Annotated in this window: 53 protein-coding genes (1 of these 53 running past the window's edge); 32 read left to right on the top strand and 21 right to left on the bottom strand. The window is 63.0% G+C overall.

Features of this window, described 5'->3' with window-relative positions; genetic code table 11:
• Positions 1–640, top strand: partial view of a LysR family transcriptional regulator gene (locus tag AC07VG_RS01275; RefSeq protein WP_495001005.1) — the 3' portion only. Its footprint begins 323 nt before the window's first position; only the last 640 of its 963 coding nucleotides appear in the window; its start codon lies off the left edge, out of view; it ends in the stop codon at positions 638–640.
• 40 nt (positions 641–680) lie between these two features.
• Here AC07VG_RS01275 and AC07VG_RS01270 read toward each other — a convergent pair whose 3' ends face one another.
• The gene (locus tag AC07VG_RS01270; RefSeq protein ID WP_495001004.1) at positions 681–1154 is read right to left on the bottom strand and encodes a MarR family winged helix-turn-helix transcriptional regulator; all 474 of its coding nucleotides are present in this window, start codon (positions 1152–1154) and stop codon (positions 681–683) included.
• Positions 1155–1374: 220 nt separating this feature from the next.
• On the opposite strand from AC07VG_RS01270, the gene AC07VG_RS01265 reads away from it, so the two are divergent.
• From AC07VG_RS01265 to AC07VG_RS01245, 5 genes are all read left to right on the top strand, one after another.
• Positions 1375–4560, top strand: coding sequence for an efflux RND transporter permease subunit (locus AC07VG_RS01265; RefSeq protein WP_495001003.1), 3186 nt, complete (start codon positions 1375–1377; stop codon positions 4558–4560).
• Between the two features lies 1 nt (position 4561).
• Positions 4562–5734 (top strand): efflux RND transporter periplasmic adaptor subunit, encoded by a 1173-nt coding sequence (locus AC07VG_RS01260; protein ID WP_495001002.1) that lies wholly within the window; start codon positions 4562–4564, stop codon positions 5732–5734.
• The gene (locus AC07VG_RS01255) at positions 5727–7214 is read left to right on the top strand and encodes an efflux transporter outer membrane subunit (protein ID WP_495020306.1); all 1488 of its coding nucleotides are present in this window, start codon (positions 5727–5729) and stop codon (positions 7212–7214) included. Before AC07VG_RS01260 ends, AC07VG_RS01255 begins: the two co-directional genes overlap by 8 nt.
• A 20-nt stretch (positions 7215–7234) precedes the next feature.
• Complete coding sequence (gene yghU, locus AC07VG_RS01250; protein ID WP_495001000.1) at positions 7235–8113, top strand: glutathione-dependent disulfide-bond oxidoreductase; 879 nt, start codon at positions 7235–7237, stop codon at positions 8111–8113.
• 132 nt (positions 8114–8245) lie between these two features.
• Positions 8246–8431, top strand: a complete 186-nt coding sequence (locus AC07VG_RS01245) for a ribbon-helix-helix protein, CopG family (protein ID WP_495000999.1) — start codon at positions 8246–8248, stop codon at positions 8429–8431.
• A gap of 30 nt (positions 8432–8461) precedes the next feature.
• On the opposite strand, the gene AC07VG_RS01240 is transcribed toward AC07VG_RS01245, so the two are convergent.
• The 3 genes from AC07VG_RS01240 to AC07VG_RS01230 form a co-directional block, all read right to left on the bottom strand.
• Positions 8462–10108, bottom strand: coding sequence for a SulP family inorganic anion transporter (locus AC07VG_RS01240; RefSeq protein WP_495020305.1), 1647 nt, complete (start codon positions 10106–10108; stop codon positions 8462–8464).
• 116 nt (positions 10109–10224) lie between these two features.
• Entirely contained in the window at positions 10225–10491 is a 267-nt protein-coding gene (locus AC07VG_RS01235; protein WP_495020304.1) for a hypothetical protein, read from the bottom strand.
• A gap of 5 nt (positions 10492–10496) precedes the next feature.
• A complete protein-coding gene (locus tag AC07VG_RS01230) occupies positions 10497–11294 on the bottom strand; it encodes a DUF899 domain-containing protein (RefSeq protein ID WP_495020303.1) in 798 nt (265 codons plus the stop codon).
• Positions 11295–11416: 122 nt separating this feature from the next.
• Here AC07VG_RS01230 and AC07VG_RS01225 point away from each other — a divergent pair, with 122 nt between their 5' ends.
• The 3 genes from AC07VG_RS01225 (at position 11417) to AC07VG_RS01215 (ending at position 14718) form a co-directional block, all read left to right on the top strand.
• Positions 11417–12637, top strand: coding sequence for a helix-turn-helix domain-containing protein (locus AC07VG_RS01225; RefSeq protein WP_495020302.1), 1221 nt, complete (start codon positions 11417–11419; stop codon positions 12635–12637).
• 9 nt (positions 12638–12646) lie between these two features.
• The gene (locus tag AC07VG_RS01220; protein WP_495000994.1) at positions 12647–13279 is read left to right on the top strand and encodes a Vgb family protein; all 633 of its coding nucleotides are present in this window, start codon (positions 12647–12649) and stop codon (positions 13277–13279) included.
• Positions 13280–13524: 245 nt separating this feature from the next.
• Complete coding sequence (locus AC07VG_RS01215; RefSeq protein ID WP_495000993.1) at positions 13525–14718, top strand: MFS transporter; 1194 nt, start codon at positions 13525–13527, stop codon at positions 14716–14718.
• 139 nt (positions 14719–14857) lie between these two features.
• Here AC07VG_RS01215 and AC07VG_RS01210 read toward each other — a convergent pair whose 3' ends face one another.
• Positions 14858–15628 (bottom strand): DeoR/GlpR family DNA-binding transcription regulator, encoded by a 771-nt coding sequence (locus tag AC07VG_RS01210; protein WP_495000992.1) that lies wholly within the window; start codon positions 15626–15628, stop codon positions 14858–14860.
• Between the two features lie 261 nt (positions 15629–15889).
• On the opposite strand from AC07VG_RS01210, the gene AC07VG_RS01205 reads away from it, so the two are divergent.
• From AC07VG_RS01205 to AC07VG_RS01195, 3 genes are all read left to right on the top strand, one after another.
• Complete coding sequence (locus tag AC07VG_RS01205) at positions 15890–17170, top strand: HAD family hydrolase (protein WP_495000991.1); 1281 nt, start codon at positions 15890–15892, stop codon at positions 17168–17170.
• A 217-nt stretch (positions 17171–17387) separates the two neighbouring features.
• Positions 17388–19010: a methyl-accepting chemotaxis protein gene (locus AC07VG_RS01200; protein ID WP_495000990.1), complete on the top strand. Its 1623-nt coding sequence runs from the start codon at positions 17388–17390 to the stop codon at positions 19008–19010.
• 51 nt (positions 19011–19061) lie between these two features.
• The gene (locus AC07VG_RS01195) at positions 19062–20306 is read left to right on the top strand and encodes a cyclic di-GMP phosphodiesterase (RefSeq protein WP_495020301.1); all 1245 of its coding nucleotides are present in this window, start codon (positions 19062–19064) and stop codon (positions 20304–20306) included.
• 3 nt (positions 20307–20309) lie between these two features.
• On the opposite strand, the gene AC07VG_RS01190 is transcribed toward AC07VG_RS01195, so the two are convergent.
• On the bottom strand, positions 20310–21206 hold the full coding sequence (locus AC07VG_RS01190) for a LysR family transcriptional regulator (RefSeq protein ID WP_495000988.1): 897 nt from the start codon (positions 21204–21206) through the stop codon (positions 20310–20312).
• Between the two features lie 216 nt (positions 21207–21422).
• Between AC07VG_RS01190 and AC07VG_RS01185 the strand changes: the two genes are divergently transcribed.
• Positions 21423–21626, top strand: coding sequence for a co-regulatory protein PtrA N-terminal domain-containing protein (locus tag AC07VG_RS01185; protein ID WP_495000987.1), 204 nt, complete (start codon positions 21423–21425; stop codon positions 21624–21626).
• Positions 21627–21820: 194 nt separating this feature from the next.
• On the opposite strand, the gene tal is transcribed toward AC07VG_RS01185, so the two are convergent.
• Together tal and AC07VG_RS01175 are read right to left on the bottom strand one after the other, a co-directional pair.
• A complete protein-coding gene (gene tal / locus AC07VG_RS01180; protein WP_495000986.1) occupies positions 21821–22741 on the bottom strand; it encodes a transaldolase in 921 nt (306 codons plus the stop codon).
• 132 nt (positions 22742–22873) lie between these two features.
• Complete coding sequence (locus AC07VG_RS01175; RefSeq protein ID WP_495000985.1) at positions 22874–23767, bottom strand: LysR family transcriptional regulator; 894 nt, start codon at positions 23765–23767, stop codon at positions 22874–22876.
• A gap of 146 nt (positions 23768–23913) precedes the next feature.
• On the opposite strand from AC07VG_RS01175, the gene AC07VG_RS01170 reads away from it, so the two are divergent.
• From AC07VG_RS01170 to dctM, 8 genes are all read left to right on the top strand, one after another.
• Positions 23914–24741, top strand: a complete 828-nt coding sequence (locus tag AC07VG_RS01170; RefSeq protein ID WP_495000984.1) for an HTD2 family dehydratase — start codon at positions 23914–23916, stop codon at positions 24739–24741.
• A 23-nt stretch (positions 24742–24764) separates the two neighbouring features.
• The gene (locus tag AC07VG_RS01165) at positions 24765–25928 is read left to right on the top strand and encodes an acyl-CoA dehydrogenase family protein (RefSeq protein WP_495000983.1); all 1164 of its coding nucleotides are present in this window, start codon (positions 24765–24767) and stop codon (positions 25926–25928) included.
• Positions 25929–25938: 10 nt separating this feature from the next.
• The gene (locus AC07VG_RS01160) at positions 25939–27288 is read left to right on the top strand and encodes an MmgE/PrpD family protein (RefSeq protein ID WP_495020300.1); all 1350 of its coding nucleotides are present in this window, start codon (positions 25939–25941) and stop codon (positions 27286–27288) included.
• Entirely contained in the window at positions 27288–28502 is a 1215-nt protein-coding gene (locus AC07VG_RS01155) for a CaiB/BaiF CoA transferase family protein (protein WP_495020299.1), read from the top strand. The genes AC07VG_RS01160 and AC07VG_RS01155 overlap by 1 nt, the downstream gene beginning before the upstream one ends.
• A gap of 161 nt (positions 28503–28663) precedes the next feature.
• Positions 28664–29476 carry an HpcH/HpaI aldolase/citrate lyase family protein gene (locus tag AC07VG_RS01150; RefSeq protein ID WP_495000980.1) on the top strand — a complete coding sequence of 271 codons (813 nt, stop codon included), beginning with the start codon at positions 28664–28666 and terminating at the stop codon, positions 29474–29476.
• A gap of 193 nt (positions 29477–29669) precedes the next feature.
• A complete protein-coding gene (locus AC07VG_RS01145) occupies positions 29670–30656 on the top strand; it encodes a TRAP transporter substrate-binding protein (RefSeq protein WP_495000979.1) in 987 nt (328 codons plus the stop codon).
• Between the two features lie 431 nt (positions 30657–31087).
• Positions 31088–31726, top strand: a complete 639-nt coding sequence (locus AC07VG_RS01140) for a TRAP transporter small permease (RefSeq protein ID WP_495000978.1) — start codon at positions 31088–31090, stop codon at positions 31724–31726.
• A complete protein-coding gene (gene dctM, locus AC07VG_RS01135; RefSeq protein ID WP_218222936.1) occupies positions 31726–33009 on the top strand; it encodes a C4-dicarboxylate TRAP transporter large permease protein DctM in 1284 nt (427 codons plus the stop codon). The genes AC07VG_RS01140 and dctM overlap by 1 nt, the downstream gene beginning before the upstream one ends.
• A gap of 101 nt (positions 33010–33110) precedes the next feature.
• Here the strand turns inward: dctM and AC07VG_RS01130 are convergent, their stop codons facing one another.
• On the bottom strand, positions 33111–33443 hold the full coding sequence (locus AC07VG_RS01130; protein WP_495000977.1) for a hypothetical protein: 333 nt from the start codon (positions 33441–33443) through the stop codon (positions 33111–33113).
• A 153-nt stretch (positions 33444–33596) separates the two neighbouring features.
• On the opposite strand from AC07VG_RS01130, the gene AC07VG_RS01125 reads away from it, so the two are divergent.
• Genes AC07VG_RS01125 through AC07VG_RS01115 form a run of 3 tightly spaced genes read left to right on the top strand, consistent with a single transcriptional unit; the run spans position 33597 to position 35861 of the window.
• Positions 33597–34322: a TonB-dependent outer membrane receptor gene (locus AC07VG_RS01125; protein WP_495020298.1), complete on the top strand. Its 726-nt coding sequence runs from the start codon at positions 33597–33599 to the stop codon at positions 34320–34322.
• 5 nt (positions 34323–34327) lie between these two features.
• The gene (locus AC07VG_RS01120; protein ID WP_495020297.1) at positions 34328–34876 is read left to right on the top strand and encodes an RNA polymerase sigma factor; all 549 of its coding nucleotides are present in this window, start codon (positions 34328–34330) and stop codon (positions 34874–34876) included.
• A 34-nt stretch (positions 34877–34910) separates the two neighbouring features.
• Complete coding sequence (locus AC07VG_RS01115) at positions 34911–35861, top strand: FecR family protein (protein ID WP_495000974.1); 951 nt, start codon at positions 34911–34913, stop codon at positions 35859–35861.
• Positions 35862–36057: 196 nt separating this feature from the next.
• Here AC07VG_RS01115 and AC07VG_RS01110 read toward each other — a convergent pair whose 3' ends face one another.
• Together AC07VG_RS01110 and AC07VG_RS01105 are read right to left on the bottom strand one after the other, a co-directional pair.
• On the bottom strand, positions 36058–36666 hold the full coding sequence (locus tag AC07VG_RS01110) for a type II secretion system protein GspJ (protein WP_495020296.1): 609 nt from the start codon (positions 36664–36666) through the stop codon (positions 36058–36060).
• Positions 36663–37115: a GspH/FimT family pseudopilin gene (locus tag AC07VG_RS01105; protein WP_495000972.1), complete on the bottom strand. Its 453-nt coding sequence runs from the start codon at positions 37113–37115 to the stop codon at positions 36663–36665. Before AC07VG_RS01105 ends, AC07VG_RS01110 begins: the two co-directional genes overlap by 4 nt.
• Before the next feature lie 234 nt (positions 37116–37349).
• Here AC07VG_RS01105 and AC07VG_RS01100 point away from each other — a divergent pair, with 234 nt between their 5' ends.
• Positions 37350–37781 carry a type II secretion system protein N gene (locus AC07VG_RS01100; protein WP_495000971.1) on the top strand — a complete coding sequence of 144 codons (432 nt, stop codon included), beginning with the start codon at positions 37350–37352 and terminating at the stop codon, positions 37779–37781.
• Here the strand turns inward: AC07VG_RS01100 and gspI are convergent.
• The 10 genes from gspI to hutH form a co-directional block, all read right to left on the bottom strand.
• Positions 37741–38154, bottom strand: a complete 414-nt coding sequence (gspI, locus tag AC07VG_RS01095; RefSeq protein ID WP_495000970.1) for a type II secretion system minor pseudopilin GspI — start codon at positions 38152–38154, stop codon at positions 37741–37743. The two genes, AC07VG_RS01100 and gspI, sit on opposite strands and share 41 nt — an antisense overlap.
• Before the next feature lie 175 nt (positions 38155–38329).
• Positions 38330–39067, bottom strand: coding sequence for a histidine utilization transcriptional repressor HutC (gene hutC / locus AC07VG_RS01090; RefSeq protein WP_495000969.1), 738 nt, complete (start codon positions 39065–39067; stop codon positions 38330–38332).
• Between the two features lie 3 nt (positions 39068–39070).
• Positions 39071–40204, bottom strand: coding sequence for a histidinol-phosphate transaminase (gene hisC, locus AC07VG_RS01085; protein WP_495000968.1), 1134 nt, complete (start codon positions 40202–40204; stop codon positions 39071–39073).
• Complete coding sequence (locus AC07VG_RS01080; protein WP_495001027.1) at positions 40201–41001, bottom strand: amino acid ABC transporter ATP-binding protein; 801 nt, start codon at positions 40999–41001, stop codon at positions 40201–40203. The genes hisC and AC07VG_RS01080 overlap by 4 nt, the downstream gene beginning before the upstream one ends.
• A gap of 89 nt (positions 41002–41090) precedes the next feature.
• Positions 41091–41762 (bottom strand): amino acid ABC transporter permease, encoded by a 672-nt coding sequence (locus AC07VG_RS01075; RefSeq protein WP_495000967.1) that lies wholly within the window; start codon positions 41760–41762, stop codon positions 41091–41093.
• Complete coding sequence (locus AC07VG_RS01070; protein ID WP_495000966.1) at positions 41759–42418, bottom strand: amino acid ABC transporter permease; 660 nt, start codon at positions 42416–42418, stop codon at positions 41759–41761. The genes AC07VG_RS01075 and AC07VG_RS01070 overlap by 4 nt, the downstream gene beginning before the upstream one ends.
• A 73-nt stretch (positions 42419–42491) precedes the next feature.
• A complete protein-coding gene (locus AC07VG_RS01065; protein WP_495000965.1) occupies positions 42492–43328 on the bottom strand; it encodes a transporter substrate-binding domain-containing protein in 837 nt (278 codons plus the stop codon).
• Positions 43329–43430: 102 nt separating this feature from the next.
• A complete protein-coding gene (locus AC07VG_RS01060) occupies positions 43431–44807 on the bottom strand; it encodes an FAD-binding oxidoreductase (protein WP_495000964.1) in 1377 nt (458 codons plus the stop codon).
• Complete coding sequence (locus tag AC07VG_RS01055; RefSeq protein WP_495000963.1) at positions 44804–46009, bottom strand: alpha-hydroxy acid oxidase; 1206 nt, start codon at positions 46007–46009, stop codon at positions 44804–44806. The genes AC07VG_RS01060 and AC07VG_RS01055 overlap by 4 nt, the downstream gene beginning before the upstream one ends.
• 58 nt (positions 46010–46067) lie before the next feature.
• The gene (hutH, locus tag AC07VG_RS01050; RefSeq protein WP_495000962.1) at positions 46068–47597 is read right to left on the bottom strand and encodes a histidine ammonia-lyase; all 1530 of its coding nucleotides are present in this window, start codon (positions 47595–47597) and stop codon (positions 46068–46070) included.
• Between the two features lie 521 nt (positions 47598–48118).
• Between hutH and gspG the strand changes: the two genes are divergently transcribed.
• From gspG to gspF, 7 genes are all read left to right on the top strand, one after another.
• Entirely contained in the window at positions 48119–48565 is a 447-nt protein-coding gene (gspG, locus tag AC07VG_RS01045) for a type II secretion system major pseudopilin GspG (RefSeq protein WP_495000961.1), read from the top strand.
• A gap of 8 nt (positions 48566–48573) precedes the next feature.
• Positions 48574–49557, top strand: coding sequence for a type II secretion system minor pseudopilin GspK (gspK, locus tag AC07VG_RS01040; RefSeq protein WP_495000960.1), 984 nt, complete (start codon positions 48574–48576; stop codon positions 49555–49557).
• Positions 49554–50711, top strand: coding sequence for a type II secretion system protein GspL (gene gspL / locus AC07VG_RS01035; protein WP_495000959.1), 1158 nt, complete (start codon positions 49554–49556; stop codon positions 50709–50711). Before gspK ends, gspL begins: the two co-directional genes overlap by 4 nt.
• Positions 50704–51246 (top strand): type II secretion system protein M, encoded by a 543-nt coding sequence (locus tag AC07VG_RS01030; protein ID WP_495000958.1) that lies wholly within the window; start codon positions 50704–50706, stop codon positions 51244–51246. Before gspL ends, AC07VG_RS01030 begins: the two co-directional genes overlap by 8 nt.
• The gene (gene gspD, locus AC07VG_RS01025; RefSeq protein ID WP_495020295.1) at positions 51243–53648 is read left to right on the top strand and encodes a type II secretion system secretin GspD; all 2406 of its coding nucleotides are present in this window, start codon (positions 51243–51245) and stop codon (positions 53646–53648) included. Before AC07VG_RS01030 ends, gspD begins: the two co-directional genes overlap by 4 nt.
• 193 nt (positions 53649–53841) lie before the next feature.
• Positions 53842–55260, top strand: a complete 1419-nt coding sequence (gspE, locus tag AC07VG_RS01020; protein WP_495000956.1) for a type II secretion system ATPase GspE — start codon at positions 53842–53844, stop codon at positions 55258–55260.
• Complete coding sequence (gene gspF, locus AC07VG_RS01015) at positions 55260–56471, top strand: type II secretion system inner membrane protein GspF (protein ID WP_495020294.1); 1212 nt, start codon at positions 55260–55262, stop codon at positions 56469–56471. Before gspE ends, gspF begins: the two co-directional genes overlap by 1 nt.
• Positions 56472–56741: the final 270 nt, after the last annotated feature.

Raw genomic sequence — 56741 nt, 5'->3', positions numbered from 1 at the left:
GGTACTGACGGCATTCATGGCGTTGTATCCGGATATCGAACTGGACCTCGACTTCAGCGACAAGCTGGTGGATGTGATCGAGGAAGGAATGGATATCGTCATTCGCAGCGGCAACCTGCCGGACTCGCGCTTGATGAGCCGACCCTTGCCTGGCGTGCAACCGGTACTGTGCGCCGCGCCGGCGTACCTGGAACGGCATGGCACGCCGCAGACCCCGGCGGAACTGGATGACCACCTGGCGGTGCGTTTTCGCTACTTCAAGAATGGCAAGCTGCTGGATTTTCCATTATTGCGCGAGGAGGGCGCGCGGGAGCCACGGACCCGCACGGTGATGATCAGCAACAATATGGAAATGGTCCTTGGGGCGCTGGTCAAGGGCTTTGGCCTGGGTACCATCCCCGACTTTCTCGCTCGCGAGGCCCTGGCCGACGGTTCGTTGCGCTGCCTGCTGCATGGCTATCTGATCCCGCCGGACAGCATGAGCATCGTCTGGCCTTCGAGCCGCCAGCTGTCGCGCAAGATTCGCGTGTTCGTGGATTTCATGTGCGAGCGGCTGGAACAGGAGGCGGCGCAGTTGCGCACGACCATCGCCCAGGAGTGTCTTTATTCCCGCAGGAGCAAGAGCCAGCAGGCTCGATAGGGCGGTTGACGATAACCCACCGGGGGGCCGACCTCAGCTGTCAATCGCCACCCAGCAATGAGCGGGCGAAATCATCCGAGGCGATAAAGTCCAGGGTCTTGCGCAGTTGCACGGTTTCTTCCTCACCGAACGCCTGCTCGAAACGACTCGACATCCGTTGGGAGATCAGCCGGGCTTCTTCGTATTTGCGCCGGCCGTCTTCGGTCAGCAGCACGCGCCGGCTACGGCGGTCGAGCTCGTCCACCTGCAACTCCACCAGCCCGTCGCGTACCAGCGGTTTGAGGGTATGGCCGAGGGCCGAAAGATCCATCACCAGAGACTGCGCCAGATCGCGCATTTTCGGCTGATCGGCGCGGGCGATATGCGACAGCAGGGAGTACTGGGTAGCCTTCAGGCCGCAGGGTGCGAACGCTTCGTCATAGATTTGTCCCAGACGCCTGGAAGCACGGCGCACGGCGCCATTGGCACAACTGCTGGCCTGGGAACTGTCGGGACTGGGTGGCGCACATTTCAAGGGCTGATCACTCTCTAATGCAAAGGTCGAGCCAGTAATTATGCCTGTGACAGCCTTGAGAACAAGGTTTTTCAGGTCATGGGGCGGAGTCGACATGTCCTGTGACAAATATACTTGCGTATGCCTCTAAAATCTATATCGTGGCATATGCCTCTTTATAGCCTGTATATCAGTACCGTTAGCCGTCTTCACTGTCCAACCTCCTGTCTGGATCACCTCTATGCTGAGCCTCGTGCGCATAGCTTTGCGGCGCCCCTATACCTTTGTTGTACTGGCTATCCTTATCCTGATCATCGGTCCTCTCGCGGCCTGGCGAACGCCCACGGATATCTTTCCGGAAATTCGCATTCCGGTGATTGCGGTGATCTGGCAGTACACCGGGCTGCCGCCGGACCAGATGGCAGGGCGGATCACTTCGCCCTTCGAACGGGTGCTGACCACCACGGTCAACGACATCCGCCATATCGAGGCGCAGTCCCTGAGCGGCTATGGGATCGTCAAGGTGTTCTTCCAGCCCGGGGTCAATATCAGCACCGCCAACGCCCAGCTGACCTCGGTGTCCCAGGCGATTCTGCGTAACCTGCCGCCCGGCACCGTACCGCCGCTGATTCTCAATTACAGCGCCTCGACGGTGCCTATCGTGCAACTGGCCTTGTCGGGCAGCGGCCTCAGCGAGCAGAAGCTCGGCGACCTCGGGCTCAATACCGTGCGCCTGATGCTGACCACGGTGGCCGGTGCGGCGCTGCCCTATCCGTTCGGTGGCAAGAGCCGCCAGGTGCAGATCGACCTGGATTCGGCGCGGATGCAGGCGCGGGGGCTCTCGGCACAGGATGTCGCCACTGCCCTGGCGACACAGAACGTGATTACCCCAGTGGGCACGCAGAAGATCGGCAGCTATGAGTACATGCTGCAGTTGAACAACGCCCCCTCGGACTTCAGGGACCTGGAAAACCTGCCGATCAAGACCGCCGACGGCACCACTGTGCTGATTCGTGACGTTGCCACGGTCCGCGACGGCAACCCGCCGCAGACCAATATTGTTCACGTCAACGGTAACCGCTCGGTACTGCTTCCGGTGCTCAAGACCGGTTCGGCGTCGACGTTGGGGGTGATCGCGGGCATCAAGGACAAGCTGGCTGACTCCAAGGCGGCCTTGCCCCCCAACTTGAATATCGACCTGATCGGCGACCAGTCCCTGTTCGTGCGTTCGGCGATCAGCGGCGTGGCGCGCGAAGGCGTGATCGCGGCGGCGCTGACCAGCCTGATGATCCTGTTGTTCCTCGGCAGTTGGCGCTCGACGGTGATTATTGCCACGTCGATTCCGCTGGCGATCCTGGCTTCGATCGCCACCTTGTCGGCACTCGGCGAGACCCTGAATATCATGACCCTGGGCGGGCTGGCGCTGGCGGTGGGGATTCTGGTGGACGATGCCACGGTGACCATCGAGAACATCAACTGGCACCTGGAGCAGGGCAAACCGGTGGAAACGGCGATACTCGACGGTGCGGCGCAGATCGTCACGCCGGCCTTCGTTTCCTTGCTGTGTATCTGCATCGTGTTCGTGCCGATGTTCTTCCTCGACGGGGTGGCGCGGTTCCTGTTCGTGCCAATGGCCGAAGCGGTGATTTTTGCCATGATCGCCTCGTTCCTCCTGTCGCGGACCCTGGTGCCAACCCTGGCCAACTACCTGCTCAAGCCCCACCTGCATGGCGAGGACGGGCAGGCCCTGGTCGCGCCGTCGAACAATCCCCTGGTGCTGTTCCAGCGCGGCTTCGAAGCGCGGTTCGAGGCCTTTCGCGGGTATTATCATGAGGCGCTGGAAAGTGCCTTGCGGCATCGGCGTACGGTGGTTGTGGCGATGCTTGCCTTTGTCGTTGCCTCGTTTGCCCTGTTGCCGTTCCTGGGCCGCAACTTTTTCCCCGCAGTCGACTCCGGGCTGATTCTGCTGCATGTGCGTGCGCCGATTGGTACGCGGGTGGAGAGCAATACCCGGCTGATCAGCGAGGTCGAGAATTCGATCCGCAAGGTGATTGAGCCGCAGCAACTGGCGGCGCTGGTGGACAACATCGGCTTGGCCATCAGCGGTATCAACGTGGCCTACAACAACACCGGCACCGTAGGTTCCCAGGACAGCGATATCCAGATCAGCCTGAACGAGGACCACCGGCCAACGGCTGAATACGTGCGGGAGTTGCGTGAGATCCTGCCGCGCGAATTCCCCAACGCGGTGTTCTCGTTCCCGGCTCCGGACATTGTCGGGCAGATTCTCAACTTCGGTTCTTCGGCGCCCATCGACCTGCAGATCACCGGTAACAACCTGGCGGCCAACTTCAGCTATGCCAACAGCTTGCTGCGTGAGGTCCGCCGGGTGCCGGGAGTGGTGGATGCACGTATCCAGCAATCGCAGCAACTGCCGACCTTCAAGATCGATGTCGATCGGACCCGGGCGCAGTTGGTCGGCCTGACCGAACGTGACATCACCAACAGCCTGGTGGTCAACCTGGCCGGATCCAGCCAGGTGGCGCCGACGTTCTGGCTCAACAACGCCAACGGCGTTTCCTACCCGATTGTCCTGCAAACGCCGCAATACAGCCTCGACAATCTGGCCGCGCTGCACAACCTGCCGTTGACCGGCAGCGGCGGCGCGGCGGAGCAGACCCTCGGTGGCCTGGCCTCGATCGAGCGCAGCCACAGCAACTCGGTGGTGACCCAATCGGATATCCAGCCGGTGGTCGAGATCCTGACCTCGATCCAGGATCGTGACCTGGGCGGGGTAGCCGCCGATATCCAGAAGATCATCGTGGCCCATGCCGGCGAAGTCCCCAGCGGCTCGAAAGTTCAGTTGCAGGGGCAGGTACAGACCATGAGCTCGGCCTTCAGCGGCTTGCTCTTCGGTTTGCTCGGCGCGGTAGTGCTGATCTACCTGCTGATCGTGGTCAACTTCCAGTCCTGGAGCGACCCGTTCGTGATCATCACCGCTTTGCCGGCGGCGCTGGCGGGGATTGTCTGGATGCTCTTCGTGACCCACACACCGCTGTCGGTGCCGGCCCTGACGGGGGCGATCATGTGCATGGGGGTGGCGACCGCCAACGCGATCCTGGTGGTGAGTTTCTGTCGCGAACGCCTCGCCGAGCATGGTGATCCGCTGCAGGCGGCCCTGGAGGCCGGCTTTACCCGCCTGCGGCCGGTGCTGATGACCGCCATCTCGATGATCATCGGCATGGCGCCCATGGCCTTGAGCCTGGGCGAGGGCGGGGAGCAGAACGCCCCGCTGGGCCGCGCCGTGATCGGCGGCCTGGGTTTCGCCACCATCGCCACGTTGTTCCTGGTGCCACTGATTTTCAGTCTTGTCCACGGGCGCGATGCGCGCGCCGCATCACCTGCCATCGCGATTCAAGGGGTCTGACATGTCCATCGATACCATCGTACCCAATCCGACCCCTCGCGGACGTTCACGTCGGGGTCTGGTCGGCCTGCTGCTGGGGTTGGCCTTCCTGGTCGCCGTTGTGGTGCTGGGCATCAGCGTGCGGGCCAGCGAGTCGCGGCAGCTGAAAACCTGGACCAACGCCCAGGCGCTGCCCAGTGTCAATCTGATTACGCCGGGCGTGCAGGCCCAGGGCCCGGTCCTCAACCTGCCGGGGCGGATGGAGGCTTACTCGCGGGCCTCGATCTTTGCCCGGGTCAATGGTTACCTCAAGTCCTGGAAGGTCGACATCGGCGCCCACGTCAAGGCTGGGCAACTGCTGGCCGAGATCGATACCCCTGAACTCGACCAGCAGTTGCTGCAGGCCCGTGCCAACTTGGCCTCGGCGCAGGCCAATGCGACGCTGGCCGAAACCACGGCCAAGCGCTGGCAGGCGATGCTGGCGTCCGATTCGGTGTCGCGCCAGGATGTCGATGAGCGCACCGGCGACCTGGCGGCGAAACGGGCCAACGTCAAGTCGGCCCAGGCCAATGTCGAGCAGTTGGTCGCGACCAAGGGCTTCCAGCGCCTGACCGCACCGTTCGAAGGGGTGGTCACCGCGCGCTCCACCGACGTCGGCGCGCTGATCAGCGCCGGTGGCAGCGCCGGACGGGAGTTGTTCGCCGTTTCGGATGTCAGCCGCCTGCGGATCTACGTGCAAGTGCCGCAGACCTTCTCGCCGCAGATCCGCATCGGCACCACGGCACGGCTCACGGTGCCTGAATACCGCAAGGAATCCTTCAACGCCCGGGTGATTGCCACTGCCGACGCGGTGACGGCATCTTCCGGTAGCACCCTGGTGCAATTGCTGGTGGACAACCCGGGCGGTCGCCTGCTGCCGGGCGGCTATACCAGTGTGCAGTTCGATCTGCCGGTACAGACCGATGTACTGCGCCTGCCCGCCAGCGCCCTGGTGTTCGACGATCACGGCATGCGGGTCGCGACCCTCGACAAGAACGATCATGTGCAGTTCAAGGCCATCAGCATTTCCCGGGACTTTGGCGACTCCGTGGAGATCGGCAGCGGCCTGGGCGCCAGTGACCGGGTGATCGACACGCCACCCGATGGCCTGGGCGACAACGACGCGGTACGGGTGGAGATCAAACCCCATGGCTAAACACAGCGCGCCGTGGCCCTCGGGCTTGTGTCTGATCGCGACCCTGGGCCTGAGTGCCTGCTCGCTTGCGCCGCCGATGAACGTGCCGAAGACCCCCGAGCCCGGGCAGTTCCATACCCAGGGCCCGTGGACGCTGGCCACGCCCAACGATCAGTCCAGCCGGGAAGGCTGGTGGCGCATCTACAATGACCCGCAACTGGACGCCATGCAGCAGCAGTTGCTCGACCACAACCCCGACCTGAGCGCCGCGTTGGCGCATTATCTCCAGGCCCAGGCGTTTGTTGCCCAGACCCGCTCCGGGTTGTTTCCCAAGGTCGAGGCGATCGGCAATGGCCAGCGCCTGCGCCAGTCGGAAACGCGACCGTTGCGTTCGTCCACCTCGCCGAATGTCTACAGTTCCGCCACCCTGGGCGTCGAGGTGGACTATGAGGTCGACCTCTGGGGCCGGGTGCGCGACTCGGTGGCGGCGGGTGTCAACGAAGCCCAGGCGGCACAGGCCGATCTGGCCTCGGTGCGCCTGAGCCTGCAGGCCCAGTTGACGGACAATTACATCCATCTGCGCGGCCTCGACTGGCAGAACCAGTTGCTGAGCGAAACCCGCGATGCCTATACCAAGGCGCTGAGCCTGACCGAGGGGCTGCACGGTGGTGGGATCGTCTCCGGCCTGGATGTGGCGCGGGCGCGTACCCAGCTGTCCTCGGTCAAGTCGCAGTTGAGCCAGAATCGAGTGCAGCGGGCGTTGATCGAGCATGCGATTGCCGCGATGCTGGGTGAGTCGGCGTCGACCTATGCCATTGCCTCGAACACCGCGCCGATGGCCTTGCCCAATGTCCCCACGGGCCTGCCTTCGACGCTGTTGCAGCGGCGCCCGGACATTGCCGCCGCCGAACGCCGGATCGCCGCCGCCAACGCCCGGATCGGCGTGGCCCGGGCCGCCTGGTTCCCGGCCATCACCCTGAGTGCCCAGGGCGGCTATCAAAGTGATGAGTTCGCCAACCTGCTGACGGCCCCGAACCTGTTCTGGGCCCTTGGTCCTTCGCTGGTGGCAACCCTGTTCGACGCGGGTGCACGCCAGGCCCAGGTGGATATTGCCAAGGCGGCCACCGATGAGGCGGCGGCCAAGTACCGCAGTCTGGTGCTCGGTGCTTTCGAGCAGGTCGAGGACAACCTTTCGACCATCGCCGGGCTGGACAGCGCCCTGGTCGACCAGCGTGACGCCGCCGCGGCCGCGCAGTATTCCGAGGACCTGTCCCTGGCCCGCTACCGCCAGGGCGCTGTCGCCTATCTGGATGTGGTGACGGCGCAGGTCGCTTCGCTGGAAGCACGACGTTCGGTACTGCAATTGCAAACCCAGCAGTTGAGCGCCAATGTCGGCTTGATCAAGGCGCTGGGTGGTGGTTGGAATATCACGAAGTTGAACGCCAAGCCTGAGGTTGCAGTCAATCAGGCTGGCGCAGGCAGCGCCGCGGCGCCCCATTGACCCCAAGGAGTATATCGAGCATGACCCACTCATCAGAATACCTGCCACCCAAGGTCTGGACCTGGAGCCGCGAAAACGGCGGTAAATTCGCCAGTATCAATCGCCCGATCGCCGGTGCGACCCACGACCAGGACCTACCGGTCGGACGTCACCCGCTGCAGCTGTATTCCCTGGCCACGCCCAATGGCCAGAAGGTCACCATCCTGCTGGAGGAACTGCTGGCGCTCGGTCACTCGGGGGCGGAATACGACGCCTGGTTGATCCGTATTGGCGAGGGGGAACAGTTCGGCAGTGGTTTTGTCGGTGTGAATCCGAACTCCAAGATCCCGGCGTTGATGGATTACAGCGGCCCGAAACCGATTCGGATCTTCGAGTCGGGGGCGATCTTGCAGTACCTCGCCGAGAAGTTCGGCGTGTTCCTCCCGACCGAGCCCGCGGCCCGTGCCGAATGCCTGTCCTGGTTGTTCTGGCAGATGGGCAGCGCGCCGTACCTGGGCGGCGGCTTTGGGCATTTCTATGCCTATGCGCCGACCAAGATCGAATATGCGATCGACCGATTTGCCATGGAAACCAAGCGCCAGCTCGACGTGCTCGACAAGCGGCTTGCCGTCAGCGAATACATCGCGGGCAGCGAGTACAGCATCGCCGACATCGCGATCTGGCCCTGGTATGGCGGTCTGGTGAAGGGGCGGCTCTACGAGGCGGCGGAATTTCTTTCGGTACAGGACTACCCGCATGTCCGGCGTTGGGCCGATGCCATCGACGCACGTCCCGCCGTGCAGCGTGGGCGCATGGTCAACCGGGTCTCCGGGGAGCCTTCCAGCCAGCTGCGCGAGCGTCATGATGCGAGCGATTTCGACACCCGCACCGAAGACAAGCTGACTGTTGCGAGTGAGTAGTCCTGGCGATAACGACGTCTACGCAAGATGACGAGGCGGCGTGCGGTGGTTGCCCGGGTAAGGAGGTGACAAGCTGGAGAGCGCTTATTATAATTTGATTATCATAGGCCGCTTCAGAGTGTCGACACCTCCATGGAAAGCAAGACCGCACGCTTGACCGTACTGATTGATCCGGTCAAGAAAAAGGCCCTTGAGGAGCTTTGCGCTGCTCAGGACCTGACGCCGTCCCAGGTGGTTCGCCAGCTGATTCGCGACTATCTGGAAACCCACGGTGTTTCCTATTCTACCCAAAGCAAGGCGGCTGGCAGGGGGCAGTGACCCGGCCATGCGACGCCAGGCAGGCCGCGGTTACTGCCTGGGTGGGCTGGCTGCGCTCAGTGCCGAATTGAAGTCGGCATGGTAATGCTCAGGCCCCAGCGCCTGGAGTATCCCGGCCTTGCGCAGCTTGCCGAGGACTTTCTCGTTGGCTTCGCACAACTTCACGGCAATACTGCGGTTGCGTAACTGCTCGATGACTTCAAGCAGGGTCTGCAAGCCGGTGATGTCCATGAAGGGCACGTGATTCAGGCGAATGATCAGGGTCCCGGGGTCGGTGTGGGTCTGCGCCAGGACACGTTCGAAGGTTTCCGCCGCGCCGAAGAACAACGGCCCCTCAATGCCATAGACCAGGACATTCGGCGGCAAATCGACATGGCCGTTGAGGCGCAGCTCGACTTCCAGGTCCTTGCCGACCATTTTCTGCACTTCCACCGAAGACGCCATCCGCCGCATGAATTGCAGCATGGCGAGAATGACGCCGATATTCACCGCAATGGTCAGGTCGCTGAAGACCGTCAGCAGGAAGGTGATCAGCAATATCGCGATATCAGCCCGTGGCGCCCGCTGGAGCATGCGCTTGAAGTGTTTCAGCTCGCTCATGTTGTAGGCTACGACAAACAGGATGGCCGCAAGGGCGCACAGCGGGATGTTCGAAGCCAACGGTGCCAGGAAAGAAATCAGCAGCACCAACGTGAGCGCATGGGCCAGTCCGGCCAGCGGGCTGTTGCCGCCGTTGCGGATATTGGTGGCGGTTCGGGCAATCGCCCCGGTAGCGGCAAAACCACCGAACAAGGGACTGAGCAGGTTGGCGATGCCCTGGCCGATGAGTTCCTGGTTGGAGTCATGCCGGGTGCCGGCCATGCCATCGGCGACCACCGCCGAGAGCAACGACTCGATGGCGCCCAGCATGGCGATGGCGAACGCCGGGCCAATCAATTCGATGATTCGCGGCAGGGTCACTTCCGGCAGGCTCAAGGTCGGCAGCCCCTGGGGGATTCCGCCGAAGGCACTGCCGATCGTGGCCACCCCGGAAAACTGGAAAATCGACTGTATGACGGTAGCGACCACCATCGCCACCAACGGCCCGGGCACGCGTTTCATGCCGGGTAGCCGGGGTGTGAGCAGGACCAGCAGCAGGCTCAGGAGCGCCAGCAGGGTGGTCGCCGGATGAAGGTTTGGTAGCGCTTCGAGCAGGTGCCAGAGCCGCTCATGGAAATGTCCGTCGGCGATTTTCGGCAGGCCGAAGAAATCTTTCCATTGCCCGACCCAGATAATTACCCCGATGCCGGCGGTGAAACCGACGATCACCGGATCAGGGATGAACTTGATAATGGCGCCGAGCCGGGTGATCCCGAGCGTCAGCAGAATCGCCCCGGCCATGAACGAGGCTATCTGCAGGCCGTCAATGCCGTAACGGGCCGTGATGCTGGCCAGGATCACGATAAAGGCGCCCGTGGGACCGGCGATCTGCACCCGGCTGCCGCCGAACAAGGACACCAGCAGGCCACCGACAATGGCGGTGTAGATGCCTTGTTCGGGCTTGACCCCCGAGGCGATGGCAAAGGCCATGGACAGCGGTAGCGCGACGATCCCGACGATAACGCCCGCGACCAGGTTGCGCGACCAGTGCTTGCGCCCCAGCAATCCGGACTTCCAGGCTTCTCGTATCGCAATCATGACGCTTACTCCAAGGTGGTCATGTGCATAACATTAACATGCAATGATAACCAAAGAGCAATAGGCTGCCTGCAACCCTGGGCGATGTTCGACCCCTTGCCGGTCGCCATCGTCGATCAGCCGCCGCGGCCGCCAATCAGCCGCAGCCAGGGCGGCAGATGGACGGCGCCCATGATCAGGTACATCGTCAGCATGCCGTTGAGCGCAAAGGCTCCCGGCGTGGAAGCACAGATCATATCCGTGCCTGGGTCGAGGGCCGTGAGCAGTGCCATGATGGCGAAGATTGGCGCGGCCGCCAGGCACAGCCCGTCGGCAATACCCAGGGCATTGCCGACGGGCGTGCCTGTCGATCTGCCTTCCAGAGCCCGCTTGGACGAGAACATGCGGGTTACTCCTGGCCGTATTCGTCGTGGCGCCGCCACCAGATACCTTGTTCGTTGCGGCCCTTGGGTGCGCGGTCGAGCCATTGATACATGCCCCAGATACCATCCACCCCACGCGCATAGGCGGAGTAGGTGTGGTAGACCTCGCCTTTTTCGAGCACGAAGGCACTGATGCCGGGCCGGTCACGGGTGTAGGTGGCAATGTCGGTGCCGGTCGTCGAGGCGATCCGCGCAATCGGACTTTCGCTGCCCTGCAACTGCCATTCCTGGACGGTCTGGCCTCTCTGGGGACCCGCCAAGGGCGCTTCGCGCAGATAGTTATAGACGATGCCGCCCTCGCGCTGCTGCTCTTCGCTGAACCAGACGTTGAAGTCGCTGTTGAAATCGCTGCCGAACGAGCTGGCCCAGTCAAAGCTCCAGCCCATGCGTTGCTTGAACGCTTGCAGCTTGGCCAGCGGTGCCCGCGAGATGGCGGTGAAGGCGACATCATGGTGCTCGAGATGGACAACGACACCATTGAAACCATCGGCGATCGAGGAACAGGACGGGCAGCCGGCACTGTAATCGGGCCCGAACATGAAGTGATAGACGAGCAGTTGCGAGCGGCCCTTGAACAGTTCCTGCAACGAGACGCTGCCCGCCGGGGTGTCGAAGCGGTAGGCCTTGTCGATCCGTACCCAGGGCAGGGCCTGACGTCGCAGGGCCAGGGCGTCGCCACGTCGGGTCAGTTCTTTTTCATCCGCCAGCAGTTCGAGTCGCGCCGCCAGCCATTCTTCGCGGGTGCCTATCTTCTGTGTGCTCATCATGGTTCTCCATTTGCCATTGCTCGTCGTACCATCGGTCGTGCGAGCAGTTACCGGGTGGTTGTGAGCAGACTAAGGCGGGCCCAGCGGATGGTGGGAGTGACAAGTTTGACGGGATGTTCATGGACGCGCTGATCAGCGCCGCGGCGCGCTTGCTTGCGCGCGGTGATGTCCTCGGCGCCTTGAAGCGGGTCGCCCTGCGCGACGACGGGCCCGCGCTTGCGCTGCGCGGTATTGCCATGGCGCAATTGGGCGAACGGGTTCGCGCCAGGGCCCTGCTCAAGCTGGCCGCCCGTGCCTTCGGTTCGCAAGAGGTGGTGGCGAGGGCGCGCTGCGTCGTCGCCGAAGCCGAGATCGCACTGGTCTCGCGTGACCTGGCCTGGCCGGCCAAGACCCTGGCGAGTGCGCGGGCGGTGCTTGAGGAGCATGGCGACCATTTGAATGCCGCGCATGCCCGGCACCTGGAAATCCGGCTGCTGCTCTTGACCGGCCATCTTGACGAGGCCGCAGGTCTGCTGGGCGAGCTTGAACCGACATTGCTGCCCCCACCATTGAGGACCGCTTACGAGTTGGCCAGCGCCGGGATCGCTATCCGGCGCTTGCAGACGGGCGCGGCGCGCGCCGCGCTGCAGCGGGCGGAAAATGCCGCGCATGAGGCGGGGATTCATGCGCTCGCCGCCGAAGTCGAAAGCGCCGCCCAGGTGCTGAGCAGGCCAGCGGCACGCCTGATCACGCGGGGCGAGGAGCGCTTGATAGGGCTGGAGGAAGTCGAGCAACTGTTTGCCTCGGCGGCGCTGGTGGTGGATGCCTGCCGCTACACGGTGGGTGAGGGCAATGCGCGGGTATCGCTGACGACGCGGCCGGTCTTGTTCGTGTTGCTCCGTGCCCTTGCCGAGAACTGGCCAGGCGCTGTCTCGCGGCAGACCCTTATCGCCCGGGCATTCCGCGGCAAGGAGGCCGACGAATCGCAGCGGGTCCGGCTACGGGTCGAAATCGGCCGGCTGCGGGGCGAGATTCGTCCATTCGCGCAGGTGAGGGCGACCGGCGAGGGCTTTGTGCTCACGTTGCGACAGGCCCAGGCGCTGGTCATCCTGGCGCCGCCGGTCGAGGAGCGGTATGGCGGCGTGCTCGCGCTTTTGGCCGATGGCGAATCCTGGTCGAGCTCGGCCCTGGCGATCGCCCTGGGGACAAGCCCGCGCACGGTGCAGCGGGCGCTCGATGCCCTGGCGGCGACAGGCAAGGTGCAAGGCTTCGGCCGCGGACCGGCACGCCGCTGGGCGCTTGCATCCGTACCGGGATTCCCGTCAGTCTTGTTACTCCCAGGTCCGCTGACCAGCGGCTAGACTGAGCTCATGAAAAACTCTCAAGCTGAAATTCTTCGTGAATATGGGCCTTTTCCAGGCGCCGACTCGGTGGCTGGCGTGACTTATGACGGCCAGCATGTCTGGTTTGCCTCGGGCGACAGGCTCAACGCCCTCGACCCGGAAACCGGGGAGGTGGTGCGTTCGATCGAGGTTGCCGCACAGGCCGGAACCGCCTTCGATGGCCAGTACCTGTACCAGATTGGCGAAGGTCGTATCCGCAAGATCGATCCAAAGAGCGGTGAGCTGCTCTCGACCATCCCGGCCCCCGGCAATGGCGGCGACTCCGGGCTGGCCTGGGCCGAAGGGACACTGTGGGTCGGGCAGTATCAGGGCCGCCGGATCCATCAGGTCGATCCCGAAACCGGGGCCGTTCTGCGCATTATCGAATCGAACCGCTTCGTCACGGGGGTTACCTGGGTCGATGGCGAGCTTTGGCATGGTACTTGGGAAGACGACAAGAGCGATGTCCGGCGGCTCAATCCGCAAACCGGCGCGCTGCTGGAACGCATCGATATGCCCGCTGGCATGGGGGTGTCGGGGCTTGAGTCGGATGGTGAAAATCGGTTTTTTTGCGGTGGCGGGAATAGCGGCAGGATCCGCGCGGTCCGCCGCCCCAGGTAAGCCGGCAGACCTGCTGCGCTTATCCGGACGCCATCGCCGGCAAGCCGGCTGCCACCGCTCCGTGTATCACCGCACACCATCGTGGTGCCCGAAACTGGGTTGCAACGGGTGCTGCGATCCATTTTTTTCGAGCTGTCTCTGCTCGGAAAAACGTACAAGCTTTTCTATCTTTACTCCGCGATTTCGCTAGCTAACCGTACGCCGGGCAGTGCTAAAAAGCACACTGAACAACGCCTGGAAAAAACATGACATCCTCCTCACTCCCTCGTTCCCACTCAGGATTTGGCGCTTTCTGCATGGCCAGTTTCCTGCTTTCGGTCGCTTACGGCTCAACCTTCCTGCTGGCCTTGCTGGTCAAGTCCTTTGGCGGCAACGAACATGATGCCGGGCAGGTCATTGCCACCGCGATGCTCAGCACCCTGGCCGCAGTCGTCGGCTCGGGGCATCTGATGAATCGCTGGGGCGCCGCGCGCTGTGTCGCCTTCGCCGCCGGCTGCCTGGCCTGTGCTTCGCTGGGTTTTGCGCTGGTTCCGGGGCTGGGGGGCGCGCTGATGTCTTGCGCTCTGGTGCTGGGCCTGGGCTGGGGGATTTTCTACACCCTGGGACCGATCATGGTCACGGCAATGGTCGAACCGGCGCGGCGCACCCACTGCTTTGCCTTGCTCTCGGGCAGCATGTTGAGCGGTATCGGCAGCGGGCCGATCAGCGGCAAGCTCGCCGGTTACTTCGGCTTGCCGATCCAGACGGCATTCTTCTGCGCCGCCGCCACCGCGATACTCGGCGGGCTGTATTTCTGGCACCTGGGTGGTCGCGACCAGACGGGCGCCACTAACCGGCCGGTCATCAAGATCAGCGTGGCGTCAGCCGTTCAGGTGCTGCGCTCCAGGTCCGTGTTCTCGATCCTGATGGTCGGGCTGGGCGGTGCGATCTTCGGTGGCCTGGGCAGCTTTCAAACCAGCTATGCGGCCAGCCTCGGACTCGACTATTCGCTGTTTTTCCTCTGTTTCATGGGCGCCGCCATCGCCTGTCGGCTGCTGATTGCCGGTTGGGTGGTCAAGCGTAACCCCTTTGCCGCCTCCAGCGTATTGACCACGCTGATGCTGCTGGCGGTACTCGGTTTCGGCCAATGGGTGCACGACAGCCTGAGCTACGGCGCCATGGCGGCTTTGCTGGGTATCGGCTACGGCCTGAACTATTCGGTGATCAACGGGCTGGCGGCCAATGAAGCGCCGCCGGGGCTGACCGCACAGGCGCTGCTGCTGTTCAGCCTGGCCTATTTCCTCGGGGTTTTTGGTTTCCCCTTCGTAGCTGGCAAGCTGATCGCCGATGGCGGCGTGCACGGCATGCTGTTCAGTACCCTGCTGATTGCCGCGCTGGTGTGGATCATCAGCCTTGGCCGCTGGCTGGGGGATTCGGCGCTTTCAGGCATACGCGAATGAACGGGCGGTGCAAAATTCGTCAGCGCTATCGCCAGCAAGTTCCGCCGCGTTGGTCTCTCACCACCCGTCTAATCGTGACACCAGACACAAGCCGGCTTGCTGCCGATAGCGATTCTGGATGCCCCGACGACCCGGGGTATCAAGCCAGGATAATCTCCTTGAACCTGACTTTCAGTGCGTCGAACGCGGCTTCGTCGCTGGCCCGCTGATTGGTCACCAGCACGTCGATGCGCTCCGCTGGGCAGAAACTGACACGGCTCTGCACGCCCAGTTTGCTGTAGTCGGCCAGGATCACCACCCGTTCGGTGTGCTCGACCATGGCCCGGGCCACTTCGCTTTCGCGGTGGTCGTAGTTGCTGGCGCCCTGATGGACGTCCACCCCCACCGGTGAGAGCAGTGCCAGATCAGCGCGGTAGCGGCCGATTTCCGCCACCGTGGTAGCGCCCACCGTGGCCGGTGCGCGATCGCCAAGGGTGCCGCCGAGGACGATCACTTCGTTGTGCTGGCTACCCGGCGCGCTGCCGCCGCGCAGTTGCAGCGCGACGTTGAACGAGTTGGTGATCACGGTCAGCCCGCCCAGCTTGGCCAACTCCTGGGCAAAAATTTCAGTGGTGGTGCCGGCGTCGATAAAGATCGTCTGGCCATGGGCGAGCAGGCCGACCGCGGCGCGGGCCAGGTCACGCTTGAACTTGACGTTGATATGGACGCGCTCGGCAATCGGCGCCTCGTCCTCGACGTTGATCGCACCGCCGTGGATGCGTTTCAACTCGCCCAGGGTTTCCAGCGCCACCAGGTCGCGCCGCACGGTCTCGCGGGAAACATTCAGTTCCGTGACAATGCGGTCGGTGGTCACACGCTGCAAGGTCGCCAGCAGTGCACGAATCCGCTGGTAACGCTCTTCTTGCCACATACCTCATGTCCTTACTGTTGGGATCGCTATCCGAGCACGCATTGTGGAAGACGGGACAGCGCTGTCAAGTTCGGTCGCCCATCACTGTCGGTGAGAAAGTGTCGATGTGCCATAAATGTGTAATATTGTGGCATTGTTGTATTTATATGCATTTGGCGCTAGCCTCGTCGCCGGGCGGCCCGTCCCCTGCGCCCTTGTCTTGAAACACGCTCTCGCCGTCGCCCCGTTTGCGACCATTCTTCTAATTCCAGGAGTTATGCCATGCAGCGTCGCCAGTTTCTGAATACCCTTGCCGCCGTTTCCGTTGTCAGTCCCTTGTTGTTGAGTGGCCGCCTTGCCGAGGCCTCCACCGCCAAGGCCACGCCGAGCGCACTGGACCCGGCGCGCTGGTCGCCGTTGAACCAGAAGCGCCTGCAGGCGGTGCTCGACCAGCATGGCCTGAAGAGTGCGTCCTACCACCCGGACAAACGCCCGTACGCGGTGTTCGACTGGGACAACACCTGCATCATGAACGACTGCGAAGAGGCGCTGCTGGTCTACCAGATGAACCACTTGCAGTACAAACTCAACCCCGACGAGTTTGCCGCCGTGCTGCGCCAGGACGTGCCGAACGGTGCGTTTATGAAGGACTACCTGACGGTCGACGGCAAGCCAGTGAACATGGAAGACATCGCCGCCGACGTCGAAGCCGACTACCGCTGGTTGCACGCCAACTACCAGGGCCTGGCCGGCAGCAAGAGCCTGGAGGAAATCCAGGCCACCGATCAGTTCAAGGACTTCTTCACCAAGCTCTACTTCATGTATGACGCGATCTGCGACAGCTACCCGGTGGAGATCGGCTACAAGTGGATCATCTACTTCTACAAGAACATGAGCACCGCCGAGTTGCAGGCGATGGCCGAGGCCTCCAACAACCATGACCTGGGTGATGGCCTGCGCAAGGTCAGGTACGAGAGCCCGCGCAGCTTGCCGGGCAAGGCCGGGGTGGTCGCCGATACGCACTTCCACGGCATCCGTATCCACGAGGAAATCCGTGGCCTGATGCACACGCTGCGAGCCAACGGCATCGACGTCTATATCAGCACCGCGTCCATCGATGACGTGGTCCGGGTGTTCGCTGGCCATCCCAACTACGGTTATGGCGTACCGCCGGAAAACGTGATCGGCCTGCGCCTGGCGATGAAAGACGGCAAGTACGACAGCAGCTACCTGCCGGGCTGGCACTTCAACTACGGCCCGGGCAAGACCGTCGGGATCAAGAACGTGCTGGTGGCGAAGAAGGGCTATGGCCCGGTGCTGGTGGCTGGCGACAGCGACGGCGATGCCTGGATGCTGCGTGACTTCAAGGACACCGCCGTGGGCGTGATTGTCAACCGCATGAAAAAGGGCGAGATCGGTGCCGACAGCCAGAAGGCCGCCGAGCAGTTGGGCAAGGCGGACGCCCGTTTCGTCCTGCAGGGGCGCGACGAACAGACCGGCCTGATGATTCCGGATGAGAAGTCGATCAAGTACGGCAAGACCGAGCGCAAGCTGCTGGCGTAAGTCTGTCGGCTCGCGGGTGGCGCCAGGCTGCCCGTGAGTCGCGGTAATAAAGGTTTTCGCCCAAAGGCCTGTTGATACAACTGGCACGTCATATCGAGCGCCAGCCAAGGTGACCCGAACGCTGAAACCGCTCCTTTGCAAGGGACGTACTACACTGCTGGAGTGATTGGCGTCCCCGCAAGCGAACGTTCACGCAGCCTGGCCTCGGAGTGGTTTCATGAAGACAAGGAACATCAGGTTGACCCTCAGATCGGCCCTCGCTTTCGGGCTGATCTGCCTGTTGCTGATCAGCCTCGGAGTGACCTCGCTGTATCGGATGAAAGAAATCCACGACGCGTCTCTGAGGCTGCAAACGGACTGGCTGCCGAGTGTGCGTCAGGCCGGTCGCATTCAAGATGCGGGGCAACTCTACCGGCTCGATGCCCGTCGCTTTGTCATGGATGAAGAGCGCCAAAGCAAAAGCTCCCTGGACAAACTGCAGGCGCTGAAAGTCGTCCTGAGCCAGGAAACCGAAAAATATGCTTCGCGGGTTTCCAGTCCCGAAGAAAAACAGCTTTATGATCAGGTGATCAGTGATGTGCGCAATTACCAGGACCTGATCGATCGACTGGTGAGCATGAGTTCGGCCGCATCCTTCGAGAGCATGACCCACTTCATTCGTGACACCACCAGTGACGCGGCGAAGAAGTTGCAAGCTTCGATTCAAGCGCTGATCCGCCTCAACGAGGAGGGGGCCGAGCATTCGGGGCAGCTGTCAAACACCAGCTATGACAGCGCGCTCTTGCTGACACTGATATTCATGGTGCTGGCCCTGGTGATCAGTTGTGCCGTGGCGCTGCTGTTTACCCGCAGTATCGCGCAGCCGATCAATGCCCTGCGTCTGTCGATGCAGAAGATCGCCGACGGTGACCTGAAGAGCAAGGTGGAGGTCAGCGGGCGGGATGAAATCACCGACCTGCAGACGGTCGCCGCCGCCATGCGTTCGAGTCTCAAGAACACCATCGAACATATCTCCGACTCGTCCCGACAGCTGGCCTCGGCGGCTGAGCAGATGAGCGCGATTACCCATGAGTCGACGAAGGGTATTCAAAAGCAGAGCGTTGAAACCGACCAGGCCGCCACCGCGGTCAACCAGATGACCGCCGCGGTCGAGGAAGTGGCCAGAAATGCCGTTGCGGCTTCACAGTCCACCCAGGCCTCGGAAAGCTCGGCACGGATCGTCCAGGATCGAGTCGATGAAACCATCGGCTCCATTGAGCGCTTGAGCAGCCGTGTCGAACAGACCAAAACCGATATAGAAGGTCTGGCCGGACAGGCCCTGCATATTGCCAAGGTGCTCGACGTGATTGGCGCCATCGCCGAGCAGACCAACCTGCTGGCGTTGAACGCCGCCATCGAAGCCGCCCGGGCTGGCGAGCAGGGCCGTGGCTTTGCGGTGGTCGCGGACGAGGTACGTGCCCTGGCCCATCGGACCCAGCAGTCGACCCAGGAAATCGAGCAGATGGTCAAGGGTATCCAGCTCGACTCGAAGAAGGCCGTGGAGTCGATGAACCACAGCAGCGAAGAAACCCGGGTGACCCGTTCACTGGCCCACGAGACGGGCCTGGCAATCAAGGAGGTGACCCTGTCGATCTCGCATATCAATGAAAAGAACCTGCTGATCGCCACGGCTTCCGAGCAACAGGCGCAGGTGTCCAGGTCAGTTGACCGTAACCTGATGAGTATTCGTGATCTTTCCATTCAAAGCTCGTCGGCCGCCAGCCAGACGTCGATCGCCAGTGGCGAGCTGTCGAAACTGGCGGGAAGCCTGAATCACCTGATCGCGCGGTTTTCGCTGTAGCCGGACCTCCAGCGAGGTGCTCCAGCGTGATAAGAAACCAGGATGTTCGTCATGCTAAGACAGATACAGGTGAGCGAGCTTCGTGTCGGTATGTATGTGCAATCCTTTTGCGGCTCCTGGATGGATCACCCATTCTGGCGCAGTCACTTTCTGCTCGATAACGAAGAGGATCTGCAGAAGATCCGTAGCTCCGGCCTCGCCGCGCTCTGGATAGATACCAGCAAGGGGCTGGATCTCCAGGCCGAGGAGCTGGCTTCGGCGGCGGCATCGGCGCTCGAACCGCTGGTCATTCCTGCACAGGAGCGTCCACGCAATCGCCCGCGGATCGCCATGAGCGATGAAGTGATCCACGCATTGAGCTTGTGCGCGCGGACCAAGGTCGCGGTGCTGAGCCTGTTCAGCGATCTGCGAATGGGCCGGGCGGTTGATCCCGAGCAGGTTACCCAACTGATCGCCGATATCTCGGATTCGCTGATCCGTCACCCCGATGCATTGATCAGCCTGGCCCGGCTCAAGACCAGTGATGAGTACACCTATATGCATTCAGTGGCGGTATGCGCGCTGATGATGAGCCTGGCCTACCGCCTGAACCTGCCCGCAGGCCTGGTGAAAGAAGCCGGTATGGCGGGCATCCTGCATGAAGTGGGCAAGATGATGCTGCCGGCGCAGTTGCTCAATAAAACCTTGCCGCTCACGGAGGCCGAGTTCGAGAGCCTGCGCCGACATCCCGAGATCGGCGCGAAGCTGCTGCTCGACACCCGTCATTTCAGTCCGCGGGTGGTGGATGTCTGCCTGCATCATCACGAGAGAGTCGATGGCAGCGGTTATCCGCACAAGCTCTGCGGGACGCAGATCAGCCTGTTTTCGCGGATGGCCGCGGTGTGTGACAGCTATGACTCGGTGACCTCCGAGCGACATGGCAAGCAGGCCTGGACGGCGGCCGAGGCGATTCGGAAAATGGCCGATTGGAAAGGTCAGTTCGATGAGCAGGTCTTCCATGCCTTTGTCCGCTGCATCGGAATCTATCCGGTGGGTGCCCTGGTGCTGTTGCACAGCGGTCGTCTGGGGATCGTCATGGAGCAGCATGAGCAGTCATTGCTGACGCCCCGGGTGAAGGTGTTTTACTCCTCGAAACTGCGCATGCCCATCACCCAGAGTGTCATCGATCTTGCCGTTGCCAGCGAACAGGACTCGATCACCAGCCTGGAGTCGGTCAATAAGTGGGGGTTCAAGCACCTGGACGAGCTGTGGTCGGGCATTTCCATTGGCAAGCAGTCGATCTTCAATACCGCCTAGCGCTCAGGCCGTTGCGCCCACCGCCAGTGCCTTGACCAGGAACTCGATAAAGGCCCGGGTCTTCTGCGGCACCCGGCGCGACGAGGGGTAGACCGCGTTGATGCTGATCGCCGGGGCCTTCCATTCGCACAGCAGCGGGACCAGGGTGCCGGCAGCCAGGGCATCCTCGACGATAAAATCGGGCAGCAGGGCGATGCCCATGCCGGCTTGCGCCGCCTGAGCCAGCAGGTCGCCGTTGTTGGCGTGCAGCGGCCCGGTGACATTGACTCGCAGGGTTTCCTTGCCATTGCTCAGTTGCAGACTGACACCACTTTGCAGGTAGCCGTAGTTCAGGAATTGATGGCTGGTCAGGTCCTTCGGTGTCTGGGGTATGCCGGCCCGCGCCAGATAGGCCGGCGAGGCCACCATGATCCGTGGCGCGGGGGCGAGCAAACGGGCGACCAGGGAAGAGTCCGGCAGGCTGGCGATGCGCAGGGTGACATCGAAGCCGCCGCGCACCGGGTCGACTTGCTGGTCGCTGAGCACCAGTTGCAGTTCCACGTTCGGATGCTGCTGGTGGAACAGCGGAATCAGCGGTCCCAGCCGTCGCAGTCCGAAGGACATGGGCGCATTGACCCGCAGCACGCCGCGCAGCTCGCCGACGCCATCGCGGGCCCGTTGTTCGGTTTCGTCCAGGGATGCCAGCAGCTCGCGGGCTGCTTCATAGTATTCGGCGCCGGCCTCGGTCAGGTGCAGGCTGCGGGTGGTGCGTTGCAGCAGTTGCACGCCAATGGCTTCTTCCAGCGCCTGGATCTGCTTGCTGACTTTCGAGCGCGGCACATCCATAGCCCGGGCCGCGGCGGCAAAGCCATTGGCGCCGACGGTGGCGACAAACGCACGCATGCAGTCGATACGATCCATATTGTCTGTTTTCCAGAATCAATGCTCTGCGGATTCTAGGGCGTTGCCTGGCGCTTATCCAGCACCGGGGACGGCTTGCACCGTGGTTCTCTCGAGCGGGTGTTCCTGTAAAAAATTTCATCCTGCGGGGAACAGGCTGAAATGCGCCACTCGATAGGATGAGCCCAAGTCAGCAGGAACCCGTGCTGACGAACTCAAACTATTGGAGAGTGACTGATGAAATCCCTTAAAGCGTTGTTGATCGTAACCCTGATGACCGCCTCCGTTGCGGCCATGGCCGAAGGTGGCAGCGATAAGGTCATGGCGCGCATGGAAGCGGCACGTGATGTTTCCATGGCCCATTACCAACAGTCGGAAAAGGCCCAGGCCGTGGCAGCCGGTAAGCAGGCTGCGTCCGATAGCGTCGAACGCACCAATTGACGGTGGGCGTATGTGGTCGGGCCGAAAGGCCGACCGGTTCGCCCCACAGGCGTTTAACGCCTGGTGAGGGGCGCCGGGACTGTATCAAACGGGTCGCTGACTGGCCGTGTGGCAGCAGGACCCAAGGCGAGCAGTGTCCCGGGTAGCGGAGTAGCCGACTGCCCGGGTTGTTTTGGCGGCGAGTAAAGTACCGGTTACTGAGCCAGCAAGGCTTCCAGTTTTTCCTGATCCCGGGCGAACTGACGAATACCCTCGGCGAGTTTCTCGGTGGCCATGGCGTCTTCGTTGGAGGCCCAGCGGAACTGCGCTTCATTCAGGTGCAGGCGTGGTTCACCGGCTGCACCCGGCAGCAGTCGACGTTCCAACTGACCTTCGTCCTGAGCGAGCTTTTCCAGGAGGTCGGGGCTGATGGTCAGGCGGTCGCAACCGGCCAGTTGTTCGATCTGGTTGAGGTTGCGGAAGCTCGCGCCCATGACCACGGTCTTGTAGTCGTTGGACTTGTAGTAGTTGTAGATGCGCGTTACCGACTGCACGCCCGGATCGTCGGCACCACTGTATTCGTTGCCGGTGGACTTCTTGTACCAGTCGTAGATCCGGCCCACGAACGGCGAGATCAGGAACACCCCGGCGTCGGCGCAGGCCGCGGCCTGGGCGAAGGAGAACAGCAGGGTCAGGTTGGTCTGGATGCCATCCTTCTCCAGTTTCTCGGCGGTGCGGATACCTTCCCAGGTCGACGCCAGCTTGATCAGCACGCGGTCACGGCTGACACCGGCCTTGTCGTACAGCTCGATCAACTGGTGGGCCTTGCTCAGCAGCGCGGTTTCATCGAAGGACAGGCGCGCGTCGACTTCGGTGGAAATACGCCCGGGAATCGCCTTGAGAATGCCACTGCCCACGGACACCGCGAAATGATCGCAGGCCAGGCCCACATCGCCCTTGGCGTGGGCCACGGCGGCCTTGAGCAGGTCGGCGTAGCCTGGCAGCGCCGCGGCCTTGAGCAGCAGCGAAGGGTTGGTGGTGGCGTCGACCGGCTTGAGGCGGGTAATGGCGTCGAGGTCGCCGGTGTCCGCGACCACGGTGGTGAACTGCTTGAGTTGTGCAAGCTTCGAAGTCATGAGCGTCTCTGTCGGGAAGGGCGTGGATCCATGCACTGATTGAGTGCGGCTGAGGTGAAAAGTTCTGTCAGTCGAATACCTTCAAGAATGCCGCCGAAGCAGGGCTTTGTGCAACTCAAACTGTAGGACTGTTCAGGTTTGTGTCCCGGGCATCAGCGTGGCGATCAAGGCGCGTATGGTCCCGGGCAGGGCTTCGAGCTCGCGCACCAGGATGCTGCGCTCGCGAATGGCCCAGGGCTCGTCCAGGGCCACAGTCACCAGCTCCATGGTCCGGCTGTGCCGCACGGCGGCGGACTCGGGAATGATGCCGATGCCGACCCCGGCTTCGACCATACGGCAGATGGCTTCGAAGCTGGAGACCTGGATACGCAACGACAAGGTCTTGCCGAGCCGTTCGACATGCTCGCGCAAAAAGCTTAGCAAGGTGCTGCCTTCGTGCAGGCCGATATGCTGGAACGCCAAAGTCTGGCCGAAGGTCACCGACTGCTGCGCCGCCAGCGGATGCGCCACGGGTACGATCAGTACCAGGCGGTCGGTGCTGAAGTGCATCACCTGCAGGCCGCTGGCTTCCACCGGGCCGGCGATGATGCCCATATCGGTGGTACCGTCGAGTACGCCACGAACAATGTCCCGCGACAGGCGCTCCTGCAGGTCCACCGTCACCCCGGGGCGCTGGGAGAGGAAGCCGGCCAACACTTCCGGGAGGAACTCGGTCACCGCCGTGGTGTTGGCGAAAATACGGATATGCCCGGCGGAGTCGCCACCGTAGCGGGTGAACTCGCTTTTCAGATAGTCGACCTGGCGCATGATCAACCGTGCGTGTTGCAGCAACCGCTGGCCAGCCGGGGTGACTTCCACGCCACGGCTGTCGCGGTACAGCAGGCGAGTGTCGAGTTGCGCTTCCAGGGCTTTGATCCGCGCGCTGGCGGCGGCCGGCGAGAGAAAGGCGCGGCGGGCACCCTGGGTCAGGCTCGGCGATTCGGCGATATGGATAAAGAGGCGTAGATCCGCCAGATCGAAATGCATGGGGCGACTCCGCTCAGGGGTTGCGTGCAGGTGGGACGTTGGCGTTCAGCATAACTGAACGCCGGCTTATAGAAATGCAAATTCTCGGAACGGGCTGCGCCTTGCATCATCGGTTTATGACAACAACCGGCAAGGAGAAACCTTCCATGAGTGCGACAGACCTGAGTGCCTGGCTAGGACGGACCGAAGAAGCCCACGACCAATTGAGCCGCAACTTGCTCAAGCGTATCGCCGCGACCTTTGGCGAACCGGCTCCGGCCCATGGCGAGGCGCTGCCGCCGCTGTGGCAATGGTGTTTCTTCCAGGAGCCGCTGGCCGAGAGCCTGTTGGGCAGCGACGGCCATCCGGCCCGTGGCGGTTTCCTGCCGCCGGCGGACAATCGCAATCGCATGTGGGCCGGTGGGCGCCTTGAGTTCTTCGAGCAGCTGCGGGCCGGTCACGATGCGACCCGCTTGTCGACCATCAGTCATATCGAGGAAAAGCAGGGGCGCAGCGGCGCCTTGCTGTTTGTCACCGTACGGCATGAATACGCCCAGGACGGTCGGCTGGCGATTCGCGAAGAACAGGACATCGTCTATCGCGAACCGACGCCGCCCAAGCAAAGCAGCGGTGAGACGCTGACCCAGGGCGACTGGCGCGAAGCCGTGGAACCGACGCCGACCTTGCTGTTCCGCTACAGCGCCGTGACCTTCAACGGTCACCGCATCCATTACGACTTCCCCTACGTCACCGACACCGAAGGTTATTCGGGCCTGGTGGTGCACGGTCCGATGATCGCCACCCTGAACCTGCGGGCGTTCTGCAGGGCCAATCCGCAAGCGACCCTGCGGCGCTTCTCCTATCGCGGTGTGCGCCCGTTGATCGCCCCGCAACCCTTCGAAGTCGGTGGACGGATTCTCAGCCCCGGCGTTGCCCAGCTCTGGGCTGGCAACGCCAATGGCCTGGCCCAGCAGGCTGAAGTGCACTTCGACTGACAATAAAAAAGGCTATCACCTCCATGAATCCGAATAACAACGAAGAACTTAATGCCATTCGCGAGGGTGTTCGTGCCCTGTGCGCTGAATTCGATGCCGCCTACTGGCGCAAGATCGATGAAGAGAAGGGTTTCCCCGAAGCGTTCGTCAAAGCCCTGACCGACGCTGGCTGGCTGTCGGCAATGATTCCCGAAGAGTATGGTGGCTCCGGCCTGGGCCTGGCCGAAGCCTCGGTGATCCTTGAGGAAGTCAACCGCTGCGGCGGTAACTCCGGCACCGTGCACGGCCAGATGTACAACATGTTCACCCTGTTGCGCCACGGCAGCGAGGCGCAGAAACGCTTCTACCTGCCGAAGCTGGCCAGCGGCGAGTTGCGCCTGCAATCGATGGGCGTCACCGAGCCCACCACCGGCACCGACACCACCAAGATCAAGACCACCGCAGTCAAGCACGGCGACAAGTATGTGATCAATGGGCAGAAAGTCTGGATCTCGCGGGTCCAGCATTCCGACCTGATGATCCTGCTGGCCCGGACCACGCCGCTGGCCGAGGTGCAGAAGAAATCCGAAGGCATGTCGATTTTCCTGGTCGACCTGCGCGAGGCCATCGGCAACGGCCTGACCGTGCAACCGATCGCCAATATGGTCAACCACGAGACCAACGAGCTGTTCTTCGACAACTTGGAAATCCCCGCCGACAGCCTGATCGGCGAAGAGGGCAAGGGCTTTCGCTACATCCTCGACGGCCTGAATGCCGAACGCACGCTGATCGCCGCCGAGTGCATCGGCGACGGCCGCTGGTTTATCGAAAAAGCCAGCGCCTATGCCCGCGACCGGGTGGTGTTCGGCCGGCCCATCGGGCAGAACCAGGGTGTGCAGTTCCCGATTGCTGAAGCGCATATCGAGATCGAGGCCGCCGACCTGATGCGCTGGCGCGCCTGCGAGGAATACGACAGCGGCCAGAACGCCGGGGCCAGCGCCAATATGGCCAAGTACCTGGCGGCCAAGGCGTCCTGGGAAGCGGCCAATGCCTGTCTGCAGACCCACGGCGGTTTTGGTTTCGCCTGCGAATACGACGTCGAGCGCAAGTTTCGCGAGACCCGCCTGTACCAGGTGGCGCCGATATCGACCAACTTGATCCTGTCCTACGTGGCCGAGCACTTGCTCGAACTGCCGCGCAGCTTCTGAGGAACCGAGCATGAGCCATACCCAAGCCCTTTGCGAATTCCTCGCCGGCCTGCGTTACGAACAGGTGCCGCAAGCGGTGTTCGAGCGTACCGAAGAGCTGTTCCTCGACTGGCTGGCCTCGGCCCTGGCCAGCCAGGGCGCGCACCCGATTCCGCTGTTCGAAGCCTATGCCGGCAAGATGGGCCCGGCGGATGGCCCGGCGCGGATCCTGGTCAATGGCCAGGGCAGCTCGGCATATTTCGCCGCCCTGGTGAACGCCGCGTCGTCCCATCTGGTGGAGCAGGATGACTTGCACAATAGCTCCGTGCTGCACCCGGCCACCGTGGTGTTCCCGGCGGCCCTGGCGGCGGCCCAGGACCTGGGCAAGTCCGGTCGCGAGTTGCTGCTGGCGTCGGTAGCCGGCTATGAGGCAGGGATTCGTATCGGCGAGTTCCTTGGCCGTTCCCACTACCGGATCTTCCACACCACGGCCACGGTTGGCACCCTGGCGGCGGCCGTGGCCGTGGGCAAGCTGATGGATTTCGACCAGGAGCAATTTACCAACCTGCTGGGCAGTGCGGGTACCCAGGCCGCGGGGCTCTGGGAGTTCCTCCGCGATGCCGCCGACTCCAAGCAGTTGCACACCGCCAAGGCCGCGGCGGATGGCTTGCTGGCCGCCTACCTGACGGCAGACGGTTTGACCGGTGCGCGCAATATTCTCGAAGGCGACCAGGGGCTGGCCGCCGGTATGTCCAGCGATGCCGATCCGACGAAACTGTCCGACCGCCTGGGCAGCCGTTGGGCGTTGGTGGAAACCTCGTTCAAGTTCCATGCGTCCTGCCGTCATACCCATCCGGCGGCCGATGCGTTGCTGGAGCTGATGTGGCAGGAAGGCTTGGGCCATGAACAGATTCGGCACGTGGAAACCCGTGTGCATCAGAGCGCCATTGATGTGCTGGGACGGGTCAAGGTGCCGCAGAGCGTGCACCAGGCCAAATTTTCCATGGGCACCGTGTTGGGCCTGATCGCCGTGCATGGCAAGGCCGGGCTGCCGGAGTTTCACCAGCGGTCATTGACCGATCCGGCGGTGGCGACGTTTCGCGAGAAAGTCAGGATGACCTTGGACCCGGAAGTTGACGCTGCCTATCCCCAACGCTGGCTGGGCCGGGTGGTGGTCAGCACGGTCGACGGCCGCACGCTGTACGGCGCGATCGACGAGCCCAAGGGTGATCCTGGCAACAGTCTGTCGCGAGCCGAGCTGGAAGATAAATTCCGTCGTCTGCTGCAGTTCTCCGGTGCTCGCACGCCTGGGCAGGTCGAAGGTTTGATCCGCCAGGTCTGGGACCTGCGCAACAGCACTGACTTGAAGGAGCTGCGCTGATGAATACGGTAGCAGGCAATACCCCAGCACCGCGTCCGTTGGATGGCATCACTGTGATCAGTCTTGAACATGCCATCGCCGCGCCATTTTGCACGCGGCAACTGGCCGATCTGGGCGCCCGGGTGGTGAAGATCGAACGCCCCGGCAGCGGAGATTTCGCTCGTGGCTATGACGAGCGTGTTCGCGGCCTGGCCTCGCACTTCGTCTGGACCAACCGTTCCAAGGAAAGTCTGACCCTGGATCTCAAGCAGGACGCCGCCGATAACATCCTCCAGCAGTTGCTGGGCGAGGCCGACGTGCTGGTGCAAAACCTCGCACCGGGCGCCGCCGCCCGTATGGGCTTGTCCTTTGAGGCGCTGCACGAACGTTTTCCACGGCTGATCGTCTGCGATATTTCCGGTTATGGCGCAGGCGGTCCTTATGAGAAGAAAAAGGCCTACGACTTGCTGATCCAGAGCGAGGGCGGCTTTCTTTCGGTGACCGGTGGGGCGGGTGAGGATGAGTTGGCGAAGGCCGGCTGCTCGATCGCCGATATCTCCGCCGGCATGTACGCCTACAGCGGCATTCTCTCTGCGTTGTTGCTGCGGGAGAAAACCGGGGAGGGTAGCCGCATCGACGTCAGCATGCTGGAAAGCCTGGTGGAGTGGATGGGCTACCCGATGTATTACGCCTTCGACGGCGCCGCGCCGCCGCCACGGGCGGGCGCGGCGCACTCGACCATTTATCCCTATGGCCCGTTTCCGGCGGGCGACGGCGGCACGGTGATGCTCGGGCTGCAGAACGAACGTGAATGGGCGGCGTTCTGCGACAAGGTGCTGCTGACCCCGGAGCTGGCGGTGGACGAGCGCTTTTCGGCCAACTTCAAGCGTTCGGCCAATCGTGAGGTGTTGCGCCAGATCATCGTCGACAGCTTTGCCCGGCTCAGCACCGAGCAGGTGATTGCCCGGCTGGAAGAGGCGCAGATCGCCAATGCCCGGGTCAATGATATGCAGGGCGTGTGGGAGCACCCGCAGCTCAAGGCTCGGGATGGTTGGCGTGAGGTCGAGAGCCCGTCGGGGAAACTCCCGGCCCTGCTGCCACCGGCGCGCAATGCGGCGTTTGCGCCGCGGATGGATGCGGTGCCGGGGTTGGGCGAGCACACCGGGGCGATCCTTGGTGAGCTGGGCTTCTCCGCCGAGGCGGTGGAGCAGCTGCGGGTGGATGGGGTGGTCTGAAAATACGCCGCACACCTTGTAGGAGCCAGCTTGCTGGCGATGCGATCTGATAGCCGACATCTCTGCCGACTGAAAAACCGCCATCGCCAGCAAGCCGGTTCCTACAGGGATCGTGTATCGACGGTCTCCCGCGTCATATACAGAAAATCAAGGAATTCACTATGTCTCCATCCATTGCCCGCTCCGCGCTCTTTGTGCCCGGCAGCCGTCCCGAGCGTTTCGCCAAAGCCCTGGCCAGCGGCGCCGATGCTGTGATTGTCGACTTCGAAGATGCCGTCGAGGAACCGCTCAAGCGAATTGCCCGTGAGCATCTCGGGCAATTCCTCAGCGCCCATCCCCAGGCCCGGGTCCTGGTACGGGTCAATGCCCCGGACCATGCCGAGCACACAGCCGACTTGGCGTTCTGCAAACAACACCCCGGGGTCAGCGGCGTACTGCTGCCCAAGGTCGAGAGCGCGGCCCAGGTCGGCGCCGTGGCCGCGACCGGAAAACTCGTATGGCCAATCATCGAAAGTGCCCGAGGCCTGTTGAACCTCGCCGAAATCGCCAGCGCCCCAGGCGTCGAGCGCCTGTCCTTCGGCGGCCTGGACCTGGCCCTGGACCTCAATCTGAGCAGCGGCTCGGATGCCGCGCATTTCGCCCTCGACCAAGCCCGTCTGGCGTTGATCGTACATTCGCGCGCCGCTGGCCTGGTGGCACCACTCGACGGCGTGCATCCGGCCATCGATGACCCAGAGGGTTTGCACCGCTCGATCCGCCACGCCTATGAAATGGGCTTTGCCGGTGCGCTGTGCATTCACCCCCGGCAGGTGCCGGTGATCCACGCCGCCCTGGCGCCGAGCGCCGAGGACCTGGCCTGGGCTCGGCGCGTGGTGGACGCCGGCAGCGACGGCGCAGGGGCCTATCAGGTCGACGGGCAGATGGTCGACGCGCCGGTCCTGTTGCGAGCACGGCGTTTGTTGGCGCTGGCGTAGGCGATAACCGCCGCCAAAACAGGCCGTTCCCTACTTGGCAATCGGAGGTCCCGCCGTATTCAACCTTCGGTAATAAGCCCAGGGTTTACGGAGCGTTCACCTGAGCTGAACGCAGGTACTCAAAATTCGAAATTCTCTATACGCATGGCTTTAGGCAACCTGCCTACAACACAACAATAAGAAGGTGACTTACATGTTCAAGTTGACCCGGGCGCTGCTCTGCGCCGCCACCTTACTCGCCGCCGGCCTGGCCCAGGCGGCCGAACCCATCGTGATCAAGTTCGCCCACGTCGTCGCGGAAAACACGCCCAAGGGGCAGGGCGCGCTGCTGTTCAAAAAACTCGCCGAAGAACGCCTGCCGGGCCGGGTCAAGGTCGAGGTCTATCCCAACTCGTCGCTGTTCGGCGACGGCAAGGAAATGGAAGCCCTGCTGCTCGGTGACGTGCAGATGCTGGCGCCGTCCCTGGCCAAGTTCGAGCAGTACACCAAGCAGATCCAGATCTATGACCTGCCGTTTCTGTTCAACGACATGGCCGCCGTCGACCGCTTCCAGGACGCCCAGGGCAAGGTGCTGCTGAGCGCGATGCAGGGCAAGGGCATTCTCGGCCTGGCCTATTGGCACAACGGCCTGAAGCAGATTTCCGCGAACAAGGCACTGCATGTCCCGGGTGATGCCCGTGGTCTGAAATTCCGCGTCCAGGCGTCCAGCGTGCTGGAGGAGCAGTTCAAGGCGATTCGCGCCAACCCGCGCAAGATGAGCTTCGCCGAGGTTTACCAGGGTTTGCAGACTGGCACCGTCAACGGCACCGAGAACACCTGGTCGAACTATGAGAGCCAGAAGGTCAACGAGGTGCAGAAGTATTTCACCGAGTCCAACCATGGCCTGATCGACTACATGGTGATCACCAACAGCAAGTTCTGGGACGGCTTGCCACCGGATATCCGCAGCGAGCTGGACAAGATCATGGCCGAGGTCACCGTCGAAGTGAACAAGCAGGCCGAAGCGCTGAACCAGAGCGCCAAGCGGAAGATCGTCGATGCCAAGACCAGTGAAATCGTCGAGCTGACCCCGCAAGAGCGCGCGCAATGGCGCGAGGCGATGAAGCCGGTGTGGAAGAAGTTCGAGGGGGATATCGGCGCCGACCTGATCGACGCGGCGGACAAGTCCAACCAGCCCTGATCGGCGGCGTTTGGCTTGTGAACACCGACCCCCTGTAGGCCGATCAGGCGATGCAAGGCTCACGGGCCTCTTCGCGGGCAAGCTCCGCTCCCACAGGGGATTTGTGTCGAACAGCAAATTTGCATACGACACAAATCCTGTAGGAGCTGGCTTGCCAGCGATGGCGTCCGGATACGCGATGCAAGGCTCACGGGCCTCATCGCCAGCAAGCCGGCTCCCACAAGGGATCTGTGTTGAACACCCCATTTGCATACGACACAAATCCTGTAGGAGCTGGCTTGCCGGCGATGGCGTCCGGATACGCGATGCAAGGCTCATGGGCCTCATCGCCAGCAAGCTCCGCTCCTACAAGGGATCGTGTCCGGCTTTGATTGATCGGCATCGTGGCTCATGCCCCGGTCCTTCCTTTTCCCTCTCACGGAGTCCTACCCATGCAAACGCAACCGTTGCGGCGCATCTGGGAACATTTCGAGGAAGGCTTTATCGCCTTCCTGCTGGCGTCCATGACGCTGGTGACCTTTGTCTATGTGATGGCCAACAACATCTACACGCTGTTCTTCAACCTGGCCGACCGCTGGGCCTGGAGCAGCGGCTTCTTCAACCGCCTGGGCGACGCCACCATGACCGTGGCCCAGGACATGACCTGGAGCGTGGCCCTGACCAAGGCCATGTTCGGCTGGCTGATCTTCTTCGGTATCTCCTACGGCGTGCGCACCGCCGGCCACCTCGGGGTCGATGCCCTGGTCAAGCTGACCCCGCGCCCGGTGCAGCGCTACCTGGCGTTGCTCGCCTGCGCCTGCTGTCTGGCCTACGCCGGATTGTTCATGGTGGCCAGCTACAAGTGGCTGAGCGCGGTGCTCGCCGCCGGGATCGGCGCCGAGGACCTCGACCAGTATGGGATCAAGGTCGGCTATATCGTGCTGATCGTGCCAGTGGGCTTTGCTCTGGTGCTGATCCGCTACCTGGAAATCTTCTACCGCATTTTCACCCGTCGTCAGACCGGGCTGGGCCTGGCCGACGAAGCCGGCGAAGCGAGCAAGCTGGCGAGTGAACACAAGGAGCAGCACTGATGGCCGTTCTCTGTCTGTTTCTGCTGTTGTTCACCTTTATGTTTCTCGGTGTACCGATTGCGATTTCCCTAGGCCTGTCCGGCGCGGTGTCGATCCTGATCTTTAGCCAGGATTCCCTCAGTTCCCTGGCGATCAAGCTGTTCGAAACCTCGGATGCCTACACCTTCCTGGCGATCCCGTTCTTTCTGTTGTCGGGGGCCTTTATGACCACCGGCGGCGTGGCCAAGCGCCTGATCGATTTCGCCAACGCCTGTGTCGGGCATATTCGTGGCGGTCTGGCGATTGCCGCGGTACTGGCCTGCATGCTGTTCGCTGCTTTGTCCGGCTCCTCGCCGGCGACGGTGGCGGCGGTGGGTTCCATCGCCGTGGCAGGGATGGTGCGCTCAGGGTATCCGAAGGAGTTCGGCGCCGGGATCATCTGCAACGCCGGGACCCTGGGTATCCTGATTCCGCCGTCCATCGTCATGGTGGTGTACTCGGCGGCCACGGAAACCTCGGTGGGCAAGCTGTTTATGGCCGGGGTGATTCCCGGGCTGCTGTTGGGCCTGATGCTGATGGTGGCGATCTATATCGTGGCGCGGATCAAGAAATTGCCCGCCCAGCCCCGCGCGACCTTTCGCGAGTGGTTGACGGCGGCACGCCGGGCGTTCTGGGGCCTACTGTTGTTGGTGATCATCCTGGGCGGGATCTACAGCGGCCTGTTCACCCCGACCGAAGCGGCGGCGGTGGCGGCGGTGTATTCGGCGTTTGTCGCCTTGTTTATCTACAAGGACATGAAGATCCGCGACTGCCCGAAGGTGCTGATGGAGTCCGGTCGGCTGGCGATCATGCTGATGTTTATCATCGCCAACGCGATCCTCTTCGCCCATGTACTGACCACTGAGCAGATCCCGCAGCAGATCACCAACTGGGTGGTGTCCGAGGGGCTGACGCCGATCGGCTTCCTGATGATGGTCAACGTGGTGTTGCTGGTGGCGGGCAGCTTTATGGAGCCATCGGCCATTGTGCTGATCCTGGCGCCGATCTTCTTCCCGATTGCGGTGAAGCTGGGGATCGACCCGATTCACCTGGGTATCGTCATGGTGGTGAACATGGAAATCGGCCTGGTCCACCCACCCGTGGGGCTGAACCTGTTCGTGACCTCGGCGGTGACCGGGCTGAGCCTGGGGCAGACCATCCGCGCGGCGTTGCCGTGGTTGATGATTCTGCTGGCGTTCCTGATTCTGGTGACCTACGTGCCGATGATCTCGCTGACGCTGCCGCACTGGTTGGGTATGCCTTGATGCAGATTTGAAGTCGAGCGCGATTGTGTGGCGTTCCGACAAGCCCGCTCGCCACAGGATTGCGCCGGGCTTCAAATTTCCCACAGCAGCAGCGCTGGGTATCACTGGCCCGCTGGCGGCCGTTGCGGTGTCACCGAGGTGCCGAAGGTATTGCCCATGCGCACGCGGGTGGCGGCCGGCGTTGCCAGGCCCAGCTTGTTCGGGGCCTTCTTGCTGATATCGGGGTTCAGCGCTTCCTGGTTTTCCTGTCGCGCCTGGGTCTGCTCCGGGTCGCTCATCTGCTGGCTCAAGCAGTTGTAGTCCGGGGCCTTGTAGCCTCCGACACTGACGTCGATGCAGCCGACCGGTTGCGCGGTAGGCCCGGCGGCCAGGACCGGGTCGGAGAGCGCGGCGCTGACCAGCAGCAAGCCGGCGAGGATTGAAGGGCGTTTCATTGAAGCCTCCTGGCGACCCCGGGAGCGGGGTTTCTCTAGTCCTTTAGTCTAGAGCAAAGCTTTTTGCCACTGGGTGATGGTTTTTTTGCAGCGAACGTAACATCAGATTCATAAACAGCCCTCAGGATGACGATTTTCAGGAACACGTCAGCTGTGCAGGGACTTCGATCCGTGGCGGTGCGTCTGTCGTTCTTTCGCTCTCCCCTGGTGGGATGGGTCCTGGCCGGCTGGCTGCTGGCCGGGAGTTTGGCGTGCCTGGCGGCGGAACCGGTGCAGCTCGATCGTGAGGTGCGCCTGGACCTGGACATCGCCGCCCAGGACCTGGCCGGCGCACTGGACACCTTCAGCCGCCTGAGCGGCATGGCGGTGCTGGTGGACCGTGACCTGACCCGTGCGCGTCGGTCCTTCGCCGTGCATGGGCACTACCGGGCCAGCGAAGCCCTGGGTCTGTTGCTCACCGGCAGTGGCCTGATGGCGCGTTACACCCGCGCCGATGCCTTCACCCTGCAAGTGGCGCAAGTCAGCGAGCGACCGGCGGGCAAGGGCGGCGAGAGTTTGGCCGCGAAAGCCATGGCGAGCAGTTATGCCCGGGCGATCCAGGTGGCGATCGAACAGGCCTTGTGCGCGCTGCCGTTGACCCGACCGGGGACTTACCGGGCGGTGTTGCAGGTGTGGATCGGGCGTGCCGGCGAAGTCCAGTACAGTCGCCTGGTCAGTTCTACCGGAGATCTTCAGCGCGACGGGGCGCTGGTGGCACGCTTGAGCAGTGTGCGGGTCAGACGTCCTGCCCCGACCTCGCTGCATCAGCCGATAACCCTTCTAATAACGCCGAATTCAGCAGGAAGCAGCATGGAATGCACAGAGCGGGAAGGAGCCTGAGAGGTATGAAGAAGATCGGGCACAGTCCGATGGTCCGGTTGTTCCTGACCTCCTATGACGACTTCAAGGCGCGTTTGCGCCGGCGCCTGGGTTCCGAGGATCTGGCCAACGACGTCCTGCACGAAACCTATCTGCGGGTCGACCGCATGGAGACGCCGCTCAACCTCACCCAGCCCAATGCCTACCTGTACCGCATGGCGCTGAATATCGCCGCCGATCGCCGCCAGGCCGACGCCCGTTTGTTGACCGGCGAGGAAATCGAGGAGTTGTTGCAGGTCGGCGACGAAGCCCAGGATCCGGAGCGGGTCGTGGGCGGGCAGAAGGAGATTCAGTTGCTGCTCAGTGCCTTGTATGAACTGCCGCCGCGGCGCCGGCGGATTTTTATCGCCGCGCGCCTGGAGGAGGCGCCGCACCTGGAAATCTCCCAGCGATTCGGGATTTCCACACGGATGGTCGAGAAGGAGTTGAAGGCGGCCCTGGGGCATTGCGCGGAGCGTCTTGAAAGAAAAGTGATTCAGCGGTTCGGTCCCGGTGCGGGAAAACCGTCTAGGTAATAGACCAGCAAAATTTTCTTGAGTACCTGCGCGCTTGAACACGACTTCCATCACTGATTCCCGGGCCGGCGAGACCGCTCGATTGCACAGCGAAGCCCAGGATTGGCTGATCCTCCTGACCTCGGGGCAGGCTACCGCCGCCGATGCCCGAGCCTTGCGCCAGTGGTGCGCGCAGAGTCCGGAGCACGCCCAGGCGTTCGAACGCAGCAAGTCGCTGTGGCAGTCCCTCAAGCCGGCCGCTTTGCAATTGCAACACCCGCCACGTTCACGACAGTTCGGTCGGCGGGCGTTTCTCGGCGGCGCGATTGCGGCGTCGGCGGCTTTTTTCCTGATCCGCGAAACGATACCGGGCGGCTTTTCCGGGCTGGGTGCCGACTATGTCACCGAAGTCGGCGAGCAGCGGCGTATTGATCTGGGTGACGATATCCACCTGGAGCTCAACACCCAGACCCGGATCAATCGCCTGGCATCGGTCGGCGGCAACCCGCAGATCGAACTGGTCAGCGGTGAAGTGGAGGTGGTGACGCGTTCGCGCGAGTCGATCAGCGTCCAGGCTGGTCCCGGTTGGTTGCATGCCGAGCAGGCGCGCTTCAATTTGCGTCATATCGACCGTAGCGTTTGTGTGACCTGTATCGAGGGTTTGTTGACGCTGCAGGTGCAGGGCCGCGGTTTCCGGCTGGAAAGCGGCCGACAGCTGACCTACGACGCCCAGCATACCGGCGAGCCGCAAATGGTGGATGCCGCGAACGTGATCGCCTGGCGCAACAAGATGCTGGTGTTCAACGACGCGACCCTGGCCTCGGTGATCGACGAGATCAACCGTTATCGTCCGGGCATGCTGGTGTTGCTCAATGCCGAGCTGGGGAAACGCAAGGTCCAGGCGCGTTTCAGCCTCGATCAGTTGGCGGGGGTGGCATGGTTGATTCGCGATGCCTATGGGGCCAAGTGCACCGAGTTGCCGGGTGGGGTGGTGTTGCTCAGCTGATTCTGGGTTGTCGATTGTCGATACCCGTCTTGCCCCGGTCTTTGTGGGAACGGTCCTTGTGGGAGCGGAGCTTGTGGGAGCGGAGCTTGCCCGCGAAGCTTTTAGCGATCTCAAGGGCCTCTTCGCGGCGGTGCGGCGTCCCGACAAGCTCCGTTCCCACAAGGTGTGCGTTCAGCATTCGAGCCAGTGAGTAACGCTATTCCAGCGGCCCCAGCACCTGCCGGTAACGCTCCGGCCCCTGGGGGGTATCGCGAACCAGGGTAATCTCCAGGCCCTGGGGATCGTCCTGATGATTCCCGCCCAGGTTGTGCCAGCCCTTGCCCGGTTGCCACACCCGCAAGTCCATTTCCCGCACCTGACCCAGCACCGCCACGCCGTCCTTGGCCGCCGGCAACGGGAATTGTGCGCGCGCCGGCCCTGCGGCCCGATACAGGGTGTCACCCTGCAACCACCAGCGTACCCGTTGCAGCGCGCCGTCCTGCTGCGGCGCTGCGCGGATCAGCTCCAGGCGAAAACCCTTGCGCTCGGCGCTGCGTACACTCAGGGCCACGGGAGCGGGCGGTAGCGGGTGTTCGACATCCACCACCATCGGCTCCACCAGTTCGATACCGGCGCGCAACGCCACATCGCGATCCAGTTGTCCCAACGCGGCCAGCAGTTCGCGGGTCTGTTCGGCGCTGGCCTTGAGGTGCTCATCGGCGCGGTTGACGCTGTCCAGGCCGCGCCAGGCAATCACGCTGACAATCGCCATCAGCATGATCGCGACCATCACTTCGATCAGGGTAAAACCAGCCTGGCGTTTCACTGCACCTTGACCTCGCCGGTGGCGCTGCGCAGCACGCTGATGCTGTGCTGGCCGTCGGAGAGTGACAGGCGCAGCGGCGCGCCGATCCATTCGGCGCTCAGCAGCAGGCTTTTACCCGGCTCGATGCGCACCTGCATCGGTGTGCTCTGCCAGGCTCGGGGGCGCAGTTGTGGGTCGTGGGCGAATTGCTCGATGCCGCCCTGATCGTCGCCGCGGCTGAAGCGATAACCCTGGCTGTCACTCAGCCAGCGAATCGGCCGGCCATCCGCCTGGACTTCGGCCTGGGCCACTTGCAGGGCCTGGGCCAGGCTCTCGGCGTCCAGGCGCAGCCGGTGCAGCGGGTCCGGCTTGATATTCAGGCCGATGGCCGCGCTGACGATACCGATGATGACCAGTACCACCATCAGTTCGATCAAGGTGAAACCGGTCTGGGGGCGCACGACATCCATTCGACAAGGGCTCCTTGGGGGTGAATACATGCTGCGCCGCGAAGATGATGAGCGTGTGAAATAAAAACGTGAGAATTGACAGGTAGTCTGATGGGAGCGCGGTTGTGTAGGCGCCGGCTTGCTGGCGATAGCGGTGTATCAGGCAACGGTGATGTTGACCATTGGATCGCATCGCCAGCAAGCCAGCGCCTACAGGGTGGCGCGTTCGGATCAACGTCGAAAAGGACTTCAAGCATGCAATGGACTCACCGTTTCTCTCCGCCCCAGCTGGTCCAGGCGCTGGCCTTGCTCGCGGCCCTGGCCGGTGCGCTGATCTGGTCCAGCCTGTTGCTGAAGCCTGCGTCATCGCTGTTGCCCGAAGGCCTGCCGCCGGCCGCCGGCACCCGCAGCGACAATCCCGCCTTGCAATGGTTTTCCAACCAGCCGGCGGTGCTCGATATCAAGGTTTCCGGGGTCATGGCCGGGGTGCACGGAGCAGTGGCGATCCTCAGCCTCAACGACGGCCCGCCGCGCAGCTTCCTCGCCGGCGAGCTCCTGAGCCAGGGTGTGCGCCTACTTGCCATCGAACCCGAGGGCATTGTTGTCGAGCGGGGCAAGGAAAAGCTCCACCTGAACGTGACCCGTCTCAGCGCTGCGCCGTTCCTGCCGAAGCTGACCCGCCCGTGAGCGCGGCTTGGGCCGGGCTCAGCACGGTTTCCAGCTGCGCCAGTGGCGGCGCTTCGCGGCGGCGATCCAGAACCAGGATATCGACCTTGAACAAACCGCCGCCGAAGGCGCCGATCATCTGCTCGCAGCGCAACATCAGCCGGCCCTGATCGCATTCGAAAGACTTGCGCCCGACGGGCAAGCGTCCTTCCAGGCGCAATTCCGCCAGACGGCTCTGGGCCGCCAACAAGGCAATGGATTTATCCCGCAGCAGCCCGTTGCTCTGGGTCATCACCCCGGCCATGCGCACGGCGGCGGACAGCGCGACGGCGATGATCGTCAACGCCACCAGCACTTCGATCAGGGTGAAACCGCCTTGGCGTGGAGCAGGCATCAAGTTGACTCAAGAGGGAACCCAGGTATCAGGTTAGCCGGCTTGTTTGACCGCCTGCTGACCGAAGCTCCCGAGCTTTTTCGGCTGCTGGCCATGATCCTGGCGTCTGTCCGCATTTAGCTCGCTACCAGCCGTTTTCAATGGCCAGCGACCTTGGGAATTCTGCTGCTTTCTCTCAACTGTCGCGGTGCGCGCCACTCACCGGCAGGCGACTGCCGAGGCGATAACGCGACGAGGGATGGGTCAGGCGCACATAGGTGACGATTTTGTTCTGGCTCCAGGTCCGCCGTACCAGGATCAGGCACGGCTCCAGGGCGTCGATCTGCATATGCCGGCTTTCGTCGCTGCTGGGGTGACCGGCTTCGACGATATGCTCCATCTCATCGGGGCGAATGACCTGCAACAGGTAGCGCGCCGGTTGCAGCTGCTCACCGAACTCCTGTTGCAGAAAGTCCGGTACCAGTTCGGGATTGACGTAGCGATCCTCAAGTTGCACCGGCACGCCTTCTTCGCTGTGCACGCAGATCAGGTGAAACACTGACGAGCCGGTAGGCAGCGCCAGGGCAGCGGCCACCGGCATCGAGGCCGCCTCGCGACCCAGGTGCAGAACTCGGCAGGAGTAGCGATGCCCACGGGCGATGATTTCGTCGGCGATATTGGTGATGCGCAGCAGGTTCGATTGCGGTTTGCTTTCGGCAACGAAGGTGCCGACCCCGGAAATCCGCAACAGATGACCTTCTTCCGTCAGCTCGCGCAAGGCCCGGTTGACGGTCATGCGCGAAATGCCCAGCTCCTGCACCAGGCGATTTTCCGAGGGGATCAAGTCGCCAGGCTTCCATTCGCCGCTGCGCAGCTTGTCTTGCACAAAGTCCTTCGCGCGCCGATAGAGGGCTTGCGGTGCATTTTTGATCATGATTCAGTCCGCATTTTTTTGAGCGGCAAGCACACTTGCCAAGGCCTTGAGAAAAAGGTCGTTATCCTCACAGCTACCGATGGAGACACGCAAGTACTCTGTGTAGCCGTTTTCGCGCCAGGGTTTGACGATAATGCCTTTGCTGAGCAAGGCCTGGTTGATGGTTTCAGCCGGATAGGGCGTGCTGAAGAAGAGGAAGTTGGCCATCGACGGTGCGGTGTCCAGACCGAGGTTCTGCAAGGCGATCACCATGTGCCGACGCTCATGGGCGACATGGGCGAGGGTGGCCTGCAGGTGCTCCTCGTCGGCCAGTGCGGCAATCGCCGCGGCCTGGGCCACGCGGTTGATATTGAACGGCGTGCGCAGGCGGTCGATCAGGTCGGCCAGCATGGGGTCGCTGACGATACCGTAGCCGATCCGCAAGCCGGCCAGGGAATACGCCTTGGAGAAGGTCCGCAGCAGGATAAACGGTTTGCCGCTGGCCTGGATCAGGCCGAGGCAATCAGGGTAACCCTGCTCGAACTGGGCATACTCGTAATAGGCCTCGTCGAACACCAGCAGGCACTGGGCCGGCAGTGCCGCCAACAGGCGTTGCAACTCGTCGGCGTCGAGGGTGCAGCCCACCGGGTTGGACGGGCAGGAAAACATCAGCAGACGGGTTTTCGGGGTCAATGCCTGAATCATCGCCGGCACGTCGAAGCGGCCTTCGCTGGTCATCGGCACGCCCGTCACCCGGGCACCGGCGGCGATGGGGTAGATAAAGTGCAGGCCGAACGAGGGCACCACGGTGACCACTTCATCGCCATGGTCGAGGAACACCCGGCTGATGATGCTCAGTAGATCTTCGGAACCATTGCCGAACACCAACTGATTGCCCGCCACGCCGAGCTTGGCGCTGAGGGCGGCACGCAGCTCCAGGCAACTGGCATCCGGGTACAGCGCGATGCTGGAGCAGGCCAGGGCCATCGCGGCGGCGACCGCCGGTGCCGGACCCAGAGGGTTTTCGTTGCTGCCCAGCTTGGCCACCCGGGTCAGCCCGAAGCGCTTGCGCACCGCTTCCGTGCCGAGGCCGGCGTTGTAGCTGGCCAGATCACGCACTTGCGGGCGGGCGAGGAGTTGCAGTTCAGCAGCGTTCATACCAGGGAAGCCTCTTTGTTGTCTTGCCAGAACGCATTGCGATCCAGATAGTTCTGCAGGAATTGCTGCAGACGGGGATGTTCGGTGTTGTGGAAGATTTGCTGCGGTGTGCCCTGGGCCACCACCTGACCCTGGTCGAGGAACACCACCGAATCGGCGACCTGCGCGGCGAAGCCCATTTCATGGGTGACCACCACCATGGTCATGCCTTCCTTGGCCAGGGTCTTCATGACCTGCAGGACTTCGCCCACCAGCTCCGGGTCGAGGGCCGAGGTCGGCTCATCGAACAGCATGATGTGCGGCTCCATGGCCAGCGCCCGGGCAATCGCCACGCGCTGCTGCTGACCGCCGGAGAGCTGGATCGGATAGACGTCGGCCTTATGTGCCAGGCCGACTTTGTCGAGCATGGCCAACGCGCGCTGACGGGCCTCGGCGGACGACAGCTTGCGCACCCGCAGCAAGGCTTCGCTGACATTGCCCAGCGCGGTCATGTGTGGCCACAGGTTGAACTGCTGGAAGACCATGCCGATATTGCGCCGGACCTGATTGATCTGCGCTTGCGCGGCGCGTTTGCGACCCTTGCCGTTGTCCGCGACATAGCCGAGCAACTGGCCTTCGATATGAATCTCGCCTTCGTCGTACTCTTCGAGGAAGGCCATGCTCCGCAGCAGGGTGCTTTTGCCCGAGCCGGAAGGGCCGATCAGACATACCACTTCGGAATGCCGGACCTCCAGGTCGATCCCCTTGAGTACACGCAGGGCGCCGAAGCTCTTGCCGACATTGTGCAGGCGCACCATGGGTTGCGAGTCGCCGGGGAGTTGTTCGGGAGTTTTCATGGGGTCACCTTGTTTCGGGACGATGGGTTGCACAGGGCGTTGTCGGGCGTTCATTGTGGCTGCCGGCTCATAAAGCGTCCGACCCGCGTCTCCAGGTACATCCCCAGGCGCGAACAGAACTCCACCAGCAGCAGGTAGCCGATACACAGCACCAGCAGGGTTTCGACAAAGGCGAAGGTTTGCGAACCGATACCGGTCATGACCATGGTCAGTTCCGGGATGGTAATGATCGACAGCACCGCGGTTTCCTTGCACAGGATGGTCACCAGATTGACCAGCGCCGGCAGGATGATCACCAGCATCTGCGGCAACTGGATGCGCAGGATGCATTGCCAGCGGGTGATGCCCAGACAGTCGGCCGCCTCCAGTTGGCCACGAGCGACCGACTCGAAACCGGTGCGGAAGATCTCCGCGAAGTACACGCTGCCATAAATGCCCAGCCCGAGAATCCCGGCGGGAACAGGGTCCAGGCTGAGTCCGAAGGACGGCCCGCCGTAGTAGACCAGGAACAGTTGGACCAGAAATGGCGTGCTGCGAATCACCTCGATAAAGGCCCGCAGCGGCGCTCGAATCAGGTTGTTGCCAAACAGTTGCGCCACGGCAATCAGCAAGCCGAGGAACAACCCCAGGAGCACTCCGGCGGACCAGGTGCCGAGGGTGACGGTGAAACCCTGGGCGATATCGTCGAGGTGCTCGGTAATGACCCGATAGTCGAAGATCATGTCTGTTGCTCCTTCATGCGTCGTTCCAACAGACCGCCGCAGAACGCCAGTGGAATATTGATCAGGCAATAGAAGCCGGCCAGCATCAGGTAGTCCTGCACGAACAGGTAGTCGCTGGCCGCGAGGTTCTGCGCGGTACGGGTCAGGTCGGCGAGGCCGACCACCGACACCAGCGAAGAAGCCTTGATCAGCAGGATCATTTCATTGACCAGGGCCGGCAGGGTCAGGCGCACGGCTTGCGGCACGCGGATGCGGATCAGCATCTGCCGCGTGCTCAGGCCAAGCAGCCCGGCCGCCTCCAACTGCCCGCCGGGGATGGCCAGGAAGCCGCCACGGAGGATCTCGGCGATATAAGCCCCGGCACACAGCGACAGGCTGATGATCGCGGCCGTCAGCGGCGATACGTTGGGCAGGCCGACCCGTGGCAGGAAGTAATAGACAAAGAGCAATTGCACCAGCAGCGGAATGCCCCGGAACACGAAAATGTAGCCGCCCCCCAGGCGCCTGAACAACGGAAGCGGCGACAGGCGCAGGCTGGCAACCAGGATGCCGATGAAAAAGCCAATCACCAGGGCCGCGGTGGAGACCTCGAGGGTCACCAGCAGGCTGGTCAGCAGTAACGGCAGGTTCTGCAAAAATAAAGGCCAATCGAACATTGCAGTGACTCCAACTCAGTTGATCGCCGGCCAGGCTTGGCCGGCGATCAGGTCCTCCAATGGGCAGGCGGATTTACCAGGTCGGGGTGAAGTCGGCTTGCGGCACATTCATCTCGGCACCCAGCCATTTCTTCTGCAAGGCTGCCAGGCGCCCGTCCGCATGCATTTTCAACAGGGCGGTATCGAGTGCGGCGATCAGGCTGTTGGCGTCGGCATCCTTGCGTCCCAGGTAGGCGAAGTAGGACGTCTTGCCGAACGGCGGCTGGACCACCTTGAAGGCGTTGCTGCGCTGGGCGGCGACATAGGAGATGTTCGGCAGCGAGTTGGCGACGGCGACAATGCGCTTGGCCGCCAGGTCCGCGTAGGCCTGGTTGTTGTCGACGTATTCGCGGATCGTGACTTTCTCCGGCAGCGTGGCGGCGAAGGTCTTCAGTTCTTCGAGCTGTGCCGAGCCTTTGCCCGCGCCCACGGCCTTGCCGGCGATGTCTTGCGGCTTGCTGATGCTGTTGTCGTTGGCGCCGATCATCAAGGCCACGGTGGCTTCGGCGATCGGCAGCATGAAGTGGTAACGCTCTTTACGGGCCTGGGTCACGATGATCGGGCCAGCGACCACATCGAACTTCTTCGCTTCAAGCCCTGGCAACACGCTGGGCCACGGCAGGTCGAGGAATTTCACCTTGACCCCCAGTTCCTTGCCCAACTGTTCGAACAGCTCTGAGTTGAGGCCTTTCTGCTTGCCGTTGTCGGTGAAGTCGAAAGGCGCGAATTGCAGCTCGGTACCTACCACCAGTTCACCGGCTTTTTTGACATCGGCCAGTTGATCAGCATGTGCCGCCAGGGACGCGACGCTCAGGGTGAGCGCCAGGCACAGGCCGTTGAAGCGTTTACTGAATAGAGAATCGAGTTGCATGGTGTCACTCCTTCAGGGGGATGCAGCGAGGTTGAGTGTGTGTTCCAGCGGTGATTCAGGTTGGCGACAGCAGTTAACGTGCCACTCCGGTATATACAGCTCTCAGGCGAGAATCTTGCCCGGGTTGAGAATGCCGTTGGGGTCGAAACAATCCTTGAGTTGACGCATGACTGCGAGGGCTTCGGGGCCCACCGAGTGATGGAGAAACTCGCGCTTGAGCAGGCCGATGCCGTGCTCGGCGGACACCGAACCGCCGAGTTCGCCGACGGCGCTGTAGACCAGCTCCTCGATGGCGAGGATCGGCGCGGGCTGGGGCAGGGAAGCGCAGTCCACGGTGAGGTGCAGGTTGCTGTCACCGATGTGGCCGAAATACACACTGTGGTTGCCCGGCCAGCGCTGTTCCAGGCGTGCGCGGCAACGCTCGACGAAGTCGCCGATCAGGCCGATCGGCAGGCTGACGTCGAAGTTCAAGGGGGTCATGCGTAGCGGAAACTCAGCGGTTGCTTCGCGGATCTTCCAGAGTCCGCGGGCCTGGGCCTGGGAGCTGGCGAGGACCGCATCGAGGACTTCACCGGCGGCGAATGCCTCTTCCAGGGACGCTTCGAGCTGGTCTTGAGCGCCGGCGGACTCCAGCAGCACATACAACGGATGCTCCAGTGAGATCGGCGCCGTGGCGTTTTCCAGCCAACTGACGCCGAGGCGAAAGAAGTCCTGCCACATCAACTCATAGGCTTGTGGCGTGCCGACACCGCGCTGGATCCGCCGCAGCAGGCTGACCGCGCTGGCGTAGTCGGGCAGGGCGCAGAGCAGGGTGCTGGTCTGGCCCGGTTGCGGGGCAAGCTTCAAGACCGCGCGGGTAATCACGCCCAAGGTGCCTTCGCTGCCGATAAAGCACTGTTTCAGGTCATAGCCGCAGTTGTTCTTGATCATCTTGTTGCGCAGATCGAGCACTCGGCCATCGGCCAGGACCACTTCCAGTCCGAGCACCAGGTCACGGGTCATGCCGTAGCGGATCACCGCATTGCCTCCGGCATTGGTGGCGATATTGCCGCCGATCTGGCACGAGCCGCGAGCGCCCAGGTCGAGGGGGAAGACAAAGCCCGCGTTGAGCGCCGCCTGCTGGATTTCCTCCAGGGTGGTACCGGCCAGGACGCTGATGGTGGCGGCCGCCGGGTCGATCTCTTCAATGCCGCGCAGGCGTTCCAGGGACAGCGCGATATCGCTGGCCCGTGGCACCGCGCCGCCGGCCAGGCCGGTCATGCCGCCCTGCGGAACCACCGATTGTCCGGTGTCATTGCAGATACGCAAGGCACTCGCCACGTCCGCCGTGGTCCTTGGCAACAGCAGCGCCGCCGGGCAGGTCGGGGCATGGCCGGTCCAGTCGCTGTAGTGACGCTGACTGATATCAGCGCCGGTGACGACGGCGTCATTCCCCAACGCTTGACGCAGCAGTTCGAGGGTTTGTGGTAAATCGCTCATCGGCTCAACTCACGGTCGGAAAGGATAGAGGGCGTCGTGACCAGGGCACGACGATCCAGCTGGTTCAGGTTTGCAGTGCCCAGCAAAGACAGGGCCAGGCGCAGCTCTTGCGCCAGTAGATCGAGGGCATGAGCGGCGCCCGCCTGTCCGCCGACGGCGACTCCATACAGGGTAGATCGCCCCAGCAACACGGCATCGGCACCCAGTGCGCAGGCTTTGAGAATGTCGGTGCCGCGACGGATGCCACTGTCGAGCAGCAGCGCGAGTTTGCCCTTGGCCACGGCGGCAATCGCCGGCAGGCAGTCGAGGCTGGCCGGAACACCGTCCAGTTGCCGGCCGCCATGGTTACTGACCACCAATCCGTCGAGCCCCAGGGCCACGGCTTTTTCGGCATCCGTCGGATGCAGCACGCCCTTGAGCAACAGCCGGTGCGGCCAGCGCTCGCGCAGCCGGGCCAGTGCGTCCCAGTCGAGTCCGGTGTCCATCTGGCTGCCGATAAAATGCGCGGCGCCTTCGATGGTGCGTTGTTCGGGCGGCAGATAGCGCTCGATATTGCCCAGGATCGGCAGGCCCTGTGGCCATAGCGCCTGGGCCATCCAGCGGGGATGACAGAGCACGTCGAGCTGGTTGCGCAGGCTCAATTGCCGGGGCCGGACAAAGTTGCGTCGGTCCCATTCGCGGTTGCCCAGCAGCACGGCGTCACTGGTCAGCAGCAGCGTCTTGCAACCGACCGCGTCGGCACGTTGCAGCAGATCCTCGCGCACGGCCGGATCACGCAGGCAATAGAGTTGGAACCAGAGATTGACCTCGGGCACTGCCGCGACCAGTTGCTCCAGGGAACTGGTGGACACGGTACTCAAGGTGAAAGGCAGGCCGCGCTCTGTGGCGGCCCGAGCTAAATGAATATCGGCATCGCGGTAAAGCATTGCGTTGTAGCCGGTGGGGCCGATGGCCATGGGCAGCGGCAGGTCTCGCCCAAACAACGAACTTTGGGTCTGCGTCGCCGAGCAAGGCATCAGGGTCCGCGGCAGCAGGGCGATATCGGCAAAGGCCTGGCGATTGCGGCGTAGCGTCAGCTCTTCTTCGGCACCGCCTTCCAGGTATTCCCAGGCGAAATGCGGCAGACGTTGCCGGGCCATCGCCGCCAGTTCGGCAATGCTCTGTGCTCGGTGAAAATCCAGCCCTGAATAATAGCGACGCATGGCGATCCCTATGGCGTGATGAAAGTGGCGCAGCAGGGCTGCGCCAACCCGGTTTTAATCAGGCGTAAAGACGTGCGGCCGGCAACCAGCGTTCGAAGGCGGCGGACTCGACCCAGTTTCTGGCCGCCGCGATATCGGGGGCGAAGTAACGGTCTTCGTCGTAATGCGCGACCTCGCTGCGAATCATCGCCAGGACTTCAGCGAGCTTTTCCGAAGTCTTGAGCGGGGCATGCAGGTCGACACCCTGGGCGGCACCGAGCAGTTCGATGGCCACCACGGCGCTGCTGTTGCCGGCCATATCCAGCAAACGGCGGGCAGCAAAGGTCGCCATCGACACGTGGTCCTCCTGGTTGGCCGAAGTCGGCAGGCTGTCCACCGAGGCCGGGTGGGCCAGGGTCTTGTTTTCCGAAGCCAGGGCGGCGGCGGTCACCTGGGCGATCATAAAGCCTGAGTTCAGGCCGCCTTCGCGTACCAGAAAAGCCGGCAGACCGGAGAGCGCCGGGTCAACCAATTGGGCAGTTCGTCGTTCGGACAGCGCACCTATCTCGGAAATTGCCAGGGCCAGGACGTCAGCGGCCATCGCCACCGGTTCGGCGTGAAAGTTGCCACCCGAGAGCACGTCGCCGTCGGCGCTGAACACCAATGGGTTATCCGAAACCGCGTTGGACTCACGCAGGAACACCCCGGCGGCGAAACGCAGGTGATCCAGGCAAGCGCCCATGACTTGCGGCTGGCAGCGCAGCGAGTAGGGATCCTGGACCCGGGCGCAATCGATATGCGATTGACGAATCTCGCTGTCCGCCAGCAGTTCACGATAGAACCGGGCCACGTCGATTTGCCCGGGTTGACCACGTACCGCCTGGATGCGCGGATCGAAGGGCACGTCGGAACCTTTCAAGGCTTCCACGCACAGGCTGCCAGCGACCACGGCGGCGCTGAACAGCTTCTCGGCGGCAAACAGTCCGCGCAATGCCAGCGCGGTGGACACCTGGGTGCCGTTGATCAGCGCCAGGCCTTCCTTCGGCCCCAGCACCATGGGTTCCAGGCCGGCAATCGCCAGGCCTTCGACGGCATCCATTTCCCGTCCTGCCTGGCGCACGCGACCGACGCCAATCAGCACGGCGGACATATGCGCCAGCGGTGCCAGGTCACCCGAGGCACCCACTGAGCCCTGGGACGGGATGCACGGATAGACCTTGGCGTGATAGAGCTTGACCAGCGCTTCAATCACTTCCCAGCGGATCCCGGAAAAGCCACGGGCCAGCGAACCGACCTTCAAGGCCATGATCAGGCCGACGCTGGCATCATCGAGCAACGGCCCGGTGCCGGTGCAGTGCGAGAGCAGCAGGTTGCGTTGCAGCTTGGCCAGCGACTCGGTGGCAATCGAGGTCCGGGCCAGCAGGCCGAAGCCGGTATTGATGCCGTACACCGTGCGTTGGTTGGCGATGATCTCGTTCACGGTACGGGTGCTGGCGTCGACGTTCTCACGCGCGGCAGGGTCCAGCTCGATCGCGCATTGCTTCTGATAGATGACGCGCAGTTGATCCAGTGTGAGTTGACCGGGCTTGAGCAGCAGAGGTGCGGGCATGGCAGTGTCCTAAGGCGGAGGGTGGGTGGAATAGGCGGCTATATGTTCCTGTATATACATGACGAGCAATATGCGGGCCAAAACCGCTATTCCAGTCAGAGAGTGGCGTTGCAGACCCGATCCCCGCGGATTGAAAAAAAACGCCAGCGCTGGTCGAGCCGTCGATGTGTCACCAAATACCGCACCAAAACCGCGCCTCTCGCACACTGTTGGGGCGAATAGAAACCAATGATAGTAGGGTTTTTCGCGATGCAAGGTTTCCGCGCAGCGCAGGGGCGCTTTGCCGCGCAAGGAGGCGCCGGGAGACAAAGACGGTCGGCGGTGATGGAAATTTTTGCTGTATATACAGCTGCGCACACTGTTGTCCGCCAAAGCGGCGGCCTTGGCTTCGCGAGATTGCATGCCGGCGGCGCGAATGCACTACGGGGTGGGCGGCATTTCCTCCCGAGGATTTTCAATACCGGTGACATATCTTCTTGCAACAATCCGCGGCGAATCGAATCAAGCCAAGGAATGTCGAGATGGATATCGCGCACATCAATTCCCGCTCGCGGATTGGCGCTCAGCAAGGCTTCACGCTGATCGAGATCATGGTGGTGGTGGTCATTCTCGGGATCCTTGCGGCCATTGTGGTACCCAAGGTTCTCGACCGCCCCGACCAGGCTCGGGTCACCGCCGCCAGGCAGGACATTGGCAGCCTGATGCAGGCCCTCAAGCTCTATCGCCTCGACCATGGCAGCTACCCGAACCAGAACCAGGGCCTGAAGGTCTTGGCCGAGCGGCCGGCGAACGCCAAGGACAGCACCTGGCGCTCCTACCTCGAACGCCTGCCCAACGATCCTTGGGGCCGTCCTTATCAGTACCTCAACCCTGGGGCCAACGGCGAAGTCGATGTGTTCTCCCTGGGTGCCGACGGTAAGCCGGGTGGTGAAGGCACCGACGCTGATATCGGCTCCTGGCAGTTGTAGTCCGGGCCATGACCAAACCTTCGCTGACAGCCGCCGGGCAGCGCGGCATGGCGATTATCAGCGCCTTGCTGATCGCCGCCGTGGTGGCGGTGATCGCCGGCGGCATGCTCGCCCGCCAGAGCGTCTTTACTCGCAGCCTTGAAGCCGAGCAGTCGCGAGTCCAGGGCGCCTGGCTGTTGCGCGGCGGTCTGGAGCTGAGCCGGCAAAAGCTCTGGCAGGCCCGCCAGCACGACCCGCTGACCCGGCTTGACCAAGCCTGGGCGCAGCCGCTCGTAGTCGCTGGCCTGAGCGAGCGCGGCGGGCAGTTCAGCGGGCGCCTGGAAGACGAGCAGGGTAAGTTCAATCTGCGTAATCTGGTGCGTGACAGCCGGATCGATTCCGACCAGGTTCGGGCTTTCCAACAACTGTGCGAATCGATCGGCATCAAGCCTGCCGTGGGCCAGCGGATTGTCCAGCGGGTGACCGCCGCTTACTCGTTGCTGCCGGATAACGCGCCCGCTGCGCCGCCGGTCAAGGGCAGCTTCGACAGCGGTCGGTTGACCTCGCCGGGAACCGCGCTCAAGCCGCTGCCGGCGACCCGGCCGATGTTGCACAGCCTGGATGACTTGAGTGCCTTGGCGGGAGTAGACGACGCAGTGCTGGCGCTGTTGGCACCCCATGTGACGATTCTGCCGGCCAACACCTGGGTCAACGGCAATACCGCCAGCGCCGAAGTCCTCGCCTCCCAGGTGCCGGGGCTGTCGCTGTCGCGGGCGCGCAGTCTGGTGTCTGAGCGTGATTCCGGGCGCTGGTTTATCAATCGCGGCGATTTCGTCAATCGTCTGCAGATGCCCGAGCTGGTGGTCAGCGATATCAAGGTCGGGATCACCAGCGACTGGTTCCGCCTCAATGCCCGTTCGCGCAGCGACAGCCGGCGGGTCAGCCTCGCGGTGTTGCTGTATCGCCAGGAGCTACAGATGCCCCAGGTGATCTGGTCGCGGGTGGGCGTATGACTTCGCTACGTCTGGCCTTGTTGCCGCTGGAGACGCTGACCCTGGACAGCTCGCTGGAGTTTGCCTGGCTGGATCGTCAGGGCAAGCTGAGCGACCGTGGCCGCAGCAGCCTCGCACTGTTGGGGCAGACATATAAAGGCGCCTCCGTGGAGTGTTACCTGCATCCGCGCGACAGCTTGCTGGCCAGTATCGAGTTACCCAACCTGCCACTGGCGAGGATTCAGGCGGCGGTGGGCTGTGCGGCCCAGGCGCTGATCCTTGGCGGTTGTGAGTCGATGCATATCGTTCATAGCCCGCGGGATGCCGCGGGGCAGGTACAGGTCGCCTGGCTGCAGCGGGCATTGTTGGAGCGCTTCGGCACCTTGCTGCGCCAGTCCGGGCTCAAGTTGCGCGGCCTGTACCCGGCGGCCTATTGCCTGCCGGTGGCGGCGGCGCACGCGCCTGTCGTAGCGGTGCGCGATGAACATCTGTTGCTGCGCCGCAGCCAGGACCAGGCCCAGGTTCATCCGGCTGTCGAGGCAGCGCTGGCGGATTTGCTCAATAGCGGCAGCGTGATGCATTGGGTCGGGGCGTCGGCTCCGGACAATGCGCTGGTCCAGAGTCTGTCCGAGGAGCGCGTCTGGTCTGGCAAAGCCCCGGGTTGGGGGCTGCACGGTGCGGTCCAGCCAATGGCCAGCAACGCCGGCGGTTGGCGGCGAGCCGTGGCCGGTATGGCGCTCGCGGTGGCGGTCTGGGCCGTGGGCCTCAATCTATATGCCGCTCGCCAGGTGGAACAGGGCCAGCAGCTCAAGGCCTGGATGACCCAGCGGGTGCAGCAGGCATTTCCGGCCTTGCCAATGGTCCTCAACCCGTTGCAACAGGCTCGTCAGCAGCTGGCTTTGCGCGAGAGCGGCGCGCCCGGTGACAGCGGTTTTGCCCGTCTGGTCCAGCAAGCCGGGAGTGCCATGCCTTTTATGGTCGGCAGCCTGCAGACGCTGGTCTTCGAACATGGCGAATTGCACCTGAGCCCGCTGCCCGGCATGCCGAGCGGCGGTCGCGACAAGGCCTGGCAACTGAGTCTGAGCCAGGCTGGCGTGGAAGCGACGACGGTTGCCGACGGCTGGGTCCTGAAAACCACCGGCCCACAACCGCTGGCGGAGAACGACAGTGAATAAGGCCTTTATCAACCGCTATCGAAACCGCTGGCGCCAGCTTTCGAGCCAGGTCCGGCTGTATTGGCAAAGCCTGGCTCGGCGCGAGCGACAGCTGGTGCTGGGCATGGCGATGGGTGTCTCGGGCCTGCTGGTGTGGTTTGTGCTGATCCAGCCGCCCTTGCAAAAGATCGACTTCTGGCGCCTGGAAACCCCCAAATTGCGTACCCAGGCACAGACTCTCGACGGCCTGCTGCAAGGGCTTGCCGGTCCGGCTGGCGGAAATGTCGAGGCCGGCTTGCGCAGCAGCCTGGACGCCGGCGGCCTGGCTGGGCACTACCAATTGCAAGGCGTTGGTACCGGCTGGCGGCTGACCTTCGACGAGGCCCCGGCGGATGGCCTGTTGGGCTGGCTGCTGGGTACGCCCCCGTTATTCACCCTGGAAGTGGTCGAGGCCCGTTTGCAGCGCAAAGGCGCGACCGAACCCGATGGCACGATGGGCAAATTGTCCGGAACCGTTCGCATGGATCAGGCGCTTGGCGCTAAGGAAGCTTCATGAAGTGGTCAGGTTCTTTATTGGCCTTGCGTTGTCGGCAGGCTGCGGCGCCCTGGTGGTTGATGGCCTTGAGTGCCTGCAGCAATACACCACCGGCGTCGCAGCCACCATTGCTGGTGGAAAGCGAGTTGGGTCGGCCCCTGGCCTCGACGGTCAAGAGTGGCGATGCCGTGGCTGATCGGCAGCGACTCCAGGCCCAGCTGGAGCAGCAACATCGGCAGCCACGGACGCCGATCAATCCCGGGCTGGGCAAGGGCGCGGCCAAAGGCAGCCTGGTGCCCAGTCCATTGGGCAACCAGCCGGTGCAGTTGAATTTCGTCGACGCCGATATCCAGGCGGTGGTCCGTGCCTTGTCACGCTCCACCGGGCAGCAGTTCCTGGTCGACCCACGGGTCAAGGGCACCCTGACTCTGGTCTCCGAAGGCGAGGTCCCTGCCCATCGCGCCTATGACATGCTGCTGGCGGCCCTGCGCATGCAGGGCTTCAGCGTGGTGGATGTCGGTGGAGTCAACCAGGTGGTGCCGGAGGCCGATGCCAAGCTGTTGGGCGGGCCGATCTACAGCGCCGATCGCCCGGCCCAGGGCGGTATGCTGACCCGCACCTTCCGCCTGCAATACGAAAACGCGGTGAACCTGATCCCGGTGCTGCGGCCCATCGTCTCGCCGAATAACCCGATCAATGCCTACCCGGGCAATAACACCGTGGTGATCACCGATTACGCGCAGAACCTGGACCGGGTCGCCACGCTGATCGCCAGTATCGACACCCCCAGCGCCATTGACACCGATGTGGTGACCATCCAGAACGGCATCGCCAGCGATATCGCCAGCATGGTCGCCGAACTGCTCGACAGTCCCGGCAATGACCCGACCCAGAAGATTGTCGTGCTCGGCGACCCGCGCTCCAACTCGATCATCATTCGCTCCGGCAGCCCGGAGCGCACGCAGCTTGCGCGAGAATTGATCTACAAGTTGGACAATGCCCAGAGCAACCCGAGCAACCTGCATGTGGTGTACCTGCGCAATGCCCAGGCCGGCAAGTTGGCCCAGGCTCTGCGCGGGCTGCTCACCGGGGAAAGCGACAGCGCTGATGGCAAGGGCGATCCGACCCGGGCCATGCTCAGTAACGGCGGGATGAACAGTAACAACAGCAGTCAGAACGGCCAGGCCAGTACGCAGAGCAGCAGCGGCACCACAAGCAGTGGCACCAGCACCACGGGCAGTTCGTCCTACGGGCAGGGTGCGCGCGCCGGGGGCTCGCAGGCCGGCGGTGCAAACCAGGGCGCGGACCAGAGCGTGGCGTTTTCCGCGGGCGGGGTGACCATCCAGGCCGATGCCACCACCAATACCTTGCTGATCAGCGCCCCGGACCCGCTGTATCGCAATCTGCGGGAAGTCATCGACCAACTGGACCAGCGCCGCGCCCAGGTGGTGATCGAAAGTCTGATCGTCGAAGTCAGCGAAGACGATGCCAATGAGTTCGGTGTGCAATGGCAAGCCGGCAGCCTGGCCGGCAATGGCGTGATCGGCGGGGTCAATCTGGGCAGTACCAATCTGGTCAGCAGCGCCAAGAACAGCATAGATGTGCTACCCCAGGGGCTGAGCCTCGGTGTGGTCAAGGGCGCGGTGAACATCCCGGGCGTCGGTCAGGTCATGGACCTCAAGGTCCTGGCCCGGGCCTTGAAAACCAAGGGTGGCTCCAATGTGCTGTCGACGCCGAACCTGCTGACCCTGGATAACGAAGTGGCGAGCATCTTTGTCGGCCAGACCATTCCTTTTGTCAGCGGGCAGTACGTTACCAACGGCAGCAGCTCCAGCAACAACCCGTTCCAGACCATCCAGCGCGAGGAGGTCGGCCTCAAGCTCAATGTGCGGCCGCAGATTTCCGAGGGCGGCACGGTCAAGCTGGATATCTACCAGGAAGTCAGCACGGTGGACGACCGTGCCTCGGCGGCGGCCGCTGGCACCGTAACCAACAAACGCGCCATCGACACCAGCATCCTGCTGGATGACGGGCAGATCATGGTGCTCGGTGGTTTGTTGCAGGACGGTTATACCCAGACCAATGACGGCGTGCCATTTCTATCAAGTATTCCTGGGATCGGTGCGTTGTTTCGTCATGAGCGGCGCGAGACCACCAAGACCAACCTGATGGTGTTCCTGCGGCCCTATATCATTCGCGACGGTGCGGCGGGGCGCAGCATCACCCTCAACCGTTATGACTTTATCCGCCGGGCCCAGGGCAGCCTGCAACCGGAGCGCAGCTGGGCCATGCCGGATATGCAGGCGCCGCAGCTGCCGAATGCGGCCCTGGCGATTCCGGGTTCCGCGCCGTCGACCCAGCAAGCGCCACGGGCGGCAATTCGCGCGGTGCCGGTGTCACTCAATGAGAGGCCGCAGCCATGAAACTGGTAACAGGGGCCTTGTGGCGAGTGGGCTTGAAGCAATGCCGGCTCCTCAAGGAAAGGCACAATCGAACCTGTGGGAGCGGAGCTTGCCCGCGAAGCTTTTGGCGGCCTCAAGGTCCTCTTCGCGGCGGTGCGGCGATCCGACAAGCTCCGCTCCCACCAGGCCTGCTCCCACAAGCCCTGGGGGCACCATGAGTGCGCTGCCGTACGCCTGGGCCAAGGCGCAGCGGGTTCTGCTGCGCGACGGCGAGGACGGTGCGGTGTTGACCGCTTGCCCGTCGACCCCGGGCTGGGCCATCAGCGAGGTCCGTCGGCAGTTCGGCCCGGCGCGCCTGGAGCAGGTCCGCGACGATGAGCTCGATGGCCTGCTCGCCAGCGCCTATGCCGACACCGGCAACGCGGCGGCGGTGGTCGGTGCGGCGGAAAACGAGGTGGACCTCGACCGGCTGATGCAGGACATCCCGGAAATCACCGACCTGCTCGACACCCAGGACGGCGCGCCGGTGATCCGCATGATCAACGCCTTGCTGACCCAGGCCGCGCGGGACGAGGCCAGCGATATTCATATCGAACCCTTCGAGACCCATTCGGTGGTGCGCTATCGGGTCGACGGCACCCTGCGTGACGTGGTCTCACCACGCAAGGCGCTACATGGCGCGCTGGTGTCGCGGATCAAGATCATGGCCCAGCTGGATATTGCCGAGAAGCGCCTGCCCCAGGACGGTCGCATCGCCTTGCGCGTGGCCGGTCGGCCGATCGATATCCGCGTCTCCACCGTGCCCACCGGGCATGGCGAACGGGTGGTGATGCGCCTGCTGGACAAGCAGGCCGGACGCCTGCAACTGGAAACCCTGGGCATGGACCCTGATGTGTTGGCCCGGCTCGATCAGCTGATCCGCCAACCCCATGGCATCGTGCTGGTCACCGGCCCCACCGGCAGCGGCAAGACCACCAGCCTCTATGCCGCCCTGGCCCGGCTCGACGCCAGTACCAGCAATATCCTCACTGTCGAGGACCCGGTGGAATACGACCTGCCGGGCATCAGTCAGATCCAGGTGAATGCCAAGATCGACATGACCTTCGCTCTGGCCTTGCGGGCGATCCTGCGCCAGGACCCGGACGTCATCATGATCGGCGAGATCCGCGACCTGGAAACCGCGCAGATTGCCGTGCAAGCCTCGCTCACCGGGCACCTGGTGCTGGCAACCCTGCACACCAACGACGCGGTGTCGGCGGTCAACCGCCTGATCGACATGGGCGTGGAGCCGTTCCTGCTGGCCTCGTCGATGCTCGGCGTGCTGGCCCAGCGCCTGGTCCGGCGCCTGTGCCAGCATTGTCGCCAGGAAGACCCGGCGGCGCCCGGCAGCTGGCGGCCGCTGGGCTGTAGCGTCTGTAATCACACCGGCTACAGCGGTCGTACTGGTATCCACGAGTTGTTCTGCATCGACGACGATATCCGCAGTCTGATCCACCAGGGCGCCGGCGAGCAGGCCCTGCGTCTGGCCGCGCGGGCGGCCGGCATGTTGAGCATGCGTGAGGACGGCGAGCGCTGGGTGCACAGTGGCGCCACCGCGCCGGAAGAAATCCTTCGCGTGACACGGGACGCCTGATGAATCGCTATCGCTTCGAAGCCGCCGACGCCCTGGGCAAGATCGAAACCGGCCATCTGGAAGCCGACAGCCAGGGCGCGGCCCTGGGCCTGTTGCGCAGTCGCGGGCTGACCGCCTTGTTGGTCCAGGCCGACGGCGTTCAAGGAGGAGGCAGTGCCAGTGGGATGTTCAGCGCCAAGCTCTCGGACAACGACCTGGCCTGGGCCACCCGGCAACTGGCAAGCCTGCTGGGGGCCAGCCTGCCGTTGGAAGCCGCGTTGAGCGCGACGGTGGAGCAGGCCGAGCGCAAGCATATCGCCCAGACTTTGAGCGCGGTGCGCGCCGATGTGCGCGGTGGCATGCGCCTGGCCGAAGCCCTGGCCAAGCGTCCACGGGACTTTCCCGATATCTACCGGGCATTGATCGCGGCGGGCGAGGAGTCCGGCGACCTGGCCCAGGTGATGGAGCGACTGGCTGATTACATCGAGGAGCGCAACAACCTGCGGGGCAAGATTCTCACTGCGTTCATCTATCCGGGAGTGGTGGGGTTGGTGTCGGTGGCCATTGTGATTTTCCTGCTCAGCTATGTGGTGCCCCAGGTGGTCAGCGCTTTTTCCCAGGCGCGCCAGGATTTGCCGGGGCTGACGCTGGCGATGCTCAATGCCAGTGATTTTATCCGTGCCTGGGGTTGGTTGTGTTTCGCCGCCCTGGTCGGTGGTTTCTGGGGTTGGCGCTTGTATCTGCGCAATCCGGCGGCACGGCTGGGCTGGCACAGTCGGATCTTGCGCCTGCCGCTGATCGGCCGCTTTGTGTTGGGGCTGAACACCGCACGGTTTGCCTCGACCCTGGCGATTCTCGGCGGTGCCGGGGTGCCATTGTTGCGGGCACTGGAGGCCGCGCGGCAGACGGTGTCCAACGACCGCCTGAGTCTGAGTGTGACTGAAGCTACGGCACGGGTCCGTGAAGGGGTGAACCTGGCGGCGGCGCTGAAGGTGGAGAAAGTGTTTCCGCCGGTGCTGATCCATCTGATTGCCAGCGGCGAGAAGACCGGCTCGTTGCCGCCGATGCTGGAGCGGGCGGCGCAGACCTTGTCGCGGGATATCGAGCGGCGGGCCATGGGCATGACCGCGCTGCTCGAACCGCTGATGATCGTAGTGATGGGGGCGGTGGTGTTGTTGATCGTAATGGCGGTGTTGCTGCCGATTATCGAGATCAATCAGTTGGTGCAATAGCCGGGCAGATGGGTTGCCCGGGCTGGCCTCTTCGCGGGCAAGCTCCGCTCCCACATTAGTCCTATGTCGAGTCCGGACTTTGTGTACAGCTCAACAGAAGCCTGTGTTGAGCCCAGACTTTGTGTGCAGCTCAACAGAAGCCTGTGTTGGGCCCAGACTTTGTGTGCAGCTCAACAGAAGCCTGTGTTGGGTCCAGACTTTGTGTGCAGCTCAACAGAAGCCTGTGTTGGGTCCAGACTTTGTGTGCAGCTCAACAGAAGCCTGTGTTGG

It is taken from the genome of Pseudomonas sp. GW821-FHT03C07 (genome assembly GCF_059420925.1).
Note: the sequence above shows the minus strand (reverse complement) of the source record. Positions and strands in the feature narration are given on the sequence as shown.

Coding starts and splice junctions, on each gene's coding strand:
- AC07VG_RS01265 (WP_495001003.1), top strand. CDS start 1,375: ATGCTGAGCCTCGTGCGCATAGCTTTGCGGCGCCCCTATACCTTTGTT.
- AC07VG_RS01260 (WP_495001002.1), top strand. CDS start 4,562: ATGTCCATCGATACCATCGTACCCAATCCGACCCCTCGCGGACGTTCA.
- AC07VG_RS01255 (WP_495020306.1), top strand. CDS start 5,727: ATGGCTAAACACAGCGCGCCGTGGCCCTCGGGCTTGTGTCTGATCGCG.
- yghU (WP_495001000.1), top strand. CDS start 7,235: ATGACCCACTCATCAGAATACCTGCCACCCAAGGTCTGGACCTGGAGC.
- AC07VG_RS01245 (WP_495000999.1), top strand. CDS start 8,246: ATGGAAAGCAAGACCGCACGCTTGACCGTACTGATTGATCCGGTCAAG.
- AC07VG_RS01240 (WP_495020305.1), bottom strand. CDS start 10,108: ATGATTGCGATACGAGAAGCCTGGAAGTCCGGATTGCTGGGGCGCAAG.
- AC07VG_RS01235 (WP_495020304.1), bottom strand. CDS start 10,491: ATGTTCTCGTCCAAGCGGGCTCTGGAAGGCAGATCGACAGGCACGCCC.
- AC07VG_RS01230 (WP_495020303.1), bottom strand. CDS start 11,294: ATGAGCACACAGAAGATAGGCACCCGCGAAGAATGGCTGGCGGCGCGA.
- AC07VG_RS01225 (WP_495020302.1), top strand. CDS start 11,417: ATGGACGCGCTGATCAGCGCCGCGGCGCGCTTGCTTGCGCGCGGTGAT.
- AC07VG_RS01220 (WP_495000994.1), top strand. CDS start 12,647: ATGAAAAACTCTCAAGCTGAAATTCTTCGTGAATATGGGCCTTTTCCA.
- AC07VG_RS01215 (WP_495000993.1), top strand. CDS start 13,525: ATGACATCCTCCTCACTCCCTCGTTCCCACTCAGGATTTGGCGCTTTC.
- AC07VG_RS01210 (WP_495000992.1), bottom strand. CDS start 15,628: ATGTGGCAAGAAGAGCGTTACCAGCGGATTCGTGCACTGCTGGCGACC.
- AC07VG_RS01205 (WP_495000991.1), top strand. CDS start 15,890: ATGCAGCGTCGCCAGTTTCTGAATACCCTTGCCGCCGTTTCCGTTGTC.
- AC07VG_RS01200 (WP_495000990.1), top strand. CDS start 17,388: ATGAAGACAAGGAACATCAGGTTGACCCTCAGATCGGCCCTCGCTTTC.
- AC07VG_RS01195 (WP_495020301.1), top strand. CDS start 19,062: ATGCTAAGACAGATACAGGTGAGCGAGCTTCGTGTCGGTATGTATGTG.
- AC07VG_RS01190 (WP_495000988.1), bottom strand. CDS start 21,206: ATGGATCGTATCGACTGCATGCGTGCGTTTGTCGCCACCGTCGGCGCC.
- AC07VG_RS01185 (WP_495000987.1), top strand. CDS start 21,423: ATGAAATCCCTTAAAGCGTTGTTGATCGTAACCCTGATGACCGCCTCC.
- tal (WP_495000986.1), bottom strand. CDS start 22,741: ATGACTTCGAAGCTTGCACAACTCAAGCAGTTCACCACCGTGGTCGCG.
- AC07VG_RS01175 (WP_495000985.1), bottom strand. CDS start 23,767: ATGCATTTCGATCTGGCGGATCTACGCCTCTTTATCCATATCGCCGAA.
- AC07VG_RS01170 (WP_495000984.1), top strand. CDS start 23,914: ATGAGTGCGACAGACCTGAGTGCCTGGCTAGGACGGACCGAAGAAGCC.
- AC07VG_RS01165 (WP_495000983.1), top strand. CDS start 24,765: ATGAATCCGAATAACAACGAAGAACTTAATGCCATTCGCGAGGGTGTT.
- AC07VG_RS01160 (WP_495020300.1), top strand. CDS start 25,939: ATGAGCCATACCCAAGCCCTTTGCGAATTCCTCGCCGGCCTGCGTTAC.
- AC07VG_RS01155 (WP_495020299.1), top strand. CDS start 27,288: ATGAATACGGTAGCAGGCAATACCCCAGCACCGCGTCCGTTGGATGGC.
- AC07VG_RS01150 (WP_495000980.1), top strand. CDS start 28,664: ATGTCTCCATCCATTGCCCGCTCCGCGCTCTTTGTGCCCGGCAGCCGT.
- AC07VG_RS01145 (WP_495000979.1), top strand. CDS start 29,670: ATGTTCAAGTTGACCCGGGCGCTGCTCTGCGCCGCCACCTTACTCGCC.
- AC07VG_RS01140 (WP_495000978.1), top strand. CDS start 31,088: ATGCAAACGCAACCGTTGCGGCGCATCTGGGAACATTTCGAGGAAGGC.
- dctM (WP_218222936.1), top strand. CDS start 31,726: ATGGCCGTTCTCTGTCTGTTTCTGCTGTTGTTCACCTTTATGTTTCTC.
- AC07VG_RS01130 (WP_495000977.1), bottom strand. CDS start 33,443: ATGAAACGCCCTTCAATCCTCGCCGGCTTGCTGCTGGTCAGCGCCGCG.
- AC07VG_RS01120 (WP_495020297.1), top strand. CDS start 34,328: ATGAAGAAGATCGGGCACAGTCCGATGGTCCGGTTGTTCCTGACCTCC.
- AC07VG_RS01105 (WP_495000972.1), bottom strand. CDS start 37,115: ATGGATGTCGTGCGCCCCCAGACCGGTTTCACCTTGATCGAACTGATG.
- AC07VG_RS01100 (WP_495000971.1), top strand. CDS start 37,350: ATGCAATGGACTCACCGTTTCTCTCCGCCCCAGCTGGTCCAGGCGCTG.
- gspI (WP_495000970.1), bottom strand. CDS start 38,154: ATGCCTGCTCCACGCCAAGGCGGTTTCACCCTGATCGAAGTGCTGGTG.
- hutC (WP_495000969.1), bottom strand. CDS start 39,067: ATGATCAAAAATGCACCGCAAGCCCTCTATCGGCGCGCGAAGGACTTT.
- hisC (WP_495000968.1), bottom strand. CDS start 40,204: ATGAACGCTGCTGAACTGCAACTCCTCGCCCGCCCGCAAGTGCGTGAT.
- AC07VG_RS01080 (WP_495001027.1), bottom strand. CDS start 41,001: ATGGTGCGCCTGCACAATGTCGGCAAGAGCTTCGGCGCCCTGCGTGTA.
- AC07VG_RS01075 (WP_495000967.1), bottom strand. CDS start 41,762: ATGATCTTCGACTATCGGGTCATTACCGAGCACCTCGACGATATCGCC.
- AC07VG_RS01070 (WP_495000966.1), bottom strand. CDS start 42,418: ATGTTCGATTGGCCTTTATTTTTGCAGAACCTGCCGTTACTGCTGACC.
- AC07VG_RS01065 (WP_495000965.1), bottom strand. CDS start 43,328: ATGCAACTCGATTCTCTATTCAGTAAACGCTTCAACGGCCTGTGCCTG.
- AC07VG_RS01060 (WP_495000964.1), bottom strand. CDS start 44,807: ATGAGCGATTTACCACAAACCCTCGAACTGCTGCGTCAAGCGTTGGGG.
- AC07VG_RS01055 (WP_495000963.1), bottom strand. CDS start 46,009: ATGCGTCGCTATTATTCAGGGCTGGATTTTCACCGAGCACAGAGCATT.
- hutH (WP_495000962.1), bottom strand. CDS start 47,597: ATGCCCGCACCTCTGCTGCTCAAGCCCGGTCAACTCACACTGGATCAA.
- gspG (WP_495000961.1), top strand. CDS start 48,119: ATGGATATCGCGCACATCAATTCCCGCTCGCGGATTGGCGCTCAGCAA.
- gspK (WP_495000960.1), top strand. CDS start 48,574: ATGACCAAACCTTCGCTGACAGCCGCCGGGCAGCGCGGCATGGCGATT.
- gspL (WP_495000959.1), top strand. CDS start 49,554: ATGACTTCGCTACGTCTGGCCTTGTTGCCGCTGGAGACGCTGACCCTG.
- gspD (WP_495020295.1), top strand. CDS start 51,243: ATGAAGTGGTCAGGTTCTTTATTGGCCTTGCGTTGTCGGCAGGCTGCG.
- gspE (WP_495000956.1), top strand. CDS start 53,842: ATGAGTGCGCTGCCGTACGCCTGGGCCAAGGCGCAGCGGGTTCTGCTG.
- gspF (WP_495020294.1), top strand. CDS start 55,260: ATGAATCGCTATCGCTTCGAAGCCGCCGACGCCCTGGGCAAGATCGAA.